57 protein-coding genes and 1 tRNA gene (2 of these 58 running past the window's edge) are annotated in these 53,674 nt (G+C 62.0%); 22 read left to right on the top strand and 36 right to left on the bottom strand.

Annotated features, from left to right (window positions below; genetic code table 11):
- The 6 genes in view from ACZ5VE_RS11895 to ACZ5VE_RS11920 are tightly spaced (at most 33 nt apart) and all read right to left on the bottom strand, a layout consistent with a single transcriptional unit that may run on beyond the window.
- Positions 1–456, bottom strand: partial view of a lysophospholipid acyltransferase family protein gene (locus ACZ5VE_RS11895; RefSeq protein ID WP_464455368.1) — the 5' portion only. 288 nt of this gene lie to the left of the window's left edge; only the first 456 of its 744 coding nucleotides appear in the window; the start codon lies at positions 454–456; its stop codon lies off the left edge, out of view.
- 27 nt (positions 457–483) lie between these two features.
- Positions 484–1,779 (bottom strand): dihydroorotase, encoded by a 1,296-nt coding sequence (locus tag ACZ5VE_RS11900; protein WP_464455369.1) that lies wholly within the window; start codon positions 1,777–1,779, stop codon positions 484–486.
- A gap of 10 nt (positions 1,780–1,789) precedes the next feature.
- Positions 1,790–2,755, bottom strand: a complete 966-nt coding sequence (locus ACZ5VE_RS11905; RefSeq protein WP_464455370.1) for an aspartate carbamoyltransferase catalytic subunit — start codon at positions 2,753–2,755, stop codon at positions 1,790–1,792.
- Positions 2,756–2,788: 33 nt separating this feature from the next.
- The gene (gene pyrR / locus ACZ5VE_RS11910; protein ID WP_464455371.1) at positions 2,789–3,298 is read right to left on the bottom strand and encodes a bifunctional pyr operon transcriptional regulator/uracil phosphoribosyltransferase PyrR; all 510 of its coding nucleotides are present in this window, start codon (positions 3,296–3,298) and stop codon (positions 2,789–2,791) included.
- The gene (gene ruvX / locus ACZ5VE_RS11915) at positions 3,295–3,711 is read right to left on the bottom strand and encodes a Holliday junction resolvase RuvX (RefSeq protein WP_464455372.1); all 417 of its coding nucleotides are present in this window, start codon (positions 3,709–3,711) and stop codon (positions 3,295–3,297) included. The genes pyrR and ruvX overlap by 4 nt, the downstream gene beginning before the upstream one ends.
- Entirely contained in the window at positions 3,708–4,307 is a 600-nt protein-coding gene (locus tag ACZ5VE_RS11920; RefSeq protein WP_464455373.1) for a YqgE/AlgH family protein, read from the bottom strand. The genes ruvX and ACZ5VE_RS11920 overlap by 4 nt, the downstream gene beginning before the upstream one ends.
- Positions 4,308–4,381: 74 nt before the next feature.
- On the opposite strand from ACZ5VE_RS11920, the gene ACZ5VE_RS11925 reads away from it, so the two are divergent.
- On the top strand, positions 4,382–5,860 hold the full coding sequence (locus ACZ5VE_RS11925) for a cryptochrome/photolyase family protein (protein ID WP_464457496.1): 1,479 nt from the start codon (positions 4,382–4,384) through the stop codon (positions 5,858–5,860).
- Positions 5,861–5,893: 33 nt separating this feature from the next.
- On the opposite strand, the gene ACZ5VE_RS11930 is transcribed toward ACZ5VE_RS11925, so the two are convergent.
- Positions 5,894–6,064 carry a rubredoxin gene (locus ACZ5VE_RS11930; RefSeq protein WP_019427587.1) on the bottom strand — a complete coding sequence of 57 codons (171 nt, stop codon included), beginning with the start codon at positions 6,062–6,064 and terminating at the stop codon, positions 5,894–5,896.
- A 104-nt stretch (positions 6,065–6,168) separates the two neighbouring features.
- On the opposite strand from ACZ5VE_RS11930, the gene thiD reads away from it, so the two are divergent.
- The 4 genes from thiD to ACZ5VE_RS11950 are packed head-to-tail and all read left to right on the top strand — an operon-like array spanning position 6,169 to position 9,868.
- Complete coding sequence (gene thiD / locus ACZ5VE_RS11935; protein WP_464455374.1) at positions 6,169–7,116, top strand: bifunctional hydroxymethylpyrimidine kinase/phosphomethylpyrimidine kinase; 948 nt, start codon at positions 6,169–6,171, stop codon at positions 7,114–7,116.
- A 16-nt stretch (positions 7,117–7,132) separates the two neighbouring features.
- Positions 7,133–8,428 carry a glutamate-1-semialdehyde 2,1-aminomutase gene (gene hemL, locus ACZ5VE_RS11940; RefSeq protein ID WP_464455375.1) on the top strand — a complete coding sequence of 432 codons (1,296 nt, stop codon included), beginning with the start codon at positions 7,133–7,135 and terminating at the stop codon, positions 8,426–8,428.
- Position 8,429: 1 nt separating this feature from the next.
- Positions 8,430–8,885 carry a hypothetical protein gene (locus ACZ5VE_RS11945; RefSeq protein WP_464455376.1) on the top strand — a complete coding sequence of 152 codons (456 nt, stop codon included), beginning with the start codon at positions 8,430–8,432 and terminating at the stop codon, positions 8,883–8,885.
- Positions 8,882–9,868, top strand: a complete 987-nt coding sequence (locus ACZ5VE_RS11950) for a Bug family tripartite tricarboxylate transporter substrate binding protein (RefSeq protein WP_464455377.1) — start codon at positions 8,882–8,884, stop codon at positions 9,866–9,868. The genes ACZ5VE_RS11945 and ACZ5VE_RS11950 overlap by 4 nt, the downstream gene beginning before the upstream one ends.
- 23 nt (positions 9,869–9,891) lie before the next feature.
- Here the strand turns inward: ACZ5VE_RS11950 and ACZ5VE_RS11955 are convergent, their stop codons facing one another.
- Positions 9,892–10,395, bottom strand: coding sequence for a TA system VapC family ribonuclease toxin (locus tag ACZ5VE_RS11955; RefSeq protein ID WP_464455378.1), 504 nt, complete (start codon positions 10,393–10,395; stop codon positions 9,892–9,894).
- Entirely contained in the window at positions 10,361–10,642 is a 282-nt protein-coding gene (locus tag ACZ5VE_RS11960) for a hypothetical protein (protein ID WP_464455379.1), read from the bottom strand. Before ACZ5VE_RS11960 ends, ACZ5VE_RS11955 begins: the two co-directional genes overlap by 35 nt.
- A 138-nt stretch (positions 10,643–10,780) precedes the next feature.
- Here ACZ5VE_RS11960 and ACZ5VE_RS11965 point away from each other — a divergent pair, with 138 nt between their 5' ends.
- Positions 10,781–11,116: a DUF6172 family protein gene (locus tag ACZ5VE_RS11965; protein WP_464455380.1), complete on the top strand. Its 336-nt coding sequence runs from the start codon at positions 10,781–10,783 to the stop codon at positions 11,114–11,116.
- A gap of 125 nt (positions 11,117–11,241) precedes the next feature.
- Here the strand turns inward: ACZ5VE_RS11965 and ACZ5VE_RS11970 are convergent, their stop codons facing one another.
- The 4 genes from ACZ5VE_RS11970 to dusB form a co-directional block, all read right to left on the bottom strand.
- Positions 11,242–12,492 (bottom strand): DEAD/DEAH box helicase, encoded by a 1,251-nt coding sequence (locus ACZ5VE_RS11970; RefSeq protein ID WP_464455381.1) that lies wholly within the window; start codon positions 12,490–12,492, stop codon positions 11,242–11,244.
- A gap of 10 nt (positions 12,493–12,502) precedes the next feature.
- Positions 12,503–14,089: a bifunctional phosphoribosylaminoimidazolecarboxamide formyltransferase/IMP cyclohydrolase gene (purH, locus tag ACZ5VE_RS11975; RefSeq protein ID WP_464455382.1), complete on the bottom strand. Its 1,587-nt coding sequence runs from the start codon at positions 14,087–14,089 to the stop codon at positions 12,503–12,505.
- Between the two features lie 93 nt (positions 14,090–14,182).
- Positions 14,183–14,422: a Fis family transcriptional regulator gene (locus ACZ5VE_RS11980; protein WP_464455383.1), complete on the bottom strand. Its 240-nt coding sequence runs from the start codon at positions 14,420–14,422 to the stop codon at positions 14,183–14,185.
- On the bottom strand, positions 14,419–15,450 hold the full coding sequence (gene dusB, locus ACZ5VE_RS11985) for a tRNA dihydrouridine synthase DusB (RefSeq protein ID WP_464455384.1): 1,032 nt from the start codon (positions 15,448–15,450) through the stop codon (positions 14,419–14,421). The genes ACZ5VE_RS11980 and dusB overlap by 4 nt, the downstream gene beginning before the upstream one ends.
- Positions 15,451–15,606: 156 nt before the next feature.
- Here dusB and ACZ5VE_RS11990 point away from each other — a divergent pair, with 156 nt between their 5' ends.
- Positions 15,607–16,089, top strand: a complete 483-nt coding sequence (locus ACZ5VE_RS11990) for a YqaA family protein (RefSeq protein ID WP_464455385.1) — start codon at positions 15,607–15,609, stop codon at positions 16,087–16,089.
- Positions 16,086–17,039 carry an alpha/beta fold hydrolase gene (locus tag ACZ5VE_RS11995; protein WP_464455386.1) on the top strand — a complete coding sequence of 318 codons (954 nt, stop codon included), beginning with the start codon at positions 16,086–16,088 and terminating at the stop codon, positions 17,037–17,039. The genes ACZ5VE_RS11990 and ACZ5VE_RS11995 overlap by 4 nt, the downstream gene beginning before the upstream one ends.
- A 65-nt stretch (positions 17,040–17,104) precedes the next feature.
- Here the strand turns inward: ACZ5VE_RS11995 and ychF are convergent, their stop codons facing one another.
- Complete coding sequence (gene ychF, locus ACZ5VE_RS12000; RefSeq protein WP_464455387.1) at positions 17,105–18,196, bottom strand: redox-regulated ATPase YchF; 1,092 nt, start codon at positions 18,194–18,196, stop codon at positions 17,105–17,107.
- A 91-nt stretch (positions 18,197–18,287) separates the two neighbouring features.
- Between ychF and ACZ5VE_RS12005 the strand changes: the two genes are divergently transcribed.
- The 4 genes from ACZ5VE_RS12005 (at position 18,288) to ACZ5VE_RS12020 (ending at position 22,648) form a co-directional block, all read left to right on the top strand.
- Positions 18,288–19,448, top strand: coding sequence for an FAD-dependent monooxygenase (locus ACZ5VE_RS12005; protein WP_464455388.1), 1,161 nt, complete (start codon positions 18,288–18,290; stop codon positions 19,446–19,448).
- 53 nt (positions 19,449–19,501) lie between these two features.
- Complete coding sequence (locus tag ACZ5VE_RS12010) at positions 19,502–20,218, top strand: DsbC family protein (RefSeq protein ID WP_464455389.1); 717 nt, start codon at positions 19,502–19,504, stop codon at positions 20,216–20,218.
- Positions 20,215–20,673, top strand: a complete 459-nt coding sequence (locus ACZ5VE_RS12015; protein WP_464455390.1) for a DUF3429 domain-containing protein — start codon at positions 20,215–20,217, stop codon at positions 20,671–20,673. Before ACZ5VE_RS12010 ends, ACZ5VE_RS12015 begins: the two co-directional genes overlap by 4 nt.
- Positions 20,674–20,869: 196 nt before the next feature.
- Positions 20,870–22,648, top strand: a complete 1,779-nt coding sequence (locus ACZ5VE_RS12020; protein ID WP_464455391.1) for a M61 family metallopeptidase — start codon at positions 20,870–20,872, stop codon at positions 22,646–22,648.
- A 171-nt stretch (positions 22,649–22,819) separates the two neighbouring features.
- Here ACZ5VE_RS12020 and paaK read toward each other — a convergent pair whose 3' ends face one another.
- The 3 genes from paaK to ACZ5VE_RS12035 are packed head-to-tail and all read right to left on the bottom strand — an operon-like array spanning position 22,820 to position 25,407.
- Positions 22,820–24,121: a phenylacetate--CoA ligase PaaK gene (gene paaK / locus ACZ5VE_RS12025; RefSeq protein WP_464455392.1), complete on the bottom strand. Its 1,302-nt coding sequence runs from the start codon at positions 24,119–24,121 to the stop codon at positions 22,820–22,822.
- 54 nt (positions 24,122–24,175) lie between these two features.
- Positions 24,176–24,607, bottom strand: coding sequence for a hydroxyphenylacetyl-CoA thioesterase PaaI (paaI, locus tag ACZ5VE_RS12030; RefSeq protein WP_464455393.1), 432 nt, complete (start codon positions 24,605–24,607; stop codon positions 24,176–24,178).
- Positions 24,607–25,407: an enoyl-CoA hydratase-related protein gene (locus tag ACZ5VE_RS12035; protein ID WP_464455394.1), complete on the bottom strand. Its 801-nt coding sequence runs from the start codon at positions 25,405–25,407 to the stop codon at positions 24,607–24,609. The genes paaI and ACZ5VE_RS12035 overlap by 1 nt, the downstream gene beginning before the upstream one ends.
- Before the next feature lie 158 nt (positions 25,408–25,565).
- On the opposite strand from ACZ5VE_RS12035, the gene ACZ5VE_RS12040 reads away from it, so the two are divergent.
- Together ACZ5VE_RS12040 and ACZ5VE_RS12045 are read left to right on the top strand one after the other, a co-directional pair.
- Complete coding sequence (locus ACZ5VE_RS12040; protein ID WP_464455395.1) at positions 25,566–26,345, top strand: enoyl-CoA hydratase; 780 nt, start codon at positions 25,566–25,568, stop codon at positions 26,343–26,345.
- Positions 26,346–26,498: 153 nt separating this feature from the next.
- The gene (locus ACZ5VE_RS12045) at positions 26,499–26,726 is read left to right on the top strand and encodes a hypothetical protein (protein ID WP_464455396.1); all 228 of its coding nucleotides are present in this window, start codon (positions 26,499–26,501) and stop codon (positions 26,724–26,726) included.
- Between the two features lie 48 nt (positions 26,727–26,774).
- On the opposite strand, the gene ACZ5VE_RS12050 is transcribed toward ACZ5VE_RS12045, so the two are convergent.
- A tRNA-Met gene (locus tag ACZ5VE_RS12050) sits at positions 26,775–26,851 on the bottom strand.
- 114 nt (positions 26,852–26,965) lie between these two features.
- Here ACZ5VE_RS12050 and ACZ5VE_RS12055 point away from each other — a divergent pair.
- Positions 26,966–27,676 carry a hypothetical protein gene (locus tag ACZ5VE_RS12055; protein ID WP_464455397.1) on the top strand — a complete coding sequence of 237 codons (711 nt, stop codon included), beginning with the start codon at positions 26,966–26,968 and terminating at the stop codon, positions 27,674–27,676.
- On the opposite strand, the gene ACZ5VE_RS12060 is transcribed toward ACZ5VE_RS12055, so the two are convergent.
- The 16 genes from ACZ5VE_RS12060 to ACZ5VE_RS12135 all read right to left on the bottom strand — a co-directional run bounded on the left by ACZ5VE_RS12060 (position 27,667) and on the right by ACZ5VE_RS12135 (position 44,691).
- Complete coding sequence (locus ACZ5VE_RS12060) at positions 27,667–28,158, bottom strand: GNAT family N-acetyltransferase (RefSeq protein WP_464455399.1); 492 nt, start codon at positions 28,156–28,158, stop codon at positions 27,667–27,669. The genes ACZ5VE_RS12055 and ACZ5VE_RS12060 overlap by 10 nt on opposite strands.
- A complete protein-coding gene (locus tag ACZ5VE_RS12065; protein WP_464455400.1) occupies positions 28,155–29,051 on the bottom strand; it encodes an isocitrate lyase/PEP mutase family protein in 897 nt (298 codons plus the stop codon). The genes ACZ5VE_RS12060 and ACZ5VE_RS12065 overlap by 4 nt, the downstream gene beginning before the upstream one ends.
- A complete protein-coding gene (locus ACZ5VE_RS12070; protein WP_464455401.1) occupies positions 29,048–30,451 on the bottom strand; it encodes an FAD-dependent oxidoreductase in 1,404 nt (467 codons plus the stop codon). Before ACZ5VE_RS12070 ends, ACZ5VE_RS12065 begins: the two co-directional genes overlap by 4 nt.
- A 4-nt stretch (positions 30,452–30,455) precedes the next feature.
- A complete protein-coding gene (locus tag ACZ5VE_RS12075) occupies positions 30,456–31,058 on the bottom strand; it encodes a cysteine hydrolase family protein (RefSeq protein ID WP_464455402.1) in 603 nt (200 codons plus the stop codon).
- Positions 31,055–33,127: a hydantoinase/oxoprolinase family protein gene (locus ACZ5VE_RS12080; RefSeq protein WP_464455403.1), complete on the bottom strand. Its 2,073-nt coding sequence runs from the start codon at positions 33,125–33,127 to the stop codon at positions 31,055–31,057. Before ACZ5VE_RS12080 ends, ACZ5VE_RS12075 begins: the two co-directional genes overlap by 4 nt.
- Entirely contained in the window at positions 33,124–34,812 is a 1,689-nt protein-coding gene (locus ACZ5VE_RS12085) for a hydantoinase B/oxoprolinase family protein (protein WP_464455404.1), read from the bottom strand. The genes ACZ5VE_RS12080 and ACZ5VE_RS12085 overlap by 4 nt, the downstream gene beginning before the upstream one ends.
- Positions 34,809–35,312, bottom strand: coding sequence for a LeuD/DmdB family oxidoreductase small subunit (locus ACZ5VE_RS12090; RefSeq protein WP_464455405.1), 504 nt, complete (start codon positions 35,310–35,312; stop codon positions 34,809–34,811). The genes ACZ5VE_RS12085 and ACZ5VE_RS12090 overlap by 4 nt, the downstream gene beginning before the upstream one ends.
- Positions 35,309–36,595, bottom strand: a complete 1,287-nt coding sequence (locus ACZ5VE_RS12095; RefSeq protein ID WP_464455406.1) for a 3-isopropylmalate dehydratase large subunit — start codon at positions 36,593–36,595, stop codon at positions 35,309–35,311. Before ACZ5VE_RS12095 ends, ACZ5VE_RS12090 begins: the two co-directional genes overlap by 4 nt.
- The gene (locus ACZ5VE_RS12100; protein ID WP_464457497.1) at positions 36,592–37,533 is read right to left on the bottom strand and encodes a tripartite tricarboxylate transporter substrate binding protein; all 942 of its coding nucleotides are present in this window, start codon (positions 37,531–37,533) and stop codon (positions 36,592–36,594) included. The genes ACZ5VE_RS12095 and ACZ5VE_RS12100 overlap by 4 nt, the downstream gene beginning before the upstream one ends.
- A gap of 103 nt (positions 37,534–37,636) precedes the next feature.
- Positions 37,637–38,350: an ABC transporter ATP-binding protein gene (locus ACZ5VE_RS12105; protein ID WP_464455407.1), complete on the bottom strand. Its 714-nt coding sequence runs from the start codon at positions 38,348–38,350 to the stop codon at positions 37,637–37,639.
- A complete protein-coding gene (locus ACZ5VE_RS12110; RefSeq protein ID WP_464455408.1) occupies positions 38,347–39,114 on the bottom strand; it encodes an ABC transporter ATP-binding protein in 768 nt (255 codons plus the stop codon). Before ACZ5VE_RS12110 ends, ACZ5VE_RS12105 begins: the two co-directional genes overlap by 4 nt.
- Positions 39,111–40,091, bottom strand: coding sequence for a branched-chain amino acid ABC transporter permease (locus ACZ5VE_RS12115; protein ID WP_464455409.1), 981 nt, complete (start codon positions 40,089–40,091; stop codon positions 39,111–39,113). Before ACZ5VE_RS12115 ends, ACZ5VE_RS12110 begins: the two co-directional genes overlap by 4 nt.
- A complete protein-coding gene (locus ACZ5VE_RS12120) occupies positions 40,088–40,960 on the bottom strand; it encodes a branched-chain amino acid ABC transporter permease (RefSeq protein ID WP_464455410.1) in 873 nt (290 codons plus the stop codon). The genes ACZ5VE_RS12115 and ACZ5VE_RS12120 overlap by 4 nt, the downstream gene beginning before the upstream one ends.
- Before the next feature lie 16 nt (positions 40,961–40,976).
- Complete coding sequence (locus tag ACZ5VE_RS12125) at positions 40,977–42,179, bottom strand: ABC transporter substrate-binding protein (RefSeq protein WP_464455411.1); 1,203 nt, start codon at positions 42,177–42,179, stop codon at positions 40,977–40,979.
- A 20-nt stretch (positions 42,180–42,199) separates the two neighbouring features.
- Positions 42,200–43,003, bottom strand: a complete 804-nt coding sequence (locus ACZ5VE_RS12130; protein ID WP_464455412.1) for a GntR family transcriptional regulator — start codon at positions 43,001–43,003, stop codon at positions 42,200–42,202.
- Between the two features lie 128 nt (positions 43,004–43,131).
- A complete protein-coding gene (locus tag ACZ5VE_RS12135) occupies positions 43,132–44,691 on the bottom strand; it encodes an acyl-CoA synthetase (protein ID WP_464457498.1) in 1,560 nt (519 codons plus the stop codon).
- A 33-nt stretch (positions 44,692–44,724) separates the two neighbouring features.
- Between ACZ5VE_RS12135 and ACZ5VE_RS12140 the strand changes: the two genes are divergently transcribed.
- The 3 genes from ACZ5VE_RS12140 (at position 44,725) to miaB (ending at position 47,705) form a co-directional block, all read left to right on the top strand.
- Complete coding sequence (locus ACZ5VE_RS12140) at positions 44,725–45,336, top strand: DUF2889 domain-containing protein (RefSeq protein WP_464455413.1); 612 nt, start codon at positions 44,725–44,727, stop codon at positions 45,334–45,336.
- A gap of 287 nt (positions 45,337–45,623) precedes the next feature.
- Entirely contained in the window at positions 45,624–46,184 is a 561-nt protein-coding gene (locus ACZ5VE_RS12145) for a hypothetical protein (RefSeq protein WP_464455414.1), read from the top strand.
- A gap of 183 nt (positions 46,185–46,367) precedes the next feature.
- Complete coding sequence (gene miaB / locus ACZ5VE_RS12150; protein ID WP_464455415.1) at positions 46,368–47,705, top strand: tRNA (N6-isopentenyl adenosine(37)-C2)-methylthiotransferase MiaB; 1,338 nt, start codon at positions 46,368–46,370, stop codon at positions 47,703–47,705.
- Positions 47,706–47,798: 93 nt separating this feature from the next.
- Here the strand turns inward: miaB and ACZ5VE_RS12155 are convergent, their stop codons facing one another.
- Both ACZ5VE_RS12155 and ffh read right to left on the bottom strand, forming a co-directional pair.
- Positions 47,799–48,203 carry a gamma-glutamylcyclotransferase family protein gene (locus ACZ5VE_RS12155; RefSeq protein ID WP_464455416.1) on the bottom strand — a complete coding sequence of 135 codons (405 nt, stop codon included), beginning with the start codon at positions 48,201–48,203 and terminating at the stop codon, positions 47,799–47,801.
- Between the two features lie 20 nt (positions 48,204–48,223).
- Complete coding sequence (gene ffh / locus ACZ5VE_RS12160; RefSeq protein ID WP_464455417.1) at positions 48,224–49,609, bottom strand: signal recognition particle protein; 1,386 nt, start codon at positions 49,607–49,609, stop codon at positions 48,224–48,226.
- Positions 49,610–49,686: 77 nt separating this feature from the next.
- Here ffh and ACZ5VE_RS12165 point away from each other — a divergent pair, with 77 nt between their 5' ends.
- The 4 genes from ACZ5VE_RS12165 to ACZ5VE_RS12180 form a co-directional block, all read left to right on the top strand.
- Positions 49,687–50,490 (top strand): cytochrome C assembly family protein, encoded by an 804-nt coding sequence (locus ACZ5VE_RS12165; protein WP_464455418.1) that lies wholly within the window; start codon positions 49,687–49,689, stop codon positions 50,488–50,490.
- Positions 50,487–50,723 carry a PP0621 family protein gene (locus ACZ5VE_RS12170; protein ID WP_464455419.1) on the top strand — a complete coding sequence of 79 codons (237 nt, stop codon included), beginning with the start codon at positions 50,487–50,489 and terminating at the stop codon, positions 50,721–50,723. The genes ACZ5VE_RS12165 and ACZ5VE_RS12170 overlap by 4 nt, the downstream gene beginning before the upstream one ends.
- Positions 50,724–50,737: 14 nt before the next feature.
- The gene (gene ampD / locus ACZ5VE_RS12175) at positions 50,738–51,325 is read left to right on the top strand and encodes a 1,6-anhydro-N-acetylmuramyl-L-alanine amidase AmpD (protein ID WP_464455420.1); all 588 of its coding nucleotides are present in this window, start codon (positions 50,738–50,740) and stop codon (positions 51,323–51,325) included.
- 466 nt (positions 51,326–51,791) lie between these two features.
- Positions 51,792–53,674 carry the 5' portion of a ribonucleoside-diphosphate reductase subunit alpha gene (locus tag ACZ5VE_RS12180; protein ID WP_464457499.1) on the top strand. The gene runs 1,003 nt beyond the window's last position, so 1,883 of the gene's 2,886 nt are visible here — the first part of the coding sequence; its start codon is at positions 51,792–51,794; its stop codon lies off the right edge, out of view.

The following is a 53,674-nucleotide window of genomic DNA, read 5'->3' on the forward strand; positions in this document are numbered from 1 at the left end:
GTCCCGGCCATCGCTGGTCGTACCCTCAGGAAAAACGGCCACCACATCGCCATTTTTCATGGCATCGGCCATGTCCTTCACCATGCGCAGGGCGTCTTTTCGGCTGGTGCGTTCAATGTAGAGCGTGCCTGCGCCGGTGGCCAAGGTGCTGACCAAAGGCCAACTCCGGATGTCTGACTTGGAGACAAAGCGGCAATGCCGGGCCGCATGAATGACCGAAATGTCCAACCATGAAATGTGGTTGGCCACAATCAGCGCCGGCCCATTGCGCACCGGCTGCCCCCGCACTTGGAGATGAATGTCCCAAAGCGCCAAGAATTGAAGGGCCCAGACTTGCACACGCATTTCACGCTGCTCGAGGCTGAGCCGGGGAAATCGGGTGTAAATCATCCACATGCCGAGCAGCACATGCCACAGGCCGCGCAACAATTTCCAGACGGCTTTCAGCGTTCGCATGTCGCTCCGAACGCCAAAAGCCAACAATCAGCTCGCATCGAACGCCACATGCCCACCAACCAGCGTGGTCAGCACGCGACCGGGCAGCTCGTAACCCGAAAACGGGGTGCTCTTGCCCTGGCTGCGCAGCGAGGCTTCGGTGACGGGCCAGTGGCCATCGGCCGACAACACGCACACATCGGCCACGCCGCCCACAGCCAGTTGGCCCACCGAGTCTTGCAAGCTGCCCAGCGCCGTGCCCAGCACGCGGGCGGGGTGGGCCGTGATGCGCGAGAGCACTTTGACCAGATCGATGCCGTCGTCCTGCCCCCACTTGAGGGCCAGGCTCCACAGCAGCTCCATGCCGGTGGCACCGGGTTCGGCTTCGGCAAAAGGCAGGGCTTTGGCATCGGCATCGACCGGGGTGTGGTCGGACACCAGCGCGTCCAGCGTGCCGTCGGCCAGGCCGGCGCGCAGGGCATCGCGGTCGCGCTGCTGACGCAGCACCGGCGTCAGGCGCGCACGGCTGTCAAAGTAGCCCATGTCGGCATCGGTCAGGTGCAGCGAATTGATGCTGACGTCGGCCGTGACCGGCAGGCCTTCGGCTTTGGCCTGGCGGATCAGTTCCACCCCGGCAGCGCTGCTGATGCGGCACAGGTGCACACGGGCGCGGGTGCTGCGCACCAGCTCAAAAATCGTGTGCAGGGCAATGGTTTCGGCAGCCACCGGCACGCCCGACAAACCCATGCGCGTGGCCAGTGCGCCGCTGGCGGCCACGCCTTTGCCCAGGTAAAACTCTTGCGGGCGCAGCCAGACCGTGAAGCCAAATGAGCTGGCGTATTGCAAAGCACGCTGCACCACCTGGGTGTTGGCCAGCGCCACTTCGGCCTGGCTGAAACCCACGCAACCGGCAGCCGTCAACTGGCCCATTTCGGTCAGCACATCGCCTTTGAGGCCCACGGTCAGTGCGCCCAGCGGCAGCACGCGGGCCTGGTGCAGTTTTTCGGCGCGGTAGCGCAGCATCTCGACCAGACCGGGCTCGTCAAGCACCGGCTCGGTGTCGGGCGGGCAGACCAGGCTGGTCACGCCACCGGACACGGCGGCGGCCATTTCGCTTTCCAGCATGCCCGCATGCTCCTGGCCGGGCTCGCGCAAGCGCGCCGCCAGATCGACCAGCCCCGGGGCCACGATGCAGCCTTGGGCGTTGATGACGCGGTTGGGCGTGAAATCGGCAGGGGCCTGGCCCATGGCCACGATGCGTCCGGCAGCGATGGCCAGGTCGGCGGTTTGGTCAAAGCCGCTGGCGGAGTCGATCACGCGGCCGTTTTGAATCAGGATTTTCATGTCTTGTGCCTTATGCCTCGTTGCCAGCCACGATGCTCATCACCGCCATGCGCACCGCGATGCCGAAAGTCACCTGCGGCAGGATCACGCTTTGCTGGCCATCGACCACGGCAGAGTCGATCTCGACGCCCCGGTTGATCGGGCCGGGGTGCATGACGATGGCGTCGGGCTTGGCCAGCTGGAGTTTTTCAGGGGTGAGGCCAAAGCTCTCGAAGTATTCCTGGCTGGAGGGCAGCAGCGCGCCGCTCATGCGCTCGTTTTGCAGCCGCAGCATGATGACCACGTCGCAACCCTTGATGCCTTCTTCCAGGTTGTTGAAGACGCGCACGCCCATCTGGGCCATGTCGGCGGGCACCAAGGTCTTGGGGCCGACGACGCGCACTTCTGCACAACCGAGCGTGGTAAGCGCATGGATGTCAGAGCGCGCCACACGCGAGTGCAGCACATCGCCCACGATGGCCACGGTGAGGTTGGCAAAGTCTTTTTTGTAGTGCCGGATGGTGTACATGTCCAGCAGCGCCTGCGTGGGGTGGGCGTGGCGCCCGTCACCGGCATTGACCACGTGTACATGGGGCGCAACGTGCTGCGCAATCAGGTAAGGCGCGCCCGACTCGCTGTGGCGCACCACAAAAATGTCGGCGGCCATGGCGCTCAGGTTGGCGATGGTGTCGAGCAGCGACTCGCCCTTGCTGGCCGACGAGCGGGCGATGTCGAGTGTGTAGACATCGGCCGACAGGCGGGTGGCCGCGATGTCGAAGGTGGTGCGGGTGCGGGTGCTGTTTTCAAAAAACAGGTTGAACACGCTCTTGCCGCGCAAGAGGGGCACCTTTTTGACTTCGCGGTCGCTGACGCTCACAAAATTTGACGCTGTGTCGAGGATGTGCGTAAGGATGTCCTTGGACAGGCCTTCAGTGGAGAGCAGGTGGATCAGCTCGCCGTTCTTGTTGAGTTGGGGGTTGTTGCGTTTGTAGAGCATGTTGTTTTCACCTCGTGGCCTGTTGAAGCGCCTTCAAGAAAGCGGGGCTTTGATCTCCACGTCAAAACTGAACCGCCCTGCCGCATCGCGGGCCAGCGCCAGCGATTGCGTCTCGGGCAGGGCCACACGAGCCGCGGCAAAGTCGGCCTGCACCGGAAGCTGACGCCCACCCCGGTCCACCAGCACCGCCAGTTGCACGCGGGCCGGACGGCCGTAATCGAAGATTTCATTGAGCACGGCGCGGATCGTCCGGCCGGTGTAGAGCACGTCGTCGAGCACCAGGATGTCGGCACCATCGACCTCGAATGGCAAATGGGTCTGCCCTCCCGCCGACAGGCCGCGCTGGGCAAAGTCGTCGCGGTGCATGACCGAGGACACGCGGCCCGACTCACCGGGCAAGGCCAGGTCGCGTTGCAGACGTTCGGCCAGCCAGGCACCGCCCGAGGTGATGCCCACCAAGCGGGTGTCGGCCTTGCACAGGCTGCGCACGCCGCGCAGCAATTCCGGGTACAAGGCCTCGGCATTCAGGGCGAGTGCGCTCATGGCAGGTTCCTTAAAAATTGGTCAAGAATGATCGCCGCCGCAGCGGCATCAGCGTCTTTGGCACCGTAGGAATGGGCTTCGGTGGTGGTGTAACGCTCGTCCACCTCGTACACCGCCAGGCCAAAACGGCCGCGCAACTGTCGGCCAAACTTGCGGGCGCGCAGGGTGTTTTCGTGCTCACCGCCATCCGGGTGGGTGGGCACGCCGATCACCAAGGCGTCGGGCTGCCACTCCTTGATGCGTTTGGCGATGTGTTCAAACCGGGCGTCGCCCTCGGCGGCAATCGTGCCTTGCGGGGTGGCAGACTTCATGAGGCGATTGCCCACGGCCACGCCGGTGCGCTTGAGGCCATAGTCAAACGCCAAAAAACTCTGGTGGTTGGCGGGCACAGTGTTGTCAGGGGCGCTGCTCATGCGTGCCCCGCTTCTGGCGAGAGCATCCAGCTTTTGAGGCCCAACAAGTCCAGGGCGCGGTCGTAGCGCTCGGCCATGGGCACATCAAAAATCACCTCGGCAGACGCCAGCACCGTGAGCCAGGTGTTTTCGCCCAGCTCGGACTCCAACTGGCCCTCGCCCCAGGACGAATAACCCAGGGTGATCAACACCCGACGTGGCCCGGCCCCGGAAGACAAGGCTTCGAGCACATCGCGTGAGGTGGTCATCTCCAGGCCGCCCGGCACCGCGAGGGTCGAGGCGTAAACGGAGCCAGCGCCCTCTTCGGTCTTTTCCATCACCACGGGGTCGTGCAACACAAAACCCCGTTCGGTCTGCACCGGGCCGCCCTGCGAGATCGGGTTTTGCACCAGGTCTTCGCGGCGCAGCGGCAAATCCACCTTGTCAAACAAAAGGCGCATGCTGATGTCAGAGGGTTTGTTGATGATCAGGCCCATGGCCCCACGGGCGCTGTGCTCGCACATGTAAATAACGCTGCGGGCAAAAGTCTCGTCCTCCAACCCGGGCATGGCGATCAGGAAATGATGCTTGAGGTCGATAGAGGCACAATCTGTCATGCACCGATTTTAGCGGTCTGGCCCCTGCGGGTTGGGCTGAAGGTGCCTTGATTGATCCAACCCGGCAAACCCTGATGGAAACCCCTTTTTCTTGTGGCCTGGTCTGGCTGCGGCGCGACCTGCGCGTGAGTGACCATGCCGCCCTGCACCAAGCCCTGAAGCACTGCCAACGCGTGCATGTGGTGTTCGTCTTTGACACCGAGATTCTGGACGCCCTGCCCCGCGCTGACCGCCGGGTGGAGTTCATCCGCGAGTCGCTGGTCGAGGTGGATGCCCAGTTGCGCGAACTGGCGGGCCACCCACAAGCGGGCCTGATCGTGCGCCACGGCGTGGCCAAAGACAAAATCGTCAAGCTGGCCCAGCACCTGCAAGCCCAGGCGGTGTTTGCCAACCACGACGACGAGCCCCAGGCGCTGGCACGCGACATTCAGGTGCGCGGCCATCTGGCCAACCACGGCATCGTGCTGCACACCTTCAAGGACCATGTGGTCTTTGAGCGCACCGAAGTGCTGACCCAAATGGCCAAGCCCTTCAGCGTGTTCACGCCTTACAAAAATGCCTGGCTGAAAAAAGTCACGCCTGAAGACCTGCAGGCTTTCGACGTGGCCCCACTGGCCAAACGCCTGGCACCACGACCCGACGACCTGGCCCAGCCCGTGCCCAGTCTACAAGACATCGGGTTTGAGCCCACCAACCTCAAGGCCCTGAAAATCCCGACGGGCGAATCGGGTGCCCAGGCCTTGCTGCAAGACTTTTTGACCCGAATCGACCAGTACGAAGACACGCGCAACTTCCCGGCCGTCAAAGGCCCCAGTTACCTGAGCGTGCATTTGCGCTTTGGCACCGTGTCGATCCGCCAACTCGCCCGCGAAGCCTACCCACGCATGCTGGCGGGCAGCCCGGGGGCCAGTGTTTGGTTGTCCGAATTGATCTGGCGGGATTTTTATGTGCAGGTGCTGCACAACTTTGCCCATGTGGGCCATGGCCAGAGCTTCAAACCCGACTACGACGCCATCCACTGGGAGCACGGCCCCCATGCCCATAAGCTGTTTGACGCCTGGTGCGAAGCCCGCACCGGCTACCCGCTGGTGGACGCGGCCATGCGCCAGCTCAACCAGACCGGCTACATGCACAACCGGCTGCGCATGGTGGTGGCCAGCTTTTTGGTCAAGGATTTAGGCATCGATTGGCGCTGGGGCGAAAAATACTTCGCCACCCACCTGAACGACTTTGACCTGTCGGCCAACAACGGCGGCTGGCAATGGGCCAGCTCCAGCGGTTGCGACGCACAGCCGTATTTCCGCATCTTCAACCCGATCAGCCAAAGCGAAAAATTCGACCCTGAGGGCAAATTCATCCGCCGCTATGTGCCCGAATTGGCGGCTCTGTCCACCAAAGACCTGCATGCGCCCTGGCTGGCCAAACCGCTTGAGCTGCAAGCGGCCGAAGTGGTGATCGGCAAAACCTACCCGGTGCCTATCGTGGACCACGCCGAAGCCCGCGAAAAAACGCTGGCACGCTACGCGGTGGTCAAGAAAAAGCCGTCTGAATAAGACGGCTTGGTGTGCGTTGGTGATCTGTTCAGATCAGATCGCCACCATCTCAAAGTCTTCCTTGCGGGCTGCGCACTCAGGGCAGGTCCAGTTCATGGGCACGTCTTCCCATTTGGTGCCCGGTGCAATGCCGTGCTCGGGGTCGCCCTCGGCTTCGTCGTAAATCCAGCCGCAAATCAGGCACATCCAGGTTTTGTGTTCCATCACAGTGTCGCAATCAAAGAGTCGAATAGAATGATTTGATTGTATCGGGCCCCGCCGAGTGCCCGGCTGAAGACCCTCTGAAGCCCTCCTGCCATTCGCCTTTCATGACCGATCACAACCCCGAATTCCCGCCTGAAACCGAGATCCTGAGCGACGAGGAAGAGTCTGCTGGCCTGGCCTGCGTGCTGTCCTTCAATGCCAACGACCCCAGTGGTGCGGGCGGGCTGACCTGCGATGCCACGGCCATGGCCTCGGTGGGGGCACATTGCTTGCCCGTGTGCACAGGAGCTTATGTGCGCGACACCAGCAGCATCACCGACTTTTACCCGCTCGACGAAGAAGCGGTGAACGACCAGGCCAGGGCTGTGGCCGAAGACGTGCCGGTGCAAGTCATCAAAGTCGGCTTTGTCGGCACGCCTGAAAGCCTGGCCATCGTGGCCGAGTTGGCCGACGACTACGACGGCGTGCCCGTGGTGGCCTACATGCCCAACCTGTCCTGGTGGGAAGACGACAAGATCGATGCTTATCTGGACGCCTTCCGCGAACTGCTGCTGCCGCAAACCAGCGTGCTGGTCGGGCACCACAGCACCTTGCGCCGTTGGCTGCTGCCCGAGTGGACGGGCGAGCGCAACCCCGGACCACGCGACATTGCCAAAGCGGCCGCCGAACTGGGCGTGCCCTACACCTTGGTCACGGGCCTGCCGCTGCCCGAACAACACATTGACAACGCACTGGCTTCACCCGAAACCGTGCTCAGCCACGAAAAGTTTGAACGCATCGAAGCTGTTTTTGCGGGCGCGGGCGACACCCTGACCGCGGCACTGGCTGCACTGCTGGCGACGGGCATGGACCTGCCCGAAGCCACCAACGAAGCTTTGCATTACCTGGACCGCTGCCTGGACGAAGGCTTCAGGCCCGGCATGGGCCAAGTCATCCCAGACCGCCTGTTCTGGGCATTGCCAGATGACGAAGACACCGACACGCCAGAAGGCCCCGAAGTGCATCCGGGTGCCGACTACTTTGAAGTCCCCTTCAACGAAACCAAACACTGAGCTTTTGAGAACCGACATGACCGACCGCAACCAGCAACTGTTTGACCGCGCCGCCCAAGTGATCCCCGGGGGCGTCAATTCGCCCGTGCGCGCCTTTCGCGCCGTGGGCGGAACACCCCGTTTTGTGCAGCGCGCCCAAGGCGCTTATTTTTGGGACGCCAACGGCCAGAAATACATCGACTACATCGGCTCCTGGGGCCCGATGATCCTGGGCCACGGCCACCCCGCCGTGCTCGAAGCGGTGCAAAAGGCGGCCCTGGACGGCTTTTCGTTCGGTGCGCCCACCGAACGCGAGATCGAGCTGGCCGAAGAAATCCTGAAATACGTCCCTTCGATGGAAATGGTGCGCTTGGTCAGCTCGGGCACCGAAGCAGGCATGAGCGCACTGCGCTTGGCACGCGGCGCCACCGGTCGCAACAAATTCATCAAGTTTGAAGGCTGCTACCACGGCCATGCGGATGCCCTGCTGGTCAAGGCTGGCTCGGGTCTGGCCACTTTTGGTAACCCCACCAGCGCGGGCGTGCCGCCCGAAGTGGTGCGTGACACCCTGGTGCTCGAATACAACAACATCACCGCCCTTGAAGAAGCCTTTGCCCTGCACGGCAAGGAACTGGCCTGCGTGATGATCGAGCCGATTGCGGGCAACATGAACTTTGTGCGGGCCAGCGTGCCCTTCATGAAGCGCTGCCGCGAGCTGTGCACCGAACACGGTGCGCTGCTGGTGCTTGACGAAGTGATGACCGGTTTTCGTGTGGCGCTGGGTTCGGCTCAAAGTGTCTACGCCAAAGAAATCCCTGGCTTCAAACCCGACCTCACGGTGCTGGGCAAAGTGATCGGCGGCGGCATGCCGCTGGCGGCCTTTGGCGGTCCGCGCGAGATCATGCGCCAATTGGCCCCAACCGGCCCGGTGTACCAAGCGGGCACGCTCAGCGGCAACCCGGTCGCCACCGCCTGCGGCCTGACCACGCTGCGCGAGATCGCCAAGCCTGGCTTTTGGGACGCCCTGAGCGGCCGCACGCAAAGCCTGGTCGACGGCCTCAAAGGCGCTGCGGCTGCAGCGGGCGTGCCGTTCAGCGCCGATTGCCAGGGCGGCATGTTCGGCTTTTTCCTGCTGCCCGAGCTGCCGCAAAACTACGCCAAAGTCATGACCAGCGACAGCCCCAAGTTCAACAAGCTGTTCCACGGCCTGCTCGATGGCGGCGTCTACATCGCGCCTGCGCTGTACGAAGCCGGTTTTGTGAGTGCGGCCCACACCGACGCCGACATCGCCGAAACCGTGCGGGTGGCCAGCGAAGTCTTTGCGACACTCTGACATGAAAGCGCTGCTGGTCACCTCCTTGCTGGTGTCAGCCAGCTTGGCGGGCGCGGACTTCGACAGCAGCCGTCTGTGGGTCAACGCCGGGTTTTACTCGGCCCACTTCGACACCGACAGAGGCCTGCGCAACGCCAACCCGGGCCTGGGCTTCGAATACAAGCTCGATGACAGCTGGTCGGCCACGGCGGGCCGCTTCATCAACAGCGACAGCGCGCACTCAAGTTATGTGGGCGCCTACTACCAACCCTGGACGGTGTCCGGCGTCAAGCTCGGTGTGGTCGGTGGTGCCTTCAACGGCTACCCCAAGGCCTTCAACGGCGGCTGGTTCCCGGCGGTCATCCCGGTGGCCTCATGGGAGGGTGAACGCATCGGCCTGAACCTGGCGCTGGTGCCGCCGCTCAAAGACCGGCTGTACGGTGCCGTGAGTTTTCAGCTCAAATTCAGACTGCCATGACGCACCACGCCTTCCGGCCAAGTCGCCGCACATGGCTGACTACCGCGCTGTGCTGCGCCATGCCCGTCTGGGGCCAGAGCCCGGTCTGGCCCAGCAAACCCATCAAACTGATCGTGGCCTACCCGCCTGGCGGGGTCAGCGACACGGTGGCCCGTGCACTGGCCGAGCAACTGAGTACACGGTTGGGTGTGCCCGTGCTGGTGGACAACCGCGCCGGGGCCGGTGGCTCGCTCGCGGTCAATGCGGCTGCCAAATCCGCGCCCGATGGTCACACCTTCGTGTTCACGGCCCTGTCGCCACTGACGCTCAGCCCGCACTTGGGGCACTTGCCCTACAACGCCGAGAAAGACATCACGCCTGTGGCGAGCGTGATGTACTCGCCCGTGCTGATCGCGGCAACACCTGCACTGGCCCAAGGCGACTTCAAGGCCCTGCTGGCACGCACAAGGCAACAGCCCGACGCCCTGCGGTGGGCCACATCGGGATCAGGCTCGCTCGGCCATCTGATGCTGGAGAACATCCGCGCCAGCGCGCAAGTGCGCATCACCCACGTGCCTTACAAAGGAGGCGGTCAGCAGATCACCGACGCCCTGAGCGGGCAGTTTGAAGTGCTCTCGACCAACGCTTCCGGCGTGGTCTTGCAGCACATCAAGGAGGGCCGTTTGCGTGCGCTGGCCGTGGGCGCTGCAGCCAGACTCGATGCGCTGCCCGGGGTACCCACACTGGCCGAGCTGGGCCTGGCTTCGGCCAACTTCAGCTCGCGTTTTGGCATCTTTGCCCCGGCCGGTGTGCCCGGTGCCATCGTTGAAAAGTTCAATGCGCACATCAACGCGGTGCTGGCCCTGCCCGCGCTGCGCGAACGCTTGCAAGCGGCCGAATGCGTGGCAGCGCCCGCCACAGTGGCCGAGTTTGCCAAAGCGGTAACCATCGAGTACAGGCACATGGGTGCCATCGTGCACGAGGCAAAAATCCAGGACGACTGAGGCCAGGCCAGCCCAAGCCTGCATCAGGCTTGCGACAAAACCAGACAACGCTCCAGACCAAAGCGCTCAAAGTCTCGGTCAAACGTGACCATGCGCAGGCCTGCGGCTTCGGCCGTTGCGGCAAAGCACAAGTCCGTCCACAAGCGGGTCGGCAAGGGGGTTGAGGCACTGCCCATCAAGCGAATCAATGCGTCATCAAAACCTGGTGGTTCGGGCAAAAACGACACTTGTGGTGCATCTAACCACTGCCGGTAAGTGGCCAACGCTTGGTGCATGGTCATGACATCACTCCCCATCAAGCGCGGCTGCGTCAACAGACGCACCAAAGCCGCCATGCTGGCCCGACTGAACCACAAAGGCGTGCCGCTTTCACACACAGACTGCCAATAACGCGTGGCCACCGCATGGAAGGGGTGCGATCGGTAAGACAAAGTCAACCAGACATTCACGTCCAGGAAGTCACCCGTCGACAAACGCCAACCCGGTGAAGCTTCAGCGACGTGCCATGAGTTGGATGATTCGCTCATCGTCTTCCTCGTTCAACAGGTCGTAAATACCGGCGTTGCTCATGAGATGCAGGGGCATGGCCAACGGCTCACCTGACCCAAACACGGGCCTGGCTTCAAACCGCTTTTGCGGGTCCACCACCTCGCGGGCGGTCAAACCCCGCTCGACCAACTCGATGACCAGGTCGCGCAGGGTTCGGCCCTCCTGGGCGGCCCGGGTTTTGAGGTGCTTGAACAGCGGATCGGGGATGTCAAGTGAAGTTCGCATGTCTGAATTTTTGCATAAACGCATCAATATGCGCAAGTGAACCTGACAGCCTGTGCCAGGCAGCCAGGACAAACCGGCGATAATTCGCCCCTGCATTCACGTCCGGACCGGGCGCTTGCCTACTCCCTTGGACTCCCCATGAAAAAGAATTTCCCCCTGCAAGCCGAAGGCAAGCACCCCGACCGCGTGCTCGAAGCCGTCAAACACGAGATCCGCAAATACTTCAAGCGCGAGCGCAACCGCGATGTGCCCAAAGGCGTGGACTTTTGGGACTTTGACTGCAAAGTGGGTCTGACGGCCGACAGCGCCGAAGTGGTGCGCGTGAGCGCTGTGATCGAAGCGGTGGACGCCGCAGCCAAAGCGGGTGCAACGTCGGTCTATGTGGAAATTTTGAGCAAGCACGGCGTGCGCGTGCTGAAGGCGCAAGACCACAGCAGTGGCGAAGACCACTTTGACGATCTGCGACAAGACTGATGCGAACCTGAGCCGGCTTGCGCAAGCCCGGATGAAGCTGGGCCCACGCCCGATCAAGTCCAGCAAAGTATTCAGCCAGCAGCGCAAAGCAGCACGGTCAACCCGGCGCAGTGACGCCCATGGCCTTACTTTGGCAAATCCGCGGCCGCAGCTGCCGCTCTCAACTTGTCCTTCTTGCTCAAACGCACCCCCTTGACGCCCCCATTGCCGGGTGACGGCGGTGGCGGGGTTTCGGTGGGCTCAAAGCCTGGGATTTGCTCCAAAGCGAGTTCCAGGCTTTCGCGTTTCTGGATCAACTTCCAGTGCGCGAGCGCAGCGGCGGTGACAAAGCTCACCGCATCACCGTGCGCCCCGGCCCGGCCCGTGCGGCCAATGCGGTGGGTGTAATCGGTGGCTGAGCGCGGCAAGTCGTAGTTGACCACCACGGGCAGCATGGCGATGTCGATGCCGCGAGAAGCCAGGTCGGTGGTCACCACCACATCCCAGCGACCGGCTTTGAACTCGCTCAAGACGTCCTGGCGTGCGCCTTGGCTCATCTCGCCATGAAAAGGCGTGGCATAGACGCCCGCTTTGTAGAGCTTGTTCGCCACATGCTCACAGGCATAGCGCGTGGCCACAAACACCAGCACCTGCTTCCAGCCGTTTTCTTGGATCAGGTGGCGCAACAAAGCGGTGCGGCTTTTTTCGTCCACCGCGATGGCGCGCTGGGTGATGTCGGGTTGGTGGCCTTCAAAGGCCTCGACCGTGATGCGCGCTGGATCGTGCAACAACTTGGCCGCCAAAGCTTCTACCTCGGGCGCAAACGTGGCTGAAAACAGCAAAGTCTGGCGCTTGGGCGGCAGCAGCGCCAGCACACGTTGCAACTCGTCGGCAAAGCCCAAGTCCAGCAGGCGGTCGGCTTCGTCCAGCACCAGGTGCTGCACATCGGCCAGGCGCACGGCGTTTTGGTCGATCAAATCGAGCAAGCGGCCAGGCGTGGCCACCAGGATGTCAGCACCGCCACGCAGCGCCATCATTTGCGGGTTGACCGAAACGCCGCCAAACACGGTGTTGACCTTGAGCGACTGCGGCAGCTTGTAAGCCAAATTGGCCAGCACATCACCGACTTGCACTGCCAGCTCGCGCGTGGGCACCAACACCAGCACACGCACCGGGCGGCGGTAATTGGTCTGGCGCGGCACAGCCAGCAAGTGCTGGAGCAGCGGCAGCGCAAAGGCCAGGGTCTTGCCCGAGCCGGTGGGTGCGGTGGCCCACACGTCGGCAAATTTCAAGGCAACAGGAATCGCCTCGGCCTGGATCGGGGTGGGGGCGTACAAGCCCATGTCACCCACGGCACGCAAGAGCGCGGGGGTCAGGCCAAGTGATTCAAAGTTCAAAATAGGCCAATCAATGACGGAAGTGACGCACACCCGTGAAGACCATCGCCACGCCGCGCTCATTCGCCGCGTCAATGACTTCCTGGTCGCGCATCGAGCCACCGGGCTGGGCCACGCAGGTCGCGCCTGCATCGACCACCACGTCGAGGCCGTCGCGGAAGGGGAAGAAGGCGTCGCTCGCCACCACGGTGTTTTGCAAACTCAACTTTGCTGCTTCAGCCTTGATGCTGGCGATGCGGGCAGAGTCCAGGCGACTCATTTGGCCAGCGCCCACGCCCATGGTCATCCCGTTTTTGCAGAACACGATGGCGTTGGATTTGACGAACTTGGCCACTTTCCAGGCGAACAGCAGGTCACCCAGTTCTTCAGGCGTGGGTTGCTTGACGGTGACGATCTTCAAGTCAGCCAAAGCCAACTCGTGGTTGTCGGCGCTTTGCAGCAAGAGGCCAGAGCCCACGCGCTTGGTCTCCAAAGCGTTGCGCACGTTGCCGTAGTCGGCAGGCAGCGCGATCTTCATCAGGCGCACATTGACTTTGCTCTTGAACACTTCCAGCGCTTCCGCGCTGAAGTCGGGGGCCATGAGCACTTCGACAAACTGCTTGCTCACGGCTTCGGCAGCGGCTTTGTCCACCGGGCGGTTGAAAGCGATGATGCCGCCGAACGCGCTGGTGGGATCGGTCTGGAAGGCTTTGCTGTAGGCCTCGAGCGGGTTCGCGCCCACGGCCACGCCGCAGGGGTTGGCGTGCTTGACGATCACACAGGCGGTGGTCTCGAAACTCTTGACGCATTCCCACGCCGCATCGGCGTCGGCGATGTTGTTGTAGGACAGTTCTTTGCCTTGCAGCTGCACGCCAGTGGCGAGCGAACCGGCAGCGGGGGCCAGGTCGCGGTACCAGGCCGCTTGCTGATGGCTGTTTTCGCCGTAGCGCAGGTCTTGCACCTTGACATATTGCTCGTTGAATTGGCCGCTGAACTGGGCACGCTCGGGCACGTAGTCTTCGCTGAGTTTTTCAGCTTCAAAGTTCACGCTGGAGAGGTAGTTGCTGATGGCGCTGTCGTATTGGCTGATGCGGTTGAACGCGGCCACCGACAGGGCAAAGCGCAATTTGTCGCTGAGCTTGCCGTCGGCTTTCAGCTCGGCCATCACGGCGGGGTACTGGCTGGCGTCGGTGACGATGCCCACGTCTTTCCAGTTTTTGGCGGCCGAGCGCACCATGGCGGGGCCGCCTATGTCGATGTTTTCAATCGCGTCGGCCAGCGTACAGCCAGGCTTGGCCACCGTCGCTTCAAAGGGGTAGAGGTTGACGATCAACAAATCGATGGTCTCGATGCCATGCGCCTGCAAAGCGGCCATGTGCTCGGGCGTGTCGCGGCGGGCCAGCAGACCGCCGTGCACTTTGGGGTGCAGGGTTTTGACGCGGCCGTCCAGCATTTCGGGGAACTGGGTGACTTCGGCCACTTCGGTCACGGGCAAGCCTTGCTCGGCCAGCAGCTTGGCGGTGCCGCCGGTGGAAATCAGGCTCACGCCCAGGGCGTGCAGGTCTTTCGCCAGTTCGACGATGCCGGTTTTGTCAGAGACGGAAATCAGGGCTCTCATGGGGGCTTTCTTCAACAAAGGTCAGATCAGGGGGCCGGGGTACACGGTTCTGGCAGGTATTCAGGCAGGCCGGGACGGCCCGGCCACAACAATTCATTTGAGCAGGTCGTGCTCCAGCAGTTTCTTGCGCAGGGTGTTGCGGTTCAGGCCCAGCCATTCGGCGGCGCGCGACTGGTTCTGGCCCGACTGGCTCATCACCACATCGAGCAGGGGTTTTTCCACCAGCTTGACCAGCATGTCGTACAGGCCGGTCGGGTCGGTGCCGTCCAGGTCACGGAAGTAGGTTTCCAGGTTGTCCCGGATGCAGTTTTCTATCGATTGGGGTTCGCTCATTGCAATGTCTCCAAAACCGGCTGCGCACGCTGCGCGGGCAAGCGGTCCATCTGGCTGGCCAGGCCGTCCAGGTAATGGGCCACCGCAGCCAACTGCTGCGGGGCGGTCTCCAGGGTGTTCATGTGTTCACGGAAGGTGTCGCCGCCGGGCAGCGCACGCACATACCAGCCGATGTGTTTGCGCGCCGAGCGCACGCCGGTGTATTCGCCATACAGGCCGTAGTGGTCTTGCAGGTGCTCCAGCAGGGCGCGGCGCACCTCGGCCACCAGCGGCGGGGCCAGGTGTTCGCCCGTGGCCAAAAAATGGCCGATCTCGCGAAAAATCCAGGGGCTGCCTTGTGCGGCGCGGCCGACCATCACGGCGTCGGCGCCGGTGAACTTCAACACGTCGCGGGCTTTTTCGGGCGAATCGATGTCGCCATTGGCCACCACCGGGATCTTGAGCGCGGCTTTGACGGCGGCCACGGTGTCGTATTCGGCCAGGCCTTTGTAACCCTGCTCGCGGGTGCGGCCGTGCACGGTGACCATTTGCACCCCGGCGCTCTCGGCGGCGCGGGCCAGGCTCAGGGCGTTTTTTTCGGCATCGCACCAGCCAGTGCGCATCTTCAAGGTCACGGGCACGCCGTGTGGCTGCGCTGCGGCCACCACGGCAGCAATGATCTCCAGCGCCAGCGGCTCGTCCTGCATCAGGGCGGAACCGGCCCATTTGTTGCAGACTTTTTTGGCGGGGCAGCCCATGTTGATGTCGATGATCTGCGCGCCCCGATCGATGTTATAGCGCGTGGCGTCGGCCATCATTTGCGCCTCGGTTCCTGCGATCTGCACCGCAATCGGCCCCGGCTCGCCCTCGTGGTTGGCGCGGCGCGAAGTTTTGAGCGAAGCCCACAAGTCAGGCCGCGAGGTCACCATTTCGCTCACGGCATAGCCCGCCCCGAACTGTCTGCACAGCTGACGGAAAGGCCGGTCCGTCACCCCCGCCATGGGGGCGACAAACAAATTGTTGGGCAAAAGGAAGGAGCCAATCTGCATGACTGGAAGTGGGTACCGAAATGGGGAATGCCTAAAAAGGAGGCACGATTGTAGTTGCTTAATATTTCAGCAGCTGACATGCGAATGTGCTAAGCGCTGATGCAGCGCAAACACCCCATCAACCAGCGCCTTGTTCACCTCGCTACACTGAGTCCGATGGAAATTTGGCTCAATCAATTGCTGCAATGGCTGGCCCTGCCACAACATGGTCTCAGCACCGTGTTTGTGGTGTCTTTCATCTCAGCCACTTTGTTGCCCATGGGCTCCGAGCCCGCCGTGTTCGGCTTGGTCAAACTCAACCCCGAACTGTTCTGGGCTGCCATCGGGGTGGCCACAGCGGGCAACACCTTGGGCGGCATGCTCAGCTGGTGGATGGGCTGGGGCACACACCAAGCGGTGGACCGCTGGAAACACGCCAGCGCAGACCGGCAGGCCCTGAAATGGCTTGAAAAGCTCGGCCCCAAAGCCTGCTTGCTGTCCTGGCTGCCGGTGGTGGGCGACCCGATTTGTGCCGTGGCGGGTTGGCTCAAGATGCCGCTTTGGCCTTGCACGCTGTACATGGCCATCGGCAAATTCGGGCGCTATCTGGTCATGACGGGTGGATTGCTCTGGTTTTTTCCTCAAGGCGTGATGACATGAAGATTTCTCGAGCACTTCGTTGGCTGGCTCTGGCTGTTTTGTTGACGCTGGCCGCAGGCATCGGTCTGTCATGGGCACCCGAACGCAGCGCAGACAGCCTGAAGACCCGCTGGGCAGCTGCGCCGTCCCAATTCGTGGCGCTGCAAGGCATGCAAGTGCACCTGCGCGACGAAGGCCCACGGGATGACCCCGAACCCATCGTGCTGATCCACGGCACCTCGGCCAGCCTGCACACCTGGGACGGTTGGACAGAGGCACTGAAAACCCAACACCGCGTGATCCGCATGGACCTGCCCGGTTTCGGGCTGACCGGCCCCGCACCGGACAACGACTATCGGATCGAGCGGTATGCCGACTTCATCGTGGCCCTGATGGACCACCTCAAGATTCGCCAGGCGGTCTTGGCCGGCAATTCATTGGGCGGCGGCATCGCCTGGCGCACCGCAGTGCAGCACCCCGAGCGGGTCAACCGCTTGGTGCTGGTGGACGCCATTGGGTACCCGCTGCAATCGACCTCGGTGCCGCTGGGCTTTCGGCTGGCACAGATCGGCTGGCTCAAACCGGTCATGAGCCAGCTCTTGCCCCGACGCATGATCGAAGCCAGCGTGCGCAATGTGTACGCGGACCCCAGCAAAGTCACCCCCGAGCTGGTGGACCGTTATTACGAACTGACGCTGCGTGCAGGCAACCGCGACAGCCTGACCCGGCGCATCCAATTGCGCGAGACCGATGCCCTGTCCGCCGGGCTGGTCAAAACCATCCGGCAGCCCACGCTCATTCTGTGGGGGGCGCAAGACAAGCTCATCCCCAAGCCGTCGGGTCAGCGTTTTCACCAGGACATTGCGGGCAGCCAATATGTGGTGTTCGAGGGTCTGGGCCATGTGCCTCAAGAAGAAGACCCCCAGCGCAGCGTGGCGGAGGTGTTGAAGTTTCTGGCGACCAAGCGCTGACCAACACATTTGCCCAACAAAAAACCGCGCCATGGCGCGGTTTTTTTATTGAAGCCGTGAAGGGCTCAAGAGCTGAACAAAAAGTTCATCACATCGCCATCCTTGACGACGTATTCCTTGCCTTCGGCGCGCATCTTGCCCGCGTCTTTGGCACCTTGCTCGCCCTTGAAGGCGATGAAGTCGTCAAACGCGATGGTCTGGGCGCGGATGTAGCCTTTTTCAAAGTCGGTGTGGATCACACCCGCCGCTTGCGGACCGGTGTCGCCCACGTGGATGGTCCAGGCGCGCACTTCTTTCACGCCGGCGGTGAAATAGGTTTGCAGGCCCAACAAGTTGTAGGCCGAACGGATCAGGCGGTTCAGGCCGGGTTCTTCCTGGCCCAATTCCTTCAAAAATTCCAGGCGGTCGGCATCGTCCATCTCGGACAACTCGGCTTCGATCTTGGCGCAAATGGCCACCACAGGCGCGTTTTGCTTGGCGGCAAAGGCCTTGAGGCGGTCGAGGAAGGGGTTGTTCTCGAAGCCGTCTTCCGACACGTTGGCCACGAACATGGCGGGCTTGGCCGTGATGAAGAAGAACTGCTTGAGTTCGGCGCGCTCTTCCTTGCTGAAGTCGATGGTGCGCACAGGCTGGGTGTCGTTCAGAGCCGTCTGGCACTTTTCCAACACTGCCATTTGCTTGACGGCTTCCTTGTCACCGGAACGGGCAATTTTGCTCACACGGTGAATGGCTTTTTCCACCGCAGCCAGATCGGCCAGGCACAGCTCGGTCTGGATGACCTCGATGTCGGCGATCGGGTCCACCTTGTTGGCCACGTGGATCACGTTGTCATCTTCAAAGCAGCGCACCACGTTGACGATGGCATCTGTCTCGCGGATGTGGGCCAGAAACTTGTTGCCCAGGCCTTCGCCCGTGCTGGCACCGGCCACCAGGCCTGCAATGTCCACAAACTCGACGATGGCGGGCACGATGCGCTCGGGCGTGATGATCTCGGCCAGTTGCTGCAGGCGCGGGTCCGGCACCTCGACCACGCCGGTGTTGGGCTCGATGGTGCAAAAAGGGTAGTTTTCGGCCGCAATACCGGCTTTGGTCAGGGCGTTGAAAAGGGTGGATTTGCCGACGTTGGGCAAACCCACGATGCCGCATTTGAGGCTCATGGAAGACTTTCGGTGATTCGGGAGAAATTCTTGAATTAACCGGTGATTTTAACGGCTGGGTCTGCGCCCGGGGGCCACCTACAATGCGGGCATGGCAAACCCTCCCGATATTTGCATCCGTGGCGCTGGCATCGTAGGCCGCACTTTGGCCTTGTTGCTGGCCCGTGAACGGCTGAACGTGGCCTTGGTGGAGGCCCCCACAGCGGCCACCGCTGATGTTCGGGCTTACTCGCTCAACGGCGCTGCCATGGCGTTGCTGCAAGACCTGCGCTGCTGGCCTGACAGCCCGGCCGTGACCCCCGTGCACCAGATGCAGGTGTGGGGCGACCACGGCGGTCAACTGAACTTTGGCGCCAGCGAACAAGGCGTGGGCGAACTCAACTGGATGGTGGATGTGCCGGTGCTGGAAGCGCGCTTGGCCGAAGCCGTCCGGTTTCAACCCCAGATTGAAGTGGTGCAGGCCCCGGTGGCCGCGCCGCTCACCGTGGTGTGCGAAGGCCGCGCCAGCCAAACCCGGGCCGAGCTGGATGTGGGCTTTGACATCACCCATTACGAACAACATGCCGTGGCGACCAGACTGGTGTGCGAACAAGCACACCAAGGCATCGCCCGGCAATGGTTTGGCTGGAGCCAGGTGCCTGGCCTGTCACAGCCCCAAGCCGAAATTCTGGCTCTACTGCCTTTGGGTGGCGAAGGCGGGCACGAGGTGGCACTGGTCTGGTCGGTGCACCCCTTGCGCGCGCAAGCCTTGATGTCACTGCCCCCTGAGGACTTTGCAGCCGAATTGGGCCAAGCCTGCGGTTTGACCCTGGGCCGCATGAGCCTGTCGGCCGAGCGTGCCGTGTGGCCGCTGCAACTGGCCCGCGCCAACCGCTGGATCGGTGCCGTGCGGGGCGCGACAAAACAGTCTTTTGCCTTGGCGGGCGATGCGGCACACGCCCTGCACCCTTTGGCAGGCCAAGGCCTGAACGTGGGCCTGGCCGATGTGGCCGAGCTGGTGCGCGTGATCAAGGCCAAGGAATTCTGGCGTCCGCTGCACGATCTGAAACTGCTGCGCCGCTACGAACGCGCCCGGCAGGCCGACGTGCAGGCCATGGGCTTGGTCACCGACGGCTTGCAGCGCCTGTTTGCCCAACCCGGCCCCATCTGGCAAAACCTGCGCAACTGGGGCATGCAAGGCTTTGACCGCAGCGGCCCCCTGAAAAGCTGGATGACCCGGCAAGCCATGGGCCAATCAACTGGTTCGCATTGACCTCCCATTGACCCCACACTGAAACCCCTCTTTTTGAACCCGAAAGAAATCCGATGAAGTTTGTCCGTTTGATGCTGGTATCGCTCGTGGCGCTGGCATCCCTGTCCATGAGCACGGCATTTGCCCAGGAAGCGAGCCTGCGCAAAAACCTGAGCGAGCGCTTGCCCAATCTGCCCAAAATCGATGAAGTGAGCAAAACGCCGATGAACGGCCTGTATGAGCTGCGCATGGGCAATGACGTGATGTACAGCGACGCCGAAGGTAACTTTCTGATCCAAGGGGCGCTGATCGACGTGAAACAAAAGCGCAACCTGACCGAAGAGCGCATGGAAAAACTCTCGTCCATCCCGTTTGACCAATTGCCCCTGAAAAACGCCTTTACCCAAGTGCGCGGCAACGGCAAACGCAAGCTGGCGATCTTTGCCGACCCCAACTGCGGCTACTGCAAGCGCTTTGAAAAAGACCTGCAAAAACTGGACAACGTGACGATCTACCACCTGCTCTACCCCATCCTGGGCGACGACTCCAAAACCAAATCCAAAAACATCTGGTGCGCCAAAGACAAGGCCAAGGTCTGGAACGACTGGATGATCAACGGCACAGCCCCTGCAGCGGCCAACTGTGACACGACTGCCGTGGACGCCAACGTCGAATTTGGCAAAAAACAACGCATCACCGGCACCCCCACGCTGCTGTTTGCCGATGGCTCGCGAGTGCCCGGTGCAGTGCCGATCGCCCAAGTCGAAAAAATGCTGGCAGAAATCAAATGATGAACACCCCACACCCCGAAGACCCCACCTGGCACCTGATCCGCCGCCTTGGATACGCCGGCTTGGTTCCGTTTGTCTTTTTGGCGCTGTGCCTGTGGTCAGTTGGCCCGGACATTCATCCTTATGTGGCCCTGTCCATGCAAAGCTATGGCGCGGTGATCGTGTCCTTTTTGGGCGGCATCCATTGGGGCGTGGGTTTTCGCAACGCGCTGATCGCGCCCAACGCACCGCGCATCCATTTCACCTGGGGCGTGGTGCCCACCTTGCTGGCCTGGGTGGCCGTGATGATGCCCGCCTTTGCCGGTTTGCCCCTGCTGGGCTTTGTGTTGATCGGCTGTTATGTCGTGGACCGCCGCACCTGGCCTGCCGCAGGCCTGGCCCCTTGGCTGCCCATGCGCTTGCAACTGACCATCGTGGCCAGCCTGAGCTGCTTTTTGGCCGCGGGGGCGACCTGAGCAAGTGCTTGCGGGATTCTTGCCTGGACGCCATGCCGGATAGCCGTTTGGACCAGTCTCTCGGCTGCTTGATGAATTCCTTGTGGGAGGTCGCCCCTGCGGCCGAATGGTGAAAAGACCCGCCAGCTCAATCAGGCCACAACGCCCAAACAACATTCGCGAGCAGGGGCTCGCTCCCACATAGACAAGCCACGCCATGACTGCCCTCCACTACACCATTGAAGCCGCAGACCTGCACGCCCACCTGTTTCGGGTGACGCTGACCATCCCTGATCCGGCTGCGCAACAAACCGTGTCTTTGCCGGTCTGGATTCCAGGCAGCTACCTGGTGCGCGAGTTCGCCAAGAACCTGCAAAACCTGACAGCCCGGCAAGGCCGTCGCACGGTCACGCTCACGCAGCGCGACAAATGCACTTGGGACGTTGCCTGCAAGCCGGGCCAGCCACTGGTGCTGAGCTACGAGGTCTATGCCTTTGACAACTCGGTGCGCACCGCCTGGCTGGACAGCCAGCGCGGCTTTTTCAACGGCACCAGCCTGTGCCTGCGCGTGCACGGACAAGAAGCCCAGCAGCACCAACTGCAGCTGAACCCGGTCAAAGGCCAGGCCGACTGGCAAGCGGCCACGGGCCTGCAGCCGATCAAGACCGACAAAAAAGGCTTTGGCCTGTACCAGGCCGCGCACTACGACGAACTGGTGGACTGCCCGGTGGAGCTGGGCAACTTCTGGAGCGGCAGCTTTGTGGCCTGTGGCATCCCGCACCGCTTTGTGGTGGCCGATGCCCTGCCCTCGTTTGACGGTGATCGCTTGCTGGCCGACACGCAAAAAATCTGCGAAGCCGAAATCCGCTTCTGGCATGGCGCGGGCAAACAAGCCGGCAGCAAGGCCCCGCACCACAATTACCTGTTCATGCTCAACGCCGTGCACGACGGCTACGGCGGGCTAGAACACCGCAACAGCACGGCCCTGATCTGCAACCGGGCCGACCTGCCACGTCAAACAAGCCCGCGCACCAACGAGGGCTACACCACCCTGCTGGGCCTGATCAGCCACGAGTACTTCCACACCTGGAACGTCAAGCAACTGCGCCCCGACACCTTGGCCCGCTACGACTACACGCAAGAGAACTACACGCAGCTGCTGTGGTTCTTTGAAGGCTTCACCAGCTATTACGACGACCTGCTGCTGCGCCGCGCCGGGCTGATCGACGACGCCACCTACCTCAAGCTGCTGGGCAAAACCATCGCCCAGGTGCAGCAAACCCCTGGCCGCCATGTGCAGACCGTGGCGCAGGCCAGCTTTGACGCCTGGGTGAAGTACTACCGACAAGACGAAAACACACCCAACGCCACCGTGAGCTACTACACCAAGGGCGCGCTGGTGGCGCTGTGCCTGGACCTGACGCTGCGCAAAGAAGGTCAGACGCTGGATGCCGTGATGCGCGGCCTGTGGAAACGCTGCAAAGCCGGACCCATGCGCGAACAAGACCTGCTGGACGAACTGCAGGCCCAGACGGGCCGCAGCTGGCAAGCTGAAATCCAGGCCTGGGTGCACAGCACCACCGACCTGCCCCTGCGCGAGCTGCTGGCCGGACAAGGCATAGATGTCAGCGCCGAGATCACCCCCATGGCCCAGCGCCTGGGCCTGCGCGTGAACGAGGCCGGGGGCAGCGTGCACATCAAAAGCGTGCTGCGCGGCAGCGCCGCCGAAGCGGCCGGGCTGGCGGCGGGCGACGAATGGCTGGGGGTGGATGTGGGGGCAAGCCCTGCAGACCGTGCAGCCCATGCTCAAGGCGGCAGCTGGCGTCTGAACAAACTCGACGACTTGCCTGCCTTGCTGGGCAAGGCACACCAACTCGTGGCCCTGGTCTCACGCGACAAACGCCTGCTGCGCCTGCCCCTGAAAGTGCCCGAACAGGCCAGCAGCTGGAAACTGGCGATGCCTGCGGGGCGAAAACAGGGCTGGCCCTCGGTCTGATTTGATCCCAGAGTGAATCCCTGAGTAGATCCCTGCGGCCGAATGCATACGGTGCCGCGAGGCTCCATTCGCGAGCAGGGGCTCGCTCCTACCAAGAAGTGCCCATCGCTTGCGGACAAGCTCCTACAAAAATGTCTGTTGTAGGAGCCCGCCAGCTGGCGATGTCGCATGTCACTTGCCGCGCAAATCCACCACGCGTTTGGCCTTGCCTTGGCTGCGCTCGACGCCGCCTTCGGCCTGGAGTTCAATCGCCACGCTGGAGCCAATGAACACCTTGATCTCGTGCTGCAGCATTTTGGCGGCAGCGCGAGCTTCGATGCTGTCGGGTGACACGCCGGGCTTGGTCTCGACCAGCACTTTCAGATCGTCCATCGGGCCGTCGCGGGTGAGCACGCACTGGTAGTGCGGAGCCAGTTCGCTGCGCTTCAAGATCAGCTCTTCGATCTGGCTGGGGAACACGTTCACGCCACGGATGATCATCATGTCGTCGCTGCGACCGGTGATCTTTTCCATGCGGCGCATGGTGCGGGCGGTGCCGGGCAGCAGGCGCGTCAGGTCACGCGTGCGGTAGCGGATGATGGGCAGCGCTTCTTTAGTCAGGCTGGTGAAGACCAGCTCGCCCATCTCGCCATCGGCCACCGGCTCACCCGTGTCGGGGTTGATGATCTCGGGGTAGAAGTGGTCTTCCCAGATGGTCGGGCCGTCCTTGGTTTCGATGCATTCGCTGGCCACGCCCGGGCCCATGACTTCGGACAGGCCATAGATGTCCACCGCGTCGATGGCCATGCGTTTTTCGATGGCGGCACGCATGTCGTTGGTCCAGGGCTCGGCCCCGAAAATGCCGATGCGCAGCGAAGAAGTCTTGGGGTTGATGCCTTGCCGCTCGAACTCGTCGGCAATCGCCAGCATGTAGCTGGGCGTGACCATGATGATGCTGGACTTGAAATCCTGGATCAGCTGCACTTGGCGCTCGGTCTGGCCGCCGCCAAACGGCACGACCGTGAGGCCCAATTTTTCGGCACCGTAGTGCGCGCCCATGCCGCCGGTGAACAGGCCGTAGCCATAGCTCACATGCACCATGTCACCGGGCTTGGCCCCGCCTGCGCGGATGCTGCGCGCCACCACGGTGGACCAGGTGTCGATGTCTTTGAGGGTGTAGCCCACCACCGTGGGCTTGCCGGTGGTGCCGCTCGATGCGTGGATGCGGGCGCATTTTTCACGCGGCACGGCGAACATGCCAAACGGGTAGCTGTCGCGCAGGTCGGCCTTGGTGGTGAAGGGGAACTTGGCGATGTCGGCCAGGCTCTTGCAGTCATCGGGGTGCACGCCTGCCGCGTCGAACTTGGCGCGGTACACGGGCGAGTTGGCATAGGCGTGCTGAAGCGTCTGTTGCAGGCGCTTGAGCTGCAGACTGCGCAGCTCGTCAATGCTGGCCTTTTCAATCGGCTCCAGGGGGAAGGCTTTGGGGTTCATTCAATACTCCACTTGATCTTTGGGAACAGCGCTGAGGCCTGTGTCCTCGTTGATTTATTCCGGCACCACCGTGCCCGGAATCTGCGCGCTCTTGCCACGGAACATGGCGATGACTTCGCCGTTCTGGTTCGTGACTTTCATGTCATAGATGCCATGGCGTCCGCTCAGGGTCTGCTCGATGCCTTCGCAGGTCAGCACATCGCCCAATTTGCCGGGCTTCAAAAATTCGATGCTGCACCCAGCGGCCACCGCGTTCTTGTTGTAGCTGTTGCAGGCAAAGGCAAAGGTCGAATCGGCCAGCGTGAAGATGAAGCCGCCGTGGCAAATCTGGTGGCCGTTCAGGTGCAGTGGTTTCACCACCATGCGCATCACGGCGCGGCCGGGCTCGCAGGCCAGAAGTTCCATGCCCATGGTGTCTTTGGAAGCCACGTCCACGGCGAACATGGTCTCACCCACCAACTGGGCCAGTGCTTTGGGATCGCTCATCATTCGCCTTTAAATTGGGCTGGGCGCTTTTCGAGGAAGGCATTCACACCTTCCATGTAGTCGTGCGTTTTGCCCAGGGCCGATTGCGTATCGCGCTCGACGTTCAGGTGCGCATCCAGCGAACGCGTGCCCGCATCGCGCAGCAGGTGACGTGTAGCGACCAATGCCTTGGTCGGCATCACGGCCAGCTTGTCGGCCAGCGCCAAGGCGGCGGCCACGCAGTCGTCGGCCACGTCCCAGATCAGGCCCCACTCCTTGGCTTTGTCGGCGGTCAGCTTGTCACCGGTCATGGCCAGCGCCATGGCGCGGGGCAGGCCCAGGCGTTCGACCAGCAGCCAGCTGCCGCCCGCATCAGGGATCAGGCCGATCTTGCTGAAGGCCTGCACAAAACTGGCCGTGGGCGCGGCGATCGCGATGTCGCAGGCCATGGCCACCGAAGCACCTGCGCCAGCAGCCACGCCGTTGACCGCGCAGATGACCGGCATGCGCAGCGACTGCAGGCGGCGCGTGGTGGGGTTGAAGGCATCGTGGATGACAGGACCAGGGTCAGCGCGTTCGAGCAAGCCAGGGCCAGGGGTGAAATCGAGCTCGGAGAGGTCCAGACCGGCGCAAAAGCCGCGACCCGCCCCGGTCAGCACCAAAGCACGCACAGTCGGGTTGGCCTCAGCCTGGTCCAGCGCAGCCCACAGTGACTGGTGCATTTCGCGGGTGAAGCTGTTGAGGGCTTGCGGGCGGTTGAGGGTGACCAGCGCCACAGCGCCTCGCACTTCATACAGCACCGATGCGGTCGATTCGGTCATGTGGTGTCTCCTGAATCCACGAATGTACCATTAACCGACCGCTCGGTTGGTTAATGTTTTCCCTAAGCAAACCGACGCGATATGCCTGCGCGACAGCCCGGTGACAGGGGCTTGGTTATAGTGCCCAACAGTCATTTTCAACTTTGCTGGAGAAGCACTTGAGCTACGAAAACATCGAAGTCCGCACCGAAGGCGGCCAAGTCGGCATCATCACCCTCAACCGCCCCAAGGCGCTCAATGCCCTGAATGGCCCGTTGATGGACGAGCTGGGCCTGGCCCTCAAGGCCTTTGACGCCGACGAAGCCATTGGCTGCATCGTCATCACCGGCAGCGAAAAAGCCTTTGCCGCCGGGGCCGACATCGCCGCCATGGCCAAGTACAACTTCCACGAGGTCTACAAAAACGACTTCATCACCCGCAACTGGGAAACCATCCGCTCGATTCGCAAACCTGTGATCGCGGCCGTGGCCGGTTTTGCGCTGGGTGGCGGCTGCGAGCTGGCCATGATGTGCGACTTCATCATCGCCGCCGACAACGCCAAGTTTGGCCAACCCGAAATCAAAATCGGCATCATCCCCGGCGCTGGCGGCACACAACGCCTGCCCCGCGCCATGGGCAAATCCAAAGCCATGGACCTGGTGCTGACCGGCCGCATGATGGACGCGGCCGAGGCCGAGCGCGGTGGCTTGGTCAGCCGCGTGGTGCCGCTGGACAAACTGATGGACGAAACCCTGGGTGCGGCCCTGATGATCTGCGGCTACGGCCAGCTGGCCACCATGGCCGCCAAGGAAAGTGTCAACCGCGCCTTTGAAAGCGGTCTGAGCGACGGCGTCATGTTCGAGCGCCGCCTGTTCCATGGCTTGTTTGCCACCGCCGACCAGAAAGAAGGCATGGACGCCTTTTTGAACAAACGTGCCCCGAACTTCGTGAACGGCTGAAGCCCCGGGCTTGCCAACACCCCGGCCCGCCGTGCCTGCACGGCGGGCTTTTTTCATGGGCACAACACCAGCGGCCTCTGGCTCTTGCCCACTTGCACTTCACTTTCAGGTTTTCGTGCCGATGTATCCATCAAGCACTCTTGAAAGTTCCCCATGCGAATCACCCCCATCTCCATCGGCCAAACCCTGCGCCCCATGGCCCCTGTGGTCAACCAGATCGACCGTGTGGAAAAACGCATGGCGCCTGAAGCCGTGGCCGGACGAGGCCGGGTGTCTTCGTCCGACAAAAGCGGGAAGGCAGGCAAAAACAGCCGTTTGGGCAGTCAACGCAAAAAAATGAGCTGGAATGGCCTGGGTGAAGCGGTGGACGTTTTCGCCTGAACGCCCAAACCAAAAAGCCCACAGTCTTGCGACTGTGGGCTTTTAATTTGGTGGAGATAGGTGGACTTGAACCACCGACATCAGCATTATGAATGCTGCGCTCTAACCAACTGAGCTATATCTCCGGGTGACGGGTTGGTTTGAAACAAACTGTTTGAAACCGGATGACTGATGTCATCAAGCCAAAAATTATACACAAAATTTGACGGCCCGCGCACCAACCCGGCTAAAGTTCGGTCATGAACTTGACAGGTGGATGGCATTGGCATTGGCGCGCATGGCGATCGCAAGAGCGATGGGCGCCCGCATCGGCCCAGATCTCTGACTGGCTGCTGGCGCAAACCATGCCGCGCAAGCAACTGGTCCTGATCGGCGCCAGTGCAGGCTGGATGCTGCCGACGGCGTGGTTGGCGCAATTTGAAGAAATACACGCATGGGATATCGATCCCTTGGCTGCGCCCTTGTTCCGCTGGCGCCATGAACGCGAATTGAAGCGCCAAGGCACGGCCTTGCACCTTTGCACAGGCGATGGCTTGGCTCAATTGAACGATGCCGTTGATGCCATGCCCGATGCATTTTTTTGGTTTGACAACGTGCTGGGGCAATTGCGCTTCACCACCGAAACGCTGGATGCCGTGGATCGCCGTTTACGCCAACTGCAACACACCCTGAAACCCGTGGCTTGGGGCAGCGTGCACGACCGCATGTCCGGCCCTGCTGTGCAGGGCATCGCTTTGCCCGTGGCACACCAGAGCGCGGCCGGATTGGCCATGGAGACGCCCGAAGGACAAACTTGGTTGCAGCAAATAGGTGCCATCAGTCCTTGGCTGGACCACCTGACCGAGCAAGTATTACCGCAAGGCACACCGGTGCAGTTCACCGCATGGCCTTTCAAGCCAGGCTATGCACATTGGCTTGAAATGGGCTGGTGCCCGGCAACTCAAGCCTGAAGGTCAAGGGACCAGTACTGCCCAACCAGATCGTGGCCAAAAGAATGGTGCCGCTCTTCAGACACCAGCACGAAGCCCGCTTGCTGGTAAATCCGGCGCGCCGCATGCAGGAGGTCATTGGTCCACAACGTGAGCTTTGAATACCCCTTGGCTTTGGCAAACGCAATGCACGCTTCGGTCAGACGCCGCCCCAGCCCTGCACCACGCACCTCGGGCTCCGCATACAGCAAGCGCAGCTTGGCCTCTTGCTCAGACACCTTGACCAGGAACACCGAGCCCACAACCCGACCTTCACGTTCGGCAATCCAGGCGTTCTCCCATGCGGGGTCAAAGTTCTTCACAAATTGCGCCGCGATCTCGGCCACCAGGGCCTCGAACGTGCCATCCCAGCCGTATTCCTGCGCATACAAAATACCTTGGCGGTGCGCGACCCAGCCGATGTCACCGACTTGCAAACTGCGAAAAATGATGGGTGCTGTCATGCTTTTCCTCCACCTTCATAACGCTGACCCAATGCCAGCAACTGCGGCGTTTCAATGACGGCGTTCAAGCCATCGAAGTCCAGCATCTTTTCTTGCCAGGGCCGTGTGGTCTGGTGCGTGTGCAAGCTGGTGTAATAGCCTTGCAGGGTGTGCAGCACCGCACGCGCCGTGCCGCCCGGAAAAATCACGATCTTGAAGCCGCGCTCGCCCAGCTCGGCCGCGCTTTGCACCGGCGTCTTGCCGCCTTCGACCATGTTGGCCAACAGCGGCACCCGCTTTGAAAATTGCGCGCAGGCGCGGTTCATCTGCTCGTCAGACCGCAACGCCTCGATGAACAGCGCATCGACACCGCATTCCAGGTAGCGCTCGGCCCGCTCCAGGGCGGCGTCCAGGCCTTCGACCGCCACCGCGTCAGTGCGTGCCAGGATCAGGGTGTTGTGGTCATGCCGGGCGTCGAGTGCAGCGCGCAGCTTGCCCTGCATCTCGGCCACGGGCACCACGCCTTTGCCGTCCAGATGGCCGCAGCGCTTGGGGAAAGTCTGGTCTTCGATCTGGATCATGGCGGCCCCGGCCCGCTCGAAGTCGCGCACCGTGCGTTGCGTATTGAGCGCGTTGCCAAAACCGGTGTCGGCGTCCACGATGACCGGGATGTCCACCCGGTCGGTGATGTGCGCCAGGGTCTGCGCCACCTCGGTAGCGGTGGTCAGGCCGATGTCGGAGCGGCCCAGACGCGTGTAAGCGATCGATGCACCTGACAGGTACACGGCTTCAAAACCGGCTTGCTGTGCCACCAGCGCGGTGAGCGCGTCATAGACACCGGGGGCCAGCAAGGCTTGCGCTTGCTGCAGGCGTTGAGCCAAAAGGCTTTGGGCCAAATTGTGGGTCTGGCTCATGGTGCCGAGTCTTTCAAAAGTTGTTGTGCGGTATGCGCTGCAATGTGCCCGCCCGCGATCGCGCTGAGCAAACCGTTGCCCGACAAATAGCCCCACACCGCCTGCCCCGACACGCCCCGCGCTGCGCCGCCTGCGGCCAGCAAATTGGGCAAGGGCGTGCCGTCTTCGCGCAGCACCCGGGCTTGGGCGTCAATGTCCAGCCCACCTTGGGTATGGAACAAAGCGCCGGTGACTTTGATGGCATGGAACGGGGCTTGCAGGGCACGTTTGAAGGTGCGGCCCGTGACCGGGTCGGTGCCTGGCTGCACCGCATTCAAAGTGGCTTGCAAAGCCTCTGGCGGGCAGCCAATCAGCTGTGCCAGCGCCATCGCATCACCCGCGTGCTGCACCGCGCCCGCGCCTTGTGCCGCCACAAAGTCAGGGAACTCTTGGGCAAAAGCCAAGAGCGCATCGTCGAACACATTCCAGGCCACACCCCCCGGCTGCGCCAGCACATGCACCGCCGCCTCGGAATAGCCTTGGGTTTCGTCGTGAAAGCGCTGGCCTTGGGCGTTGATCTGCACGCCGCCTTCCATCACCAGCGCCCACGAAATCAAAGCGCCTTGCGGCACGGCCCAGGAGCCGTGCCCCTGGTAAGCGCCCAGATCGGCCAGGCGGGCACCGAGTTGTTGGCCCCAGGTGATCGCACTGCCGTCGTTGCCCACATGACCGGCATAGGTGGCCTCGGCCATCTCGGGCAGCAGGGCTTTGACCATGGCCGCAGACCCGCCAAAACCGTTGCAGGCCAGCAGCACCGCATCGCAGCGGATGCGTTCGATCTGGCCGTTGGGCCTGACAAAGCCCACACCGTGGATGCGTTGCGCATCGTCGGCCCACAGCTCGGTCACCTGCGCCTGCGTGAGCACCACCACGCCTGCGGCATCTGCCGCGGCTTGCAGTCGGCTCATCAGACCCACCCCGGTTTTCTCGGGCACGGCGTGCATGCGGTAGGCGCTGTGGCCGGGGTACAAAAAGTTGTCGAGCACCTGCCAAGGCAGGCCGTGGTGCTCGGCCAGCGCATCGAGCGCCGGGCCGATCTGGCTGGCATAGGCCTGCACCAGATGCGGCGCGGCCTGGCCATGGGCCTTGGCCTGGATGTCGGTGGCGAACTGCGCCACGCTGTCGCTGATGCCCTGGGCCTGCTGCGCTTGGGTGCCCGGCGCGGGCACAAAGCCCGACGACAAAGCGGTGGAGCCTGCGGCAAACGCATCACGCTCCAGCACCACGCAGTCCACCCCCAAGCGGTGCAAGGCCAGCGCAGCCGTGAGGCCACAGGCCCCTGCACCCACGATCACCACCGGCGTGTGGTCATCGGCTTGCAAATCAGCAGCCGGGCGAACTTGCGGCAGCGGCGCGTTCATGGCCTCAGCCCAGTTGCTTCAAAAAGGTGGCGCTGTCCATGACTTCGGCCACCGAGGCCATGTCGGCCAACGCGGCCTGGTGCGCGGCTTCGCTGAAGGCGGCGCAACCATCGGACAACACAATGGCGTGGTAGTCGCGCACATGCGCATCGCGCACCGTGCTGGCCACGCCGCCGTTGGTCACGATGCCGCAGACCACCAAGGTGTCAATACCCGATTTTTTGAGCACCCAGTCGAGCTGCGTGTTGAAGAAGGCCGAATACGCGACCTTGAACACCGACACGTCGACCAGTGGCGCGAGCAGGTCCACATTGGCCTGGCCCCGGCTGCCGGGCGCAAAGTCGCCCTTGCGCAAAAACGGGCGGCGCTCTTTCAGATGCGCCGAAATCATGGGCTCACCTTGCGCATCGGGCCACAGCGTGAACAGACTGGCCGTCACCAAACCGCCACGGCCCTTGATGGCGCGTGCCACCGGGGCCATGCGCTCGGGCAGCTTCACCGCTTCGGCGCTCAGGGTGTTGCCCCGGGCGTAAGCGCCATCGGGGGCCAGAAAATCGTTTTGCAGGTCCACGATGACCATGCCCAGTTTGGCAGTCTTCAGGTTCATGCTGTGCGCTCCACCAGCAGGTTGCCCAGTTTGTCGACCCGGCCTTCAAAGCCGGGCTCCAGCCACACCGTGGTGTCGGGTTGCTCCAGAATCGCCGGGCCTTGCACCACGGTGCCCACGGGCAGGCTCAGGCGCTCGTAGCGCTGCGCCGTCCACCACTGGCCTTGGTGGTAAACCTGCTGCTCGCCCACCGGGGTGGTGCGGCCCTCGCCTTGGGGGGCCAGCACCGCCAGATCGAACTTGGGACGCCGCCCGATGCGGGCATAACGCAGGTTCATCACGCGGATCACCGGGCCTTGCAGCACGCGGCCAAAGGCGTGCTGGTAAGCCCACTCAAATGCGGCCAGCAAGCCCGCCGCGTTCAACTGATCGCGCTTCACGGGCACTTGCAGCGTGTGGGTCTGCCCCATATAGAGCATGTCAAAGCTGATGACCTCGTCCACGCGCACGAAGTTCACACCGGCGGAATCGAGGCGCAGCTGGCAGGCTTCGGCCAGGCTGTCCACCCGCGCCAGCAAGCCCGGCCAGGCCACATCGGCCAAGGCCACGTTCAGGGTCTGCACCGCGTCGTGGCGCATGTCGGCCATCACGCAACCCAGGGCAGACGTCACGCCCGGGTAACGCGGCACGATGCCGGTCGTCACGCCCACCTCGCGCATCATGGCGCACACATGCAGGCCGCCCCCGCCGCCAAACGGCATGTAGGCAAACTGGCGTGGATCGTGCCCGCGCTCGATCGACACCACGCGGATCGCACCCGCCATGCGGGCATTGGCGACCGTCAAAATCGCCTCGGCCGCAGCCAGCGCCGTCAGGCCCAAGGGCTCGGCCACATGCTGGGCGATGGCTTGTTCAGACAAACCCGAGTCGAGTTTTTGCAGCAAGCCGCCGCCCAAAGGCCGGTCGGCCGCAATGCGGCCCAAGAGCACATTGGCATCGGTCACGGTGGGGCGGGTGTTGCCGCGCCCATAGCAGGCTGGGCCAGGAATGCTGCCGGCCGACTCGGGGCCGACCTGCAGCATGCCACCCGCATCGACCGAGGCGATCGAGCCGCCACCGGCACCGATGGTCTCGATCTGGATCATGGGCGAGCGCACCACCAGGCCAAATTCGATGGACGTTTGCGCGGCCAGTGCCGCTTCGCCAGCAGCCACCAGGGACACATCAAACGAGGTGCCGCCAATGTCGCCGGTGATGACGTTCTCAAAACCCGACGCCCGGGCGATCTCGGCGCAGGCCATCACGCCCGCCGCCGGGCCCGACAGCGCTGTGCGCACCGGCACATCGCACGCGGTCTGGCGCGACATCACGCCGCCATTGCTTTGCACGATCAGCAATTCACCGCCAAAACCCTGGGCACGCAGGTCGCCATCGAGGCGCTGCAAATAGCTGCCCACCACGGGTTGCAAGGCGGCGTTGAGCGTGGCCGTCGAGCAGCGCTCAAATTCGCGGATCTCGGGCAGCACTTCGCTGGCCGCCGTCACATAGCTGTTGGGCCAGATCTCGCGCACGGCGGCCACAGCGGCTTGTTCGTTGCTGGGGTTGGCATAGGCGTGCACAAAGAACACGCACACCGCCTCGCAGCCTTCGGCCAGCAAGGCGCGGGCCTGTTCGCGCACTTGGGTCAAGTCGACCGGTGTGTGCAGCTGCCCATCGGCCAACACACGCTCGTCCACCTCCAAGCGCCAGGCGCGGGGCACCACCGGGGTGTAGCTGCCGCGCAGGCCCCAGGTTTGCGGGCGGTCGCGGCGGCGCATCTCCAACACATCGCGGAACCCGCGTGTGGTGATGATGCCGGTGCGGGCGATCTTGCGCTCCAGCAAAGCGTTGATGCCCACCGTGGTGCCGTGCACGATGGTGGCAATCTCTTGGGCCCCATCGGCACCCGTGTTGCCCGTGACTTTGGCGATGCCGTTCATGAAGCCCCGGGCTTCTTCGCCCCGGGTTGACGGCACCTTGACGATGCGGGCCTGGCCGGTTTTTTCATCCAGCACAAACAGGTCGGTGAAGGTGCCGCCCACGTCCACGCCGACCACCCAATGGGCTTGGTTCACAGAATGCTCACTCATGCTTGTTCCTTGGTGTAACCGAGCGCGCTGTCTTTGGCGCGATCCTGCGCCGAGCGCTCAGCAGGAGATCCCCAGCCACCGCCGCCCGGGGTTTGCAGGCGCACGCGGTCGCCTTTTTTGAGGTGGATGCCCAGCATCTTGGAGACCATGGGCGGCGTTTTCCATTCGCCGTTCTGGCAGTACTCAAACACATTGGGCAGCGCAGGCTGGCCGCCGTGGATGCCCTTGGGAGCCGACTTGCCGCGCTCGCCAAAGATGAAGGCCTCGGCGCTGTCTTCGAGCAACTCGATCTCGTAAATCGCCCCCAGACCGCCCCGGTGCTGGCCATCACCGCCCGAGCCGGGGCGCAAGGCCCATTGCGTGAAGCGCACCGGGTAGGCCGCTTCCAGAATTTCCATCGGCGGTATGGTGGCGGTCGAGATCGGCGCATTGCCGTGCGACAGGCCATCGCCATCCGAGTGGCCACCGTGGCCACCCCCAAAAAAGCTGAACATCACCCAGCGCTGGCCCTTGCGTTTGTCGTCGGTGCGGTGACCCGCGATCGACAAGGCGTTGATGGTGCCGTAGGCATGGGCCACGGCCCGCTGCGGGTCGGCCAGGGCGGTGGCACTGAAGATCACGTCGATCATGCGCAAGATGGTTTCGGTGTAGCCACCCACCGGGCGCGGACGCGAGGCGCTGATGACCAGGCCATCGGGGATCACAAAGTCCACCGCATCGAGCACGCCCGCGTTGGCGGGTACATCGGGGAACACATGCTTCAAAGCCACATAACAAGCCGCCACCGCCGTGGCGCGCGAGATGTTCACCGGCCCTGCGCACTGCGCCGAGGTGCGCGAAAAGTCCAGCGTCAGCCGGTCCCCGGCCACCGTCATGTCGAGCGCAATCGTCAGCAACTCGTCTTTCACGCCGTCGTTGTCCAGCACGTCTTCAAAGCTGTAGCGGCCATCGGGCAGGCTGCCGATGTGCGAGCGCATCAGGCGCACAGCGCGGCTGCGCAGCTCCACCAGGGCTTGCGCCACTTTGGCGTCGCCATATTCATCCAGCAAACCATCGAGGCGGCGTGCGCCCAGGTCGAGTGCGGCCAGCTGGCCGTTCAGGTCGCCCCACAGGCTGTCGGGCAGGCGGGTGTTGGCGCGCAAGATGGCCAACACATCGTCATCGAGCACGCCGCCACGCAAGATGCGCACGGGCGGGATCTGCACCGCTTCTTGCCAGCATTCGGTCGCGGCCGGGTTGTAGTTGCCGGGCACCGCGCCGCCCACGTCGTGCCAATGCGCGGCAGACGCCAAAAAGCAATAGAGTTGCCCGTTGCGAAAGCAGGGTTTGACCAGCTTGAAGTCGTTGGCGTGGGTGCCGCCTTCGTAGGGGTCGTTGAACAGCCACACATCGCCCGGCTGCATGCCGCCGCGCTCGGCCGCCACGCGCATGGCGGCCCGCACGGCAAAGGCCATGGCCCCCACAAACACCGGCAGACCGGACTTGCCCTGGATCAGGGTGTCGCCGGTGGTGGCGTCGTACAGGCCGTGGCAGGCGTCGTGTGCCTCGGCAATGATGGGGTTGAAGGCGCTGCGGTAGAGCGTCGCGTCCATCTCGTCGGCGATTTGCTCCAGGCGGCCGCGCAGGACAGCCAAGGTCACGGGGTCCATGGCTGCGGGTTGTGAATGGGAATCCATCGGGTTCATGCAGGCTTTCTTTGTTTGAGCAGGGGCAGCAAGCCCCCTGCATCGACCATGTCCATCAAAAATCGGGGAATCGGGGCACAGGCCAGGCGCTGGCCATTGGCCCGCAGCACCACCGGGGTGTCACCTTCCAACAGCAAGCCCACCCGCTCGCCTTCTTCGATCTGCTCGGCCTCGGGGCAGGTCAGCAGCAGCAGCCCCAAATTGAAAGCGTTGCGGAAATACAGACCGCTGTAGGACGGTGCGATCACCGCCGCCAGGCCCAGATGCCGCAGCACACCAGCGGCCTGTTCGCGGGAGGAACCGATGCCAAAATTGGCCCCGGCCACAATCACATCGCCTTCTTGCACCCCTTTGGCAAAGTCGGCGCGCACGGCCTCCAGACAATGCCAACCGATCACTTCCAAACCGTGCTTCATGTAGGCCCCAGGGGCCAGGGCGTCGGTGTCCACATCGGAGCCCAAGCGCCACACCCGTGCCTTGTCCAATGCGCGCTGCGTCATGCCAGCACCTCGCGTGCATCGCTGATGCGCCCGCGCAAAGCCGAAGCCGCCACGGTGTAGGGCGAGGCCAGATACACGTTCACACTGGCCGGGCCCATGCGGCCTTTGAAGTTGCGGGCGGTGGTCGAAATCACCGTGGAGCCTTCGGGGAACGTCGCGCCGTAGCCTGCGCACGCGCCGCAGCTGTTGGGCAGCACCGTGGCACCGGCGTCTTGCAGGATCTGCATCACGCCTTCTTGCATGGCCTGCGCTTGTTCGCGGGCACTGGCGGGGGCCACCATGAGCTGAACGCCAGGAGCTACGCGCTGGCCTTTGAGCACCGAGGCGGCGGCCCGCAGGTCTTCGAGCTTGGCCCCGGTGCAGGCCCCGATGTAGGCAATGCTCGGTGCCACGTCGGCAAACGCAGACACGTTCCGGGTGTTGGCCGGGCTGTGGGGGGCCGCAACTTGCGGCGACAGGCCGCTGGCGTCAAATTCGTGCTGTTCGCAGTCAGCGCCTTCGTCGGTGCACCAGGCCTGCGCACCCTGCAGGCGCTCGGCAGACACGCCGGTTTTTTGCAGGTAGTCCAGGGTCGTCGCGTCGGCCGCGATCAGCCCGGCTTGCGCGCCCAACTCGGCGCTCATGTTGGACAAGGTCATGCGCTCGGCCATCGACAGCGCCTGCACGGCAGGCCCTGCAAACTCCACCGCTTGGTATTGGCCGCCGTTCATGCCAAACCGCCCGATCATGTGCAGCATCATGTCCTTGGCCGAGACGCCATTTTGCAAACGCCCTTGCCAGTGCATGCGCAAGGTGCGCGGCACCTGCACCCAAATCTGGCCGGTCACGCACGCGCCCAGCATCTCGGTGGCACCAATGCCAAACATGTAGCAGCCAAAAGCGCCGCCCGTGGGTGAGTGCGAGTCGCCGCCCACGCACAACATGCCCGGGTGCAAATGGCCGCGCTCGGGCAACACCACGTGGCAAATGCCTTGGCTGTCAATCACATGCGGCAGCTGCCACTGGCGGGCCGTGTCGCGGGTGATCTGCACGATCTGCTGCGCATCGGCGTCTTGTGCGGGCACATAGTGGTCCAGCACCAGCACCACCTTGTTTTTGTCCCAGATGTCTGCGCCCAGCTCGTCGAGCATGGGCTTGAGACGACGAGGGCCGGACGAGTCGTGGAACATGGCCAGGTCGACGTTGCAGGTCACCACCTCGCCCACGGCCACATGGCTGCGGCCTGCAGCTTTGGCAATCAGCTTTTGTGCCAATGTTTGCGGTGGAAAAACAGTTGTGCTCATTCGGGTTTGGCTCCGGCGTACTGCACCACGGCCCGCCAGCGCACGATCTCGCTGTCGACAAAACGGGCAAACTCTTCAGGGCTATTGCCCACGGGCGTGGCCCCTTCGTTTTCGATGCGGCGCTTGACTTCAGGCGACTGCACTGCAGCGCGGGCCGCATCCGACAGGCGCTTGGCCAATTCAGGGGGCATGCGCCCGGGGCCAAACAAACCAAACCATGCGCTCGACTCGTAGCCAGGCAAAGTTTCGCCAATGGCAGGAACTTCCGGGAAGGCCGCCAGCCGTTTGGGGCTGGTCACGCCCAGGGCTTTGAGCTTGCCCGCCTTGATGTGCGCCTGAACATTGCCGATGGCCGCAAACATCAGATCCACCTGTCCGGCCAACACGTCCTGTACGGCAGGCGCGGTGCCTCGGTAAGGGATATTGACGATGTACACGCCCGATTTCATCTTGAACGCATCGCCAGCCAGGTGCAGCGAAGAGCCCAGTGCGCCGATGGCAAAGTTCAACTGGCCCGGCTTGGCCTTGGCCAGCGCCAGCAACTCGGCCACATTCTTGACCGGCAGTTTTGGGCTGGCCACCAACATGGACGGCGAGGTCGACACCATGGTCAGTGGCGTGAAGTCTTTGACCGGATCAAACGGCAAGCTGGGGTAGAGCGAGGCGTTGATGGCGTGGCTGGTGAAGCTCATGAGCAAGGTGTTGCCATCGGGCGCGGCCTTGGCCACCGCGTCAGCGGCCAGGTTGCCGCCCGCGCCGGGTTTGTTCTCGACCACCACCGTGCGGCCCAGCTGCACGCCCAGCGCCTGCGCCAGCGTGCGGGCCATGGTGTCGGTGGTGCCCCCTGCAGGCGCACCAACCAGAATTTTGATGGGCGGCTGCGATTGGGCTTGCGCCAGACCTGCCCAGCCCATGCAAGTCAGGGCTGTCGCCTGCATCAAAACTCTGCGCGAAAAAGCAATTCGGAATGTCATGAGAAAACCCGTATTGAAGTCAGTGACCGAATGAACTGGCGGTGAAAGACCGTGGCGCGAACCCGCGTCACATCCCCAAATAAGCTTGCCTGAGCGTGTCGCTGGCCAGCAACTCGCCCGGCGTGCCCGCGAAGCGGATCAAGCCGTTTTCCATCACATACGCTCGGTCCGCGATGTCCAGCGACTGGCCCACGTTTTGCTCGACCAGCAAAATCGCCAAGCCATTGCGGCGCAGTTGCGAAATCAAACCGAACATCTCTTCCACCAGCAAAGGCGACAAGCCCAGCGAAGGCTCGTCCAGGATCAGCAAGCGCGGCTCGGCCATCAGGCCCCGGCCAATCGCCAGCATCTGTTGCTCGCCGCCACTGAGCGTGCCCGCCAGCTGCGCCACCCGCTCTTTCAGGCGCGGGAAGGTTTCATAGACCTTGTCTAGGTTCTGAGTGCGCCGCTCGCGGCCCCGGGTGAAAGCGCCCAGCTCCAGGTTCTCGTGCACGCTCAGGTTGGGGAAGACTTTGCGGCCTTCGGGCACCTGGATCAAACCGTGCAAGACCACTTGCTTGCTGTGCTGGCCCGTGAGGTCATGGCCATCGAACTGCACCCGGCCTGCCCGCGTGGCCACCAAACCGCTGAGCGTGTGGTTCAGCGTGGTTTTGCCCGCACCGTTGCTGCCCAACAGCGCCACCAGCTCGCCCGGCATGACCTGCACATCGACACCGCGCAGCACCTCGACCGCGCCATAGCCGGATTTCAGGCCTTGCACATCCAGCAACGGGGCGTTCATGCCTGCACCTCTTTCTGACGGGCGGCGTTCTTTTGCAGCCGCTCGGCTGTGCCATGGCCCAGATAGGCCTCGACCACGGCTTTGTTGTTCGTCACCTCAGCCGGTGTGCCATGGGCGATCAGCTGACCCTGCGCCAGCACCCAGACTTCTTGGGCCAGGCTCATCACGGCCTGCATGACATGCTCGATCATCAGCACCGTCACGCCGCTTTGGGCAATGCCTTGCACCACCGGGATCATCTCGGCAATCTCCTGCGGGTTCAGACCCGCCAGCACTTCGTCGAGCAGCAGCAGGCGCGGGCGGGTGGCCAGCGCACGCGCCAGCTCCAACCGTTTGCGCCCGGCCACCGTGAGGTCGCTGGCCAGTTTGTCCAGTTGCGGTGCCAGGCCCACTTGCTTGGCCACCGATTCGGCAAATTCGAGCGCTTGCGAACGGCCCGGCAAATGCAGGTGTGCCCCCACGGCGATGTTTTCGCGCACGGTTTGCGCCGCAAACGGCTGCACGATCTGAAAGGTGCGGGTCAGGCCCATGCGGGCGTTCAGGTGGGGCGGCTGGCCGGTGATGTCCTGCCCGGCAAAAACCACACGGCCAGTGTCGGGCACCAGAAAGCCCGACATGAGGGCAAACAAGGTGGTCTTGCCCGCGCCGTTGGGCCCGATCAGGGCACTCAGACGCCCTTCGGTCACCGACAGGCTGACGTTTTGCACGGCTTTGAGCCCGCCAAAGGACTTGCCCACGCCCTCGATTTGCAGCAGCGTGCTCATGGTTTTTCTCCATCCGAGGATTTGCTGCCGCGCAGCCATTGCTGCGGCGTGATGGCCCCGAGCCCCGCGATACCGCGTGGCAAGAACATCACGATCAGGATCAGCACCGAGCCGTAAATGACCATGTTGATGCCGGGCAGCTGGCCGAACAAATTGCGTGTGAGGTCGGCCAGGATGTGCAGGCTGATGGCCCCCAAGAGCGGCCCCCACAGCGTGCCCAGGCCACCCACAATCGCGCCCACCAGGGCCTCGACCGAGGTGTGCGAACCAAAGGCGATGCCCGGGTCAATGTACTGGAAGACCTGCACATAAAACGCCCCACCTGCGCCCATGAGGCCGCCCGACAGGATTGTGGCGATCAGCTTGACGCTGAACGGGTTCACGCCAATGGCGCGGGCCGCGTCCTCGTTGTCGCGCACCGCTTGCAGATAAGCGCCAAAGCGCGAGTGCCGCAGCCAGGCGGTGATGCACAGCGCCAGCGTGACCAGACCCAGCATGAGCCAGATGAAGCCAGAGCGGCTGGCAAACTGCATGTTGGCGGCAGACTCCTTGAGCGGCAGCATCAGGCCCACGCCTGCGCCAGTGAAGGGCACCGAGGTGGCCACGATGCGGAACACCTCGGCAAAGGCCAGCGTGACCAGCGCGAAATAAGAGCCCTTGAGGCCGTAGCGAAACGATGCCGCGCCGACAAACGCGCCCACGCCCGCCGCCAAAGCCATGGCCAGCGGCAAGGCCACCCAGGGGCTCAGGCCCCACTGCATTTGCGCGATGGCCTGCACATAAGCGCCGGTGCCAAAAAACAGCGCATGACCAAAGGAAAACTGGCCACCAAAACCGCCGAGCACGTTCCAGGCCTGCGACAGCAAGCAGGCATACAGGGCCGTCATGACGAAGTTGAGTGCCACGCCCGACTGCGTGAACAGGGGCACCGCCCCCACCAGCAGCGCAAACAGCGCGATGTTGCGAAAGTCTTTCATGCCTTCGCTCCAAAAAAGCCTTGCGGTCTGAGCAAGAGCACCACAATGAAAATCACAAAAATCCCCACTTGGCCCAGCGATTCACCCAGCAGCAAACCACCCAGCGACTCGACCACGCCGATCAGGAAGCCGCCCAACAAGGCCCCGGCAAAACTGCCCATGCCGCCCAGCACCACGATGGTGAAGGCCACCAGCACAAAGCCGTTGCCCACCTGCGGGTTGACGTAATAAGCGGGCATCAAAAAGCAGGCCGCAGCGCCCAAGCTGGCCATGCCCAGCCCGAAGCACATGGCGTACACATGGTCCACATCGATGCCCATGAGGCGGGCCCCTTGCTTTTCCTTGGACACGGCGCGAATCGCCCGACCCAAGTCGGTTTTTTGCACGATCAGCAACATCACGGCAGACACAACCAAGGCCCCGGCAAAGGCCACCAGCTTGGGCAAGGCAATGAAGGCCGGGCCGATTTCGACGGTGGTCAGTGTGTAAGCGGTGTCGATGCTGCGGGTGTCGGACTTGAAGAACAGCAGCGCCAGGTTTTCGAGCACGATAGACACGCCCAGCGTGACCAGCAGAATGTTTTCGTCCTTGCCATGGCTGGCGCGGTTGATCACACCGCGTTGCAGCGCATAGCCCAGCACGAACATGGCGGGCACCATGATCGGCAGCGCCAGGTAGGGGTCGACCCCGAGCTTTTCCTTGAGCATGTACACGCCATACAGCGCCACCATCAAGGCCGCGCCGTGCGCGAAATTGATGATGTGCAGCACGCCATAAATCAGCGTGAGGCCCAGCGCGATCAGTGCATAGACGGCACCGGTGGTGATGCCGTTGAGCAATGAGGGAAACAGGATGTTCAAGTCAAGCATCGGGGTGCCTTGGCGATCAGCACTTGAGCGGGAAGACGGGATCGACTTCGCGGTAGTCGCGCGGCACGATCACCTTGATGTCACCCTTGTAGACCTGGGTCATCAGGGGCTGCGCACCCATGTTCTGGCCATTCACAAACTGGGTGGGACCATACGGCATGATGTGGTTGGCAAACTTGCTCGAAGCCAGTGCATCGGTGATGGCGGCACGGTCAGGCGACTTGGCGCGTTCGATCGCATCGGCCAGCAGCATCATGGCGGTGTAGGTCATGAACACTTCGTAGCTGAAGAACTGGCCTTGCGCTTCTACGCGCTTTTTGAGCTCGGCCGAGCGCTTGTCCTTGGGGTTGAACCAGTGATTGCAGTCAATAATGCCGCTGGCCGCTTCGGGGAATTCCTTGACAAACTTGTAGCTCGACGCCGCACCGCCCAGCACCGAATAAATGGCCTTGGGCGTGATTTTTTGCTGCTGCAAGGTGCGCACCAGCAGGGCGTATTCGTTGTAGTAGTTGGCAGGGATCAGTATGTCGGGGTTGACCTGCTTGATGCGCAGCGCGATGTTGTTGAAATCACGCGTGGGGTTGGCGTGCTTGATTATCTCTTTGACCTCGTAGCCGTAGCCAGGCAGCTCCTTGGCCAGCAGATTGGCGGTGCCGGTGCCAAACAAAGATTCTTCGTGCACGATCATCACGGTGCGGGCAGGCTTGCCTGCGGCGGTGTTGAGGGCGTGCAGGCTGGCCACCGCCACTTCGGCGCATTTTTTGTAGCCAGGGCCAAAGCGGAAGGTATTTTTCAGGCCGCGCTCGACGATCTGGTCGGCCACGCCAACGTCGACCACATGGGGCAGGTTGTATTTGGCCGCGGCTTGCGTGGTGGCCAGGCAAATGGCCGAGGCGAAAGCACCGACGACGGCGCTCACACCGGCTTCGTTCATCTTCTCGATCTCGGCCGTGCCCGCTTGCGGGCTGGACTGGGCATCGCCCAGCATGGCTTCGATCTTGGCACCGCCCAGCGACTTGATGCCACCGGCTTTGTTGATGTCTTCAATCGCCATCAAAGCGCCTAGGCGGCACTGCTGACCCGAATAGGCGAGGGCACCGGTGACGGGGTGCAGCACACCGACTTTGACGGGCTTGGGCTGGGCCCCGCTCACCAACGGAAATGCAATGGCAGAAGCCGCGACAGCGGATTGGCCCATGAAATGGCGACGTGTGGTCATGTGAACATCCTTTATGAAAGTCAGTGAAAGTTGGCGGACAACTCCTGGCTTACCCACACCTTGGCATCGATGCTGCCAACGCGGGATAACTGCATCTGGTATTCGTACCGGTCCGGTCGGTACAAGCCATGCAACCATTGAACGGGACGCTCGTCCTCGTCATAAATCAAACGCCGCACCGCCAGCAAGGCCGATCCGACGGAAACATCCAAGTGTCTGGCCATCACCACATCGGCCAAACGGGCTGAAATGGTTTGCTCGGCACGGCCCACCTTGACGCCCGACTCTTCGAGCAACACAAGAATGGGCTTTTGCGCCAGCTCGCGCTTGCCAAAGCCCGATGAGATCGCATCCGGCACCCAAGTGGTGATGTGCGACAAGGGCCCTTCGGGTGTGCTGCGCACACGTTCGGCTTTTTGAACCAAGGCCGCGTTGGGCAGCTTGAGTGCTGCGGCCACATCCACAGGCGCACGCATGCGCTCCACGCTCAACACCTTGACCTTGGTGCGCATGCCCATGGTGACCAGGTTCTCCAGCAAACCCGTCAGGCGGGCCTGCTGCCCCATGGCCATGGTTGATGCCTGCATCTGCACCTCTTGCGCACGTGCCGACACGGGCCGTGTGCCGCGCCCGGGCTCGCGCTGAATCAAACCCTCTTCGGCCAGCTGCGACAAAGCCCGACGCACCGTGACACGGGCCACACCGAACTGCCCCATCAAGGTCAGCTCGCCCGGCAAACCGTCGTCAAAACGGCCTTCGCGCAACTGCTCGCGCAGCACCAGATAAATCTGGTGGTACTTGGGCAAAGGCAGATGTGCGTCCATGCCGCCATCGTCAAACAGTCCTATTGTTCTGTCAATAGGACATTTAGGTCTTATTCATGGGACATTTCACCCGGGATTTCCCTAATAAATGGCCGCCTCAATGCCCCAAAACAGGGATGTCTTGCACGTCACGCATAGCGCTGGCGCAAATCGCGCTTGAGCAATTTGCCACTCGGGTTTTTGGGCAGGGTGTCGGTAAAGACCACGCGCTTGGGCGTTTTGAAACCGGCCATGTGCTGGGCGCAGTGCGCGATCACGGCGGCCTCGTCCAGCGTCTGTCCGGCCTTGACCACCACCACGGCTGTCACGGCCTCCACCCACTTGGCATCGGGCAAACCGATCACCGCCACTTCGCTCACTTGCGGCAGGCGGTAGATCATCTCTTCCACCTCGCGGCTGGCCACGTTTTCGCCGCCGGACTTGATCATGTCCTTCTTGCGATCCACCACGGTGATGTAGCCCTCGTCGTCGATGATGCCCAGATCACCGCTGTGGAACCAGTCGCCCTCAAACGAAGCTTTGGTGCGCTCGTCGTCGTGAAAATAGCCGAGCATCAAATGTGGTGAGCGGTGCACGATCTCGCCCACCTCGCCCACGGCCACGTCCTGCATGTCGTCGTTAACCACTCGGGTCTCGACGTTGCGCACGGCTTTGCCGCAGGAGCCGGGTTTGCGCAGCTGGTCTTCGGGGGCCAACATGGTGGCCAGGGGCGCGATTTCGGTCTGGCCATACAGGTTCCACAGCCGCACCTTGGGCAGGCGCGAGGCCAGCTCTTTCAGCACCTCCACCGGCATGATGGACGCGCCGTAATAGCCCTTGGCCAGTCTGGCGAGTTTGCCCGCATCCATGAGTGGCGAGCGCAGCAGCGCAATCCACACTGTGGGCGGCGCAAAGAAGCTGGTGATACCGAACTTTTCGAGCATCGGCAGCAGGTTGTCGGGCGTGGGCTTGGACGTGATCACGTTGGTGCTGCCCATGTAAATGGCCGGGCCAAAGAACACATCGAGTTGCGCGCAGTGGTACAGCGGCAGCGCGTGCAGAGCCACATCAGCCTCGGCGATCTCGGCATCGATCACGCAGCTGACGTACTGCCACATGACCGCATCGTGCGTGAGTTGCGCACCTTTGGGCGAGGACTCGGTACCGCTGGTGTAGACGATCTGCGCCACATCGTGGCTGCCCAGCTGCACATCGGGCAGCGGGTCGGTGCAGGCGGCCAGCACGTCAAAGCTGTGCATGCCCGCCACGGGCTGGCTCAGGTCTTCGGAAGGCAGCCAGATGAACTGCTGCACCTGCGTTTCGAGTTTGGAAGCGGCCTGCGCCAACTCGGCCAAGCCGCTGTCAGTGGCCAGGGTTTTGGCACCTGCGTGGCGCAAGATGAACGCCACCTCTTCGGCCTTGAGCATGAAGTTGATCGGCACCATGACCGCGCCACGGCGGGCCAACGCAAAGCGCAGCGCCGCAAAACCGTGCGAATTGCGCGCCAGCACCGCCACCTTGTCGCCCTCGGCCACGCCGATGCTGGCCAGACCTGCGGCCAAGCGGGTCACCAGCGCGTCGAACTCGGCATAAGTCCAGGTGGTGGTGCCGCAAACGATGCCGGTTTTAGCAGGCAAACGGATCGCGGTGCGGCGCAAGGCATCGGCAATGGTCTGGCGGCGAACGGCGGGGTGGATGGTGGTGGACATGATCGCGGTCATCGAGAAGGCTCCTGCATCGATATGATCGGAACATTGAACACCAGACCCGCGAGATTTCCATTGGCACTTCCACCACCCTCTCCCCGAAAACTGTCACATACGCGAACCGTGGTGTACCAAGGCTTTGACCGTGAAGACGGCCTGTGGGACATCGAAGCCGAATTGACCGACATCAAAACCTACGGCTTTCAAGTGCCCAACGAACGTCCCTTCCCGGCCAATGAACCCATTCACGGCCTGAAGATCCGCGTTACGCTCAACAACAAAATGGTCATCCAGGACATCGTCACGGCGATGGACAACATCCCCCACCCCGAATGTGCAGGCGCACCGCACGGCATGCACAAACTGATTGGCAAAACCATGGGCCCGGGCTGGCGCAAGGTCATCAACGAACACATCGGCGGCACCGAAGGCTGCACCCACCTGCGCGAGCTGCTGTTCAACATGGCCACCGCCGCCTACCAGACCCTGCCCGCCGGGCAATGGCACCGCCGCGAACAAGCTGGTCAACCCCAACCCGAAGTGACCAAAGCGCCCTACCACCTGGGCCAATGCCACAGCTGGGCCTATGACAGCCCGACGGTGCAGCGGGCTTATCCGATGTTTTTCAGGCCGAAGGCGATTGAGTAGAGTAAAAGTTGAATATCTGCTTGCTGATTGCTCCGTGATTCAAGCGCCAGCAGTGCTCTTGCCTAGGACCTGCAACAGCTAGTCGGCAAAGCACATTTGGCACTATTTTTCCGCATTGATTGGGGAATAAATTTAAACCATTGAGTTATATTCTTGAAAAATTTAGTTGACTCGAAAATACGCTCTGGACGCTAGCAAACTAAAAAATGCAACAAATTGAAAGGCCGCCACATGCGGCTTTTTGCGTTTTTGCTGTCGAAATTACTTGAATTTTCGGAAGAATTCTTATGACAAATATGCCTAACTACAGCCGATTTCACACTCATGAACTCAAGGACAGGTTGAGGGCACTTGACCCGCAAACAGATCAAGAAGAAATTCAGGAAATTCAGATGTGGATCGATAAGGGCGGCTACCAATTCCCAACATCGATTTCAACAAACACCAATAATGTTGGGCATTCCATCAGACGCAAGGCAATCAATACAAAGTTTCACAGTCCCAAATTCGTTGGGTGGCTGGTTGCGCTGCTGGTGGTCATGCTGCTGAACATCTATGGCTTACTGGCCATGCATCTGAGCTTTGCATTGCTCCCCATCACGATCCAAGCAGCTATCCTTTATGGTTTGTACAAAGCTCACCCCATGACCAAAACACTGGTTAAAACTTGGGCGGGGGTGATGTTCATTGGTGGCCTTTTTGGTTTGATAGCCGACTTCATGCGTGACGATGTGTTGACGAACTTGGCAATTACCAACATTGCTTATGTCGTGATCAGCACATACGTCTGGAAAAAAAGCGAACGATCAATGGAAGTCATTTACGCTGAAATAGATCCTTCAAGTTGAACTTTGATCCAGCAAGAAGCTGCAGTTCATGGTTGCAGCACCACCAACTTGGAAACCACGAGCGATAATTGCACCTTTACACAGCCTCTGGATCTACACCATGAACCGCTGCACTCTGGCCCTTTTCGGGCGTGCTTTGCTTTGCCTTGACTTCATCACCTCCGTGAATTCCGTGGAGGCCGCATGAGCAAGAAGGTCTTCATCAAAACCTTTGGCTGCCAGATGAACGAGTACGACTCGGACAAGATGGCCGATGTGCTGGGCGCGGCCCAGGGCTATGAGCCCACGCAAGACGTGGACGAGGCCGATCTGATTTTGTTCAACACCTGCTCGGTGCGCGAGAAGGCGCAAGAAAAAGTGTTCAGCGATCTGGGCCGGGTGCAGCACCTGAAAGCCAAGGGCGTGCTGATCGGCGTGGGTGGCTGCGTGGCCAGCCAGGAAGGTGCCGAGATCATCAAGCGTGCGCCTTATGTGGACGTGGTGTTTGGCCCGCAGACCCTGCACCGCTTGCCCGAGATGCTGGCCGAGCGCGAGCGCAAGCAGCGCCCGCAGGTGGACATCAGCTTCCCCGAGATTGAAAAGTTCGACCACCTGCCGCCCGCCAAGGTAGAAGGCGCTACGGCCTTTGTGTCGATCATGGAAGGTTGCAGCAAATACTGCAGCTATTGCGTGGTGCCCTACACCCGGGGCGAAGAGGTGTCGCGGCCCTTTGACGATGTGCTGGTCGAGGTGGCCGGGCTGGCTGCGCAGGGCGTGAAAGAGATCACGCTGCTGGGCCAGAACGTGAACGCTTACCGGGGCAAGATGGGTGGCACGTCAGACATTGCCGACTTTGCGCTGCTGATCGAGTACGTGGCCGACATGCCGGGCATCGAGCGCATCCGCTACGTGACCAGCCATCCCAACGAGTTCACCCAGCGCCTGATCGACGCTTACGAGAAGATTCCCAAACTGGTGAGCCACCTGCACCTGCCGGTGCAGCACGGTTCGGACCGCATCCTGATGGCCATGAAGCGCGGCTACACCGCCATGGAATATAAGAGCACGATCCGCAAGCTGCGGGCGATCCGGCCCGACATGTCGCTCAGCAGCGATTTCATCGTGGGCTTCCCGGGCGAGACCGAGGACGATTTCAACAAGATGATGAAGCTGATCACCGATGTGGGTTTTGACACCAGCTTCAGTTTCATCTTCAGCCCCCGCCCCGGCACGCCTGCGGCCAACCTGCACGATGACACGCCGCACGAAGTCAAGCTGCGCCGCCTGCACCACCTGCAAGCGACCATCGAAGAGAACGTGCAGCGCATTGGCGAAAGCCGCGTGGGCACGGTGCAGCGCATCCTGGTGGAGCGCCCTTCACGCAAGGACGCGACCGAGCTGGCCGGCCGCACCGAGTGCAACCGGGTGGTCAACTTCCCCGGCGGCCCGAACATGGACCGCCTGATCGGTCAGATGGCGGATGTGCGCATCACGCAAGGCCTGTCGCACTCGCTGCGCGGCGAGTTGCTGATCAAGGACTGAAGTGGGTGGGAGGCCGCCCCTGCGGCCGAATGCGTGCTGAGCCCATGCGGACATTCGCGAGCAGGGGCTCGCTCCTACATCGCCCCCTGAAATTCAGGATTCGCGGCCGACTTCGCGGATGTAGCGGCGGTAGTCGCCGTGCGGGATAGGCGCACACGCATCCACCGGGCGGTTGTACACATAGGTCTGCACGGGCTGGCCTTGCAACGGGCCACTGAGCACAGTCACTGCTTCGCGCCAGTATTGCGATGCACTGGGGTCACCGCGCACCATGCCTTCCACCACATCCAGCCGGGCCAGGTGCGCGTCATCCACTTCATAGACTTCACCTGTGACCAGACCATCACCCATGGACAAGTCCAGCAGCAAACCCGGAAAACGCCCCACATCGACCAAGCGGCCGGGCACTTGGGCAGCGCCCAGAAAGCGCGCACCGTGCATTTCGGCTTGCAATCGGAGTCCGGGCATCAGCGTGCCGTAAATGAAGAGAAGCGTCATGGGATGGTGCTCGGTGAAGATCAACGTGGCATGCCGGGAAAGCCCCCGCCGCCGCCCATCATGCCCTTCATGGCCCCCATGCGTTTCATCATCTTCATCATGCCGCCGCCGGACATTTTTTTCATCATGTCCTGCATTTGCTCAAACTCCTTGAGCATGCGGTTGACGTCTTGCACCTGAACGCCTGCACCCGCGGCAATGCGGCGCTTGCGGGTGGCTTTGATCAGCTCGGGCTTGCTGCGCTCTTTGGGCGTCATGCTGTGGATGATGCCTTGCTTGCGGCCAATGTCTTTTTCAACCTTGTCCATGTCCATCGCACCGGCTTTGGCGGCCATTTGCGATGGCAGTTTGTCCATCAAGCTCGACAAGCCTCCCATTTGTTTCATCTGCTGGATTTGCGCCAAAAAGTCGTTCAGGTCAAAGCCACCGCCGCTCTTGACCTTGGCGGCCAGCTTTTGCGCGGCCTCCATGTCCACGCCAGCGGTGACCTGTTCGACCAGCGCCACGATGTCGCCCATGCCCAAGATGCGGCCGGCGTGGCGCTCGGCGTCGAACACTTCCAACCCGTCAATCTTCTCGCTGGTACCTGCAAACTTGATGGGCACGCCCGTGATCTGGCGCACCGACAGCGCAGCACCACCGCGTGAATCACCATCCAGCTTGGTCAGCACAATGCCCGTCAAAGGCAAAGCATCGCTGAAGGCCTTGGCGGTGTTGGCCGCGTCCTGGCCTTGCATGGCATCGACCACGAACAGGGTCTCCACGGGTTTCAGCTCAGCATGCAGGCCCTTGATTTCGGCCATCAAGGCTTCGTCTATGGCCAGACGGCCAGCGGTGTCGACCAGCAGCACATCAAAGAAGTGTTTGCGGGCGTAGTCAATCGCAGCGCGGGCGATGTCAATCGGTTTTTGGTCGGGCGTGCTGGGGAACCATTCGGCCCCGGCCTGAGCCGTGACGGTCTTGAGCTGCTCGATGGCGGCAGGGCGGTACACGTCGCCCGAGACCGTGAGCACTTTCTTTTTGCGCTTTTCAATCAGATGCTTGGCCAGCTTGGCGGTGGTGGTGGTTTTACCGGCACCTTGCAAGCCCGCCATCAAGATCACAGCGGGGGGCTGTGCAGCCAGGTTGATGTCCGAAACACCCTCGCCCATGGTGGCAGCCAGTTCACGGTTGACCACACCGACCAAGGCTTGGCCGGGCTTGAGCGAGCCCATGACCTCTTGGCCCAGGGCTTTGTCTTTCACGCGGGCGATGAAGTCGCGCACCACGGGCAGGGCCACGTCGGCTTCCAGCAAGGCCATGCGCACTTCGCGCAGCATGTCGGCCACGTTCGATTCGGTGATGCGGGCCTGTCCGCTGAGGGTCTTGACGAGGCGCGAGAGTTTGTCGGTCAGGGCGGAGGCCATGGGGGAATCCAGAAATAACCGGTTAACCGTGGTGGTGAAGCCCCTGTGGCTGCACCTGAAAGGCTAAACTCGGACCCATGATTTTAGCGAGTCCCCCATTTTGGATGCTGCCTGCCACCGCGCTGGCCGCGCTGGCCTACGGGTTTCCAGCGCTGGCGGCCGGACGGCTGAATGACACCCAGGCGCGCCGCCTGCTCTGGCTGGCTTGGGTCGCCCACGGTGTGGCTTTGCTGAGCCTGTTGACAGGCCCTGTTCATTTCGGGTTTGCCCCCGCGATCTCCGTGACGGCTTGGCTGGTCGTGACCGCCTACATGGTGGAGAGCCAGTTTTTCCCGCAATTCAAAGCGCGTTGGGCCATGGGGGGCTTGGGCAGCATCGCCGTCGTGCTGGCCTGGTTTTTCCCGGGCACCCCGCTTTCGTCACAGGCATCGGCCTGGTTGCCACTGCACTGGGCATTGGGCTTGTCGGCCTACGGCATGTTTGCCGCCGCCGTGGTGCACGCCTGGATGATGACGCGTGCCGAGCACGACATCCGGCTGGCGCACGAGGCCGACAGTGGTGTGCCGCTGCTGACGCTGGAGCGACTGACTTTCAGGTTCGTCTCAGCGGGTTTTGCGCTGCTGACAGCCACCTTGGTGGCGGGCGTTTTGTTTGGTGATGCGCTTTACGGCCAAGGACAAGGCCACTGGCGCTGGGACCACAAAACCATTTTTGCCCTGCTGTCGTGGCTGACCTTTGCCGTCTTGTTGATTGGCCGCAGCCAATGGGGTTGGCGTGGTCGCCGTGCGGTGCGGGTGCTTTACATCGGTGCGGGCCTGTTGCTGCTGTCTTATGCAGGCTCCCGGTTTGTGCTGGAAGTTTTGCTGGGGCGCATGGGATGAAATACCTGTTTTTGTTGCTGGTGGTTTTGGTGGTGATCTGGGCCCTCAAGCGCGGACGGGCCGCCAACCAGCCCAAGCCCCCCCAGGCGCCTGAAGCACAGACACCGTCCGAGATGGTCAGTTGCGCGCATTGCGGCATCCATTTGCCTCAAGAAGAAGCGGTCATGGGGCAAAAGGGCCTTTACTGCAGCACCGAGCACCGGACCGCGGCTCAAGACCGCAACCCAAGCTGAGCACCTCAGCGGCCATGTCTGTGCCCGTGTCCCGAAAAATGTCGGCACCACCTTGGCTGCAGGGCTGGCATCCCCAAGCGCAACGGCTTAAGTCGCCCAACTTCGGGCCACGACCAAGGAATGCCTGCATTGACCTGATCGTGATCCACTCGATCAGCCTGCCGCCAGGACAATACGGTGGAGACGCTGTGCAGCAGCTGTTCACCAACCAGCTCGATTGGGATGCCCACCCCTACTTTCAGACCATCCGGGGGCTGGAAGTTTCATCGCACTTCTACATTCGCCGCGATGGCTCGCTGTGGCAGTTTGTCAGCTGCGATGACCGCGCCTGGCATGCGGGGCAATCTCAATACCGTGGGCGGCCCAATTGCAACGACGACTCGATCGGTATTGAACTTGAAGGCCTCGAGGGCGATCTCTTTGAAGACGCCCAATACCGGTGCCTGGCCGATCTTTGCCAGGACTTGAGAGGGCACTACCCCATCGCGCACATCGCAGGGCATGAACACATTGCGCCCGGCAGGAAACAGGACCCCGGCCCAGGTTTCGACTGGGCACATCTCAAAAAACTGTTGGTTTTACCGCCTCAGGTTTTTCCCTGACGGGGACATGCAGCGCACGTCGCGCAAAAATATTTTGCTCCGCCACAGACCGCTTAAATCACGGCTCGATTTTGAAAAGCGATATCGCAGAGTCATCGCAATGCAGGCCAATCAAGGTTTTTTGAGTACAAGTCGCCGGTAAGCCGCGCCAGGCTTGAAACAACAGATCGCCAGGTCTTGGCAGAAGGCTGCTCGAGACGCTTTTTCAGCAAGTGAAAAGTGCCGCCAAACGCCACTGGGCATCAATTTATTTACCCCTCTGCAGCCAGAGTGGCAAAACAGGCCGGTACACTACCTGTAGTGGCTTGTCATGACGCCGGACACCAGATATAGTGTCTCTTACAAATTCTCACAATTGAGTTTGACGCCAGTTCAAGCGCCAAATTCCAGACTCAACGATCACCTAAAAATCAAAGAAATGACCATGCAAACAGATCTGAACATCACCTCATCATCTGCCGGCCAGATGCGCCAGCCAGAAGCAGCTCACGGCAGCACGCCAGCCTTGCAGGCGCTCGCGCACTACCAGATCATTCGCCGCAATGGCGCTGTTGTCTCTTTTGAGCCCAACAAGATCGCGGTGGCCTTGATGAAAGCCTTTTTGGCTGTGCATGGCACACAAGGCGCAGCGTCTGCCAGCGTTCGCGAAGTGGTCGAAGAACTCACCCAAAACGTGGTCCGCGCGCTGGTTCGCTCACGTCCCGGCGGTGGCACCTTCCACATTGAAGACGTGCAAGACCAGGTTGAATTGGGCTTGATGCGCAGCAGCAACCACGAAGTCGCACGTGCTTATGTGCTGTACCGCGAGCGTCGCACCCAAGAACGCGCCCAACAGCAACAGCAAGCTGCCCCCGCAGCTTCTTCTGAGCCTCGTCTGCATGTGATCGATGGCGGCCAGCGCATCGCCTTGGATCTGGACTACCTGAAATCATTGATGGTCAATGCCTGTGCAGGCCTTGGCAAAGACGTCAGTCCGGAACCCATCGTGGCCGAGACCATGCGCAACCTGTATGACGGCGTGCCCATGGAAGAGGTTTACAAAGCGTCCATCCTGGCTTCGCGCACCTTGATCGAGAAGGATCCGGACTACACCTATGTGACTGCCCGCCTGTTGATGCACACCATTGCCAAAGAAATTCTGGGCAAAGAAGTGACACAGGACCAGATGGCTGCGGAGTACATCAACTACTTCCCGCAATTCATCAAAAAGGGCGTGGACAACGACCTGCTCGACGAAAAACTGCTGCAGTTCGATCTGCAAAAGCTGGCCTCGGCACTCAAGCCCGAACGCGATCTTCAGTTTGACTACCTCGGTTTGCAAACCCTGTATGACCGCTATTTCCTGCACGTGCGCAAGCAACGCATCGAGATGCCGCAAGCCTTCTTCATGCGCGTGGCCATGGGCCTGTCGCTCAACGAAATCAACCGCGAAGCCCGCGCCATCGAGTTCTACGAGATCCTGTCTTCGTTTGACTTCATGTCCTCCACGCCCACGCTGTTCAACAGCGGCACATTGCGTTCGCAGCTGTCCAGCTGCTACCTGACCACCGTGCCCGACGACCTGGACGGCATTTATGAGTCGATCAAGGAAAACGCCTTGCTGTCCAAATTTGCGGGCGGCCTGGGCAACGACTGGACCCGTGTGCGCGCCATGGGCTCGCACATCAAGGGCACCAACGGCGAATCGCAAGGCGTGGTGCCTTTCCTCAAGGTGGTCAACGACACGGCTGTGGCCGTGAACCAGGGCGGCAAGCGCAAGGGCGCGGTCTGCACCTACCTAGAAACCTGGCACTTGGACATCGAAGAATTCCTGGAACTGCGTAAGAACACGGGCGACGACCGCCGCCGCACGCACGACATGAACACCGCGAACTGGATTCCCGACCTGTTCATGCGCCGGGTCATGGAAAAAGGCAGCTGGACCTTGTTCTCGCCATCCGATGTGCCCGACCTGCACGACCTGTTCGGTCTGGCCTTCGAAAAAGCCTATGTGGCCTACGAACAAAAAGCCGAACGCGGTGAAATCAAACCCAGCAAGACCATTCCTGCCACCGACCTGTGGCGCAAGATGCTCTCGATGCTGTTTGAAACCGGTCACCCATGGATCACCTTCAAAGACCCATGCAATGTCCGCTCGCCTCAGCAGCACGTCGGTGTGGTGCACTCGTCCAACCTGTGCACCGAGATCACGCTCAACACCAGCGACACCGAAACCGCCGTTTGTAACCTGGGCTCGGTCAACCTGTCGCGCCACCTCAAAGACAGCGCCACCGGCAAAGTCATTGACCACGACAAGCTGAAGAAAACCATCACGATCGCCATGCGCATGCTGGACAACGTAATCGACAT

The organism is Limnohabitans sp. INBF003 (assembly GCF_055396645.1).

What these genes read in the sequence shown, in the direction of transcription:
- ychF (WP_464455387.1), bottom strand. Translation starts at nt 18,196, where the DNA reads ATGAGCCTCAAATGCGGCATCGTGGGTTTGCCCAACGTCGGCAAATCC.
- ACZ5VE_RS12115 (WP_464455409.1), bottom strand. Translation starts at nt 40,091, where the DNA reads ATGAAAGACTTTCGCAACATCGCGCTGTTTGCGCTGCTGGTGGGGGCG.
- ACZ5VE_RS12090 (WP_464455405.1), bottom strand. Translation starts at nt 35,312, where the DNA reads ATGACGCAGCGCGCATTGGACAAGGCACGGGTGTGGCGCTTGGGCTCC.
- ACZ5VE_RS12005 (WP_464455388.1), top strand. Translation starts at nt 18,288, where the DNA reads ATGGCAAACCCTCCCGATATTTGCATCCGTGGCGCTGGCATCGTAGGC.
- miaB (WP_464455415.1), top strand. Translation starts at nt 46,368, where the DNA reads ATGAGCAAGAAGGTCTTCATCAAAACCTTTGGCTGCCAGATGAACGAG.
- ACZ5VE_RS12060 (WP_464455399.1), bottom strand. Translation starts at nt 28,158, where the DNA reads ATGACAGCACCCATCATTTTTCGCAGTTTGCAAGTCGGTGACATCGGC.
- ACZ5VE_RS12095 (WP_464455406.1), bottom strand. Translation starts at nt 36,595, where the DNA reads ATGAGCACAACTGTTTTTCCACCGCAAACATTGGCACAAAAGCTGATT.
- ACZ5VE_RS12165 (WP_464455418.1), top strand. Translation starts at nt 49,687, where the DNA reads ATGATTTTAGCGAGTCCCCCATTTTGGATGCTGCCTGCCACCGCGCTG.
- ACZ5VE_RS11930 (WP_019427587.1), bottom strand. Translation starts at nt 6,064, where the DNA reads ATGGAACACAAAACCTGGATGTGCCTGATTTGCGGCTGGATTTACGAC.
- ACZ5VE_RS12110 (WP_464455408.1), bottom strand. Translation starts at nt 39,114, where the DNA reads ATGAGCACGCTGCTGCAAATCGAGGGCGTGGGCAAGTCCTTTGGCGGG.
- ACZ5VE_RS12085 (WP_464455404.1), bottom strand. Translation starts at nt 34,812, where the DNA reads ATGAACCCGATGGATTCCCATTCACAACCCGCAGCCATGGACCCCGTG.
- ACZ5VE_RS11990 (WP_464455385.1), top strand. Translation starts at nt 15,607, where the DNA reads ATGGAAATTTGGCTCAATCAATTGCTGCAATGGCTGGCCCTGCCACAA.
- ACZ5VE_RS11900 (WP_464455369.1), bottom strand. Translation starts at nt 1,779, where the DNA reads ATGAAAATCCTGATTCAAAACGGCCGCGTGATCGACTCCGCCAGCGGC.
- ACZ5VE_RS12010 (WP_464455389.1), top strand. Translation starts at nt 19,502, where the DNA reads ATGAAGTTTGTCCGTTTGATGCTGGTATCGCTCGTGGCGCTGGCATCC.
- ACZ5VE_RS11955 (WP_464455378.1), bottom strand. Translation starts at nt 10,395, where the DNA reads ATGAGCGAATCATCCAACTCATGGCACGTCGCTGAAGCTTCACCGGGT.
- ACZ5VE_RS12155 (WP_464455416.1), bottom strand. Translation starts at nt 48,203, where the DNA reads ATGACGCTTCTCTTCATTTACGGCACGCTGATGCCCGGACTCCGATTG.
- ampD (WP_464455420.1), top strand. Translation starts at nt 50,738, where the DNA reads ATGTCTGTGCCCGTGTCCCGAAAAATGTCGGCACCACCTTGGCTGCAG.
- ACZ5VE_RS11980 (WP_464455383.1), bottom strand. Translation starts at nt 14,422, where the DNA reads ATGAGCGAACCCCAATCGATAGAAAACTGCATCCGGGACAACCTGGAA.
- ACZ5VE_RS12015 (WP_464455390.1), top strand. Translation starts at nt 20,215, where the DNA reads ATGATGAACACCCCACACCCCGAAGACCCCACCTGGCACCTGATCCGC.
- ACZ5VE_RS12020 (WP_464455391.1), top strand. Translation starts at nt 20,870, where the DNA reads ATGACTGCCCTCCACTACACCATTGAAGCCGCAGACCTGCACGCCCAC.
- paaK (WP_464455392.1), bottom strand. Translation starts at nt 24,121, where the DNA reads ATGAACCCCAAAGCCTTCCCCCTGGAGCCGATTGAAAAGGCCAGCATT.
- dusB (WP_464455384.1), bottom strand. Translation starts at nt 15,450, where the DNA reads ATGCAGATTGGCTCCTTCCTTTTGCCCAACAATTTGTTTGTCGCCCCC.
- ACZ5VE_RS12080 (WP_464455403.1), bottom strand. Translation starts at nt 33,127, where the DNA reads ATGAGTGAGCATTCTGTGAACCAAGCCCATTGGGTGGTCGGCGTGGAC.
- ACZ5VE_RS11925 (WP_464457496.1), top strand. Translation starts at nt 4,382, where the DNA reads ATGGAAACCCCTTTTTCTTGTGGCCTGGTCTGGCTGCGGCGCGACCTG.
- ACZ5VE_RS11920 (WP_464455373.1), bottom strand. Translation starts at nt 4,307, where the DNA reads ATGACAGATTGTGCCTCTATCGACCTCAAGCATCATTTCCTGATCGCC.
- ACZ5VE_RS11960 (WP_464455379.1), bottom strand. Translation starts at nt 10,642, where the DNA reads ATGCGAACTTCACTTGACATCCCCGATCCGCTGTTCAAGCACCTCAAA.
- ACZ5VE_RS12130 (WP_464455412.1), bottom strand. Translation starts at nt 43,003, where the DNA reads ATGGACGCACATCTGCCTTTGCCCAAGTACCACCAGATTTATCTGGTG.
- ACZ5VE_RS12135 (WP_464457498.1), bottom strand. Translation starts at nt 44,691, where the DNA reads ATGTCCACCACCATCCACCCCGCCGTTCGCCGCCAGACCATTGCCGAT.
- ACZ5VE_RS12035 (WP_464455394.1), bottom strand. Translation starts at nt 25,407, where the DNA reads ATGACCGAATCGACCGCATCGGTGCTGTATGAAGTGCGAGGCGCTGTG.
- ACZ5VE_RS12070 (WP_464455401.1), bottom strand. Translation starts at nt 30,451, where the DNA reads ATGAACGCGCCGCTGCCGCAAGTTCGCCCGGCTGCTGATTTGCAAGCC.
- ACZ5VE_RS12105 (WP_464455407.1), bottom strand. Translation starts at nt 38,350, where the DNA reads ATGAACGCCCCGTTGCTGGATGTGCAAGGCCTGAAATCCGGCTATGGC.
- ACZ5VE_RS12145 (WP_464455414.1), top strand. Translation starts at nt 45,624, where the DNA reads ATGACAAATATGCCTAACTACAGCCGATTTCACACTCATGAACTCAAG.
- ACZ5VE_RS11995 (WP_464455386.1), top strand. Translation starts at nt 16,086, where the DNA reads ATGAAGATTTCTCGAGCACTTCGTTGGCTGGCTCTGGCTGTTTTGTTG.
- purH (WP_464455382.1), bottom strand. Translation starts at nt 14,089, where the DNA reads ATGAGAGCCCTGATTTCCGTCTCTGACAAAACCGGCATCGTCGAACTG.
- ACZ5VE_RS12125 (WP_464455411.1), bottom strand. Translation starts at nt 42,179, where the DNA reads ATGACCACACGTCGCCATTTCATGGGCCAATCCGCTGTCGCGGCTTCT.
- ACZ5VE_RS12170 (WP_464455419.1), top strand. Translation starts at nt 50,487, where the DNA reads ATGAAATACCTGTTTTTGTTGCTGGTGGTTTTGGTGGTGATCTGGGCC.
- ffh (WP_464455417.1), bottom strand. Translation starts at nt 49,609, where the DNA reads ATGGCCTCCGCCCTGACCGACAAACTCTCGCGCCTCGTCAAGACCCTC.
- ACZ5VE_RS12055 (WP_464455397.1), top strand. Translation starts at nt 26,966, where the DNA reads ATGAACTTGACAGGTGGATGGCATTGGCATTGGCGCGCATGGCGATCG.
- thiD (WP_464455374.1), top strand. Translation starts at nt 6,169, where the DNA reads ATGACCGATCACAACCCCGAATTCCCGCCTGAAACCGAGATCCTGAGC.
- ACZ5VE_RS11945 (WP_464455376.1), top strand. Translation starts at nt 8,430, where the DNA reads ATGAAAGCGCTGCTGGTCACCTCCTTGCTGGTGTCAGCCAGCTTGGCG.
- ruvX (WP_464455372.1), bottom strand. Translation starts at nt 3,711, where the DNA reads ATGAGCAGCGCCCCTGACAACACTGTGCCCGCCAACCACCAGAGTTTT.
- pyrR (WP_464455371.1), bottom strand. Translation starts at nt 3,298, where the DNA reads ATGAGCGCACTCGCCCTGAATGCCGAGGCCTTGTACCCGGAATTGCTG.
- ACZ5VE_RS12075 (WP_464455402.1), bottom strand. Translation starts at nt 31,058, where the DNA reads ATGAACCTGAAGACTGCCAAACTGGGCATGGTCATCGTGGACCTGCAA.
- ACZ5VE_RS12065 (WP_464455400.1), bottom strand. Translation starts at nt 29,051, where the DNA reads ATGAGCCAGACCCACAATTTGGCCCAAAGCCTTTTGGCTCAACGCCTG.
- ACZ5VE_RS11905 (WP_464455370.1), bottom strand. Translation starts at nt 2,755, where the DNA reads ATGCTCTACAAACGCAACAACCCCCAACTCAACAAGAACGGCGAGCTG.
- ACZ5VE_RS11950 (WP_464455377.1), top strand. Translation starts at nt 8,882, where the DNA reads ATGACGCACCACGCCTTCCGGCCAAGTCGCCGCACATGGCTGACTACC.
- paaI (WP_464455393.1), bottom strand. Translation starts at nt 24,607, where the DNA reads ATGAGCGATCCCAAAGCACTGGCCCAGTTGGTGGGTGAGACCATGTTC.
- hemL (WP_464455375.1), top strand. Translation starts at nt 7,133, where the DNA reads ATGACCGACCGCAACCAGCAACTGTTTGACCGCGCCGCCCAAGTGATC.
- ACZ5VE_RS12045 (WP_464455396.1), top strand. Translation starts at nt 26,499, where the DNA reads ATGCGAATCACCCCCATCTCCATCGGCCAAACCCTGCGCCCCATGGCC.
- ACZ5VE_RS12120 (WP_464455410.1), bottom strand. Translation starts at nt 40,960, where the DNA reads ATGCTTGACTTGAACATCCTGTTTCCCTCATTGCTCAACGGCATCACC.
- ACZ5VE_RS12100 (WP_464457497.1), bottom strand. Translation starts at nt 37,533, where the DNA reads ATGCAGGCGACAGCCCTGACTTGCATGGGCTGGGCAGGTCTGGCGCAA.
- ACZ5VE_RS11965 (WP_464455380.1), top strand. Translation starts at nt 10,781, where the DNA reads ATGAAAAAGAATTTCCCCCTGCAAGCCGAAGGCAAGCACCCCGACCGC.
- ACZ5VE_RS12140 (WP_464455413.1), top strand. Translation starts at nt 44,725, where the DNA reads ATGATCGGAACATTGAACACCAGACCCGCGAGATTTCCATTGGCACTT.